At 74.6% G+C, this 53,775-nt stretch carries 56 protein-coding genes and 1 riboswitch (1 of these 57 cut by a window edge); of the genes, 31 read left to right on the forward strand and 25 right to left on the reverse strand.

The window, feature by feature from the left end:
- Window positions 1-49: 49 nt before the first annotated feature.
- Window positions 50-1,126: a thiamine ABC transporter substrate-binding protein gene (locus tag ACN9MS_RS18075; RefSeq protein ID WP_426309776.1), complete on the reverse strand. Its 1,077-nt coding sequence runs from the start codon at window positions 1,124-1,126 to the stop codon at window positions 50-52.
- Window positions 1,127-1,208: 82 nt separating this feature from the next.
- A riboswitch (TPP riboswitch) is annotated at window positions 1,209-1,313 on the reverse strand.
- Between the two features lie 170 nt (window positions 1,314-1,483).
- On the opposite strand from ACN9MS_RS18075, the gene ACN9MS_RS18080 reads away from it, so the two are divergent.
- From ACN9MS_RS18080 to ACN9MS_RS18105, 6 genes are all read left to right on the forward strand, one after another.
- A complete protein-coding gene (locus tag ACN9MS_RS18080) occupies window positions 1,484-2,734 on the forward strand; it encodes an ATP-binding protein (protein ID WP_426309777.1) in 1,251 nt (416 codons plus the stop codon).
- Window positions 2,735-2,959: 225 nt separating this feature from the next.
- Window positions 2,960-3,811: an ABC transporter ATP-binding protein gene (locus tag ACN9MS_RS18085; protein WP_426309778.1), complete on the forward strand. Its 852-nt coding sequence runs from the start codon at window positions 2,960-2,962 to the stop codon at window positions 3,809-3,811.
- Window positions 3,811-6,345, forward strand: a complete 2,535-nt coding sequence (locus tag ACN9MS_RS18090; RefSeq protein ID WP_426309779.1) for an ABC transporter permease — start codon at window positions 3,811-3,813, stop codon at window positions 6,343-6,345. Before ACN9MS_RS18085 ends, ACN9MS_RS18090 begins: the two co-directional genes overlap by 1 nt.
- A 111-nt stretch (window positions 6,346-6,456) precedes the next feature.
- The gene (locus ACN9MS_RS18095) at window positions 6,457-6,735 is read left to right on the forward strand and encodes a DUF4235 domain-containing protein (protein WP_052877701.1); all 279 of its coding nucleotides are present in this window, start codon (window positions 6,457-6,459) and stop codon (window positions 6,733-6,735) included.
- A gap of 174 nt (window positions 6,736-6,909) precedes the next feature.
- Window positions 6,910-7,236 carry a hypothetical protein gene (locus ACN9MS_RS18100; RefSeq protein ID WP_426309780.1) on the forward strand — a complete coding sequence of 109 codons (327 nt, stop codon included), beginning with the start codon at window positions 6,910-6,912 and terminating at the stop codon, window positions 7,234-7,236.
- A 75-nt stretch (window positions 7,237-7,311) separates the two neighbouring features.
- Entirely contained in the window at window positions 7,312-8,682 is a 1,371-nt protein-coding gene (locus ACN9MS_RS18105; RefSeq protein ID WP_426309781.1) for a hypothetical protein, read from the forward strand.
- Here ACN9MS_RS18105 and ACN9MS_RS18110 read toward each other — a convergent pair.
- From ACN9MS_RS18110 to ACN9MS_RS18125, 4 genes are read right to left on the reverse strand one after another with little or no spacing between them, the layout of a single operon-like run.
- Window positions 8,649-9,200, reverse strand: coding sequence for a hypothetical protein (locus ACN9MS_RS18110; RefSeq protein ID WP_426309782.1), 552 nt, complete (start codon window positions 9,198-9,200; stop codon window positions 8,649-8,651). The two genes, ACN9MS_RS18105 and ACN9MS_RS18110, sit on opposite strands and share 34 nt — an antisense overlap.
- A 26-nt stretch (window positions 9,201-9,226) precedes the next feature.
- Complete coding sequence (locus ACN9MS_RS18115) at window positions 9,227-9,901, reverse strand: hypothetical protein (RefSeq protein ID WP_426309783.1); 675 nt, start codon at window positions 9,899-9,901, stop codon at window positions 9,227-9,229.
- Entirely contained in the window at window positions 9,898-10,596 is a 699-nt protein-coding gene (locus ACN9MS_RS18120) for a hypothetical protein (protein ID WP_426309784.1), read from the reverse strand. The genes ACN9MS_RS18115 and ACN9MS_RS18120 overlap by 4 nt, the downstream gene beginning before the upstream one ends.
- Window positions 10,597-10,629: 33 nt before the next feature.
- The gene (locus ACN9MS_RS18125; protein WP_426309785.1) at window positions 10,630-11,334 is read right to left on the reverse strand and encodes a DUF1361 domain-containing protein; all 705 of its coding nucleotides are present in this window, start codon (window positions 11,332-11,334) and stop codon (window positions 10,630-10,632) included.
- Between the two features lie 116 nt (window positions 11,335-11,450).
- On the opposite strand from ACN9MS_RS18125, the gene ACN9MS_RS18130 reads away from it, so the two are divergent.
- The gene (locus ACN9MS_RS18130) at window positions 11,451-12,695 is read left to right on the forward strand and encodes an MFS transporter (protein ID WP_426309786.1); all 1,245 of its coding nucleotides are present in this window, start codon (window positions 11,451-11,453) and stop codon (window positions 12,693-12,695) included.
- A 100-nt stretch (window positions 12,696-12,795) separates the two neighbouring features.
- On the opposite strand, the gene ACN9MS_RS18135 is transcribed toward ACN9MS_RS18130, so the two are convergent.
- Window positions 12,796-13,287 carry a DUF6328 family protein gene (locus tag ACN9MS_RS18135; RefSeq protein WP_426309787.1) on the reverse strand — a complete coding sequence of 164 codons (492 nt, stop codon included), beginning with the start codon at window positions 13,285-13,287 and terminating at the stop codon, window positions 12,796-12,798.
- A gap of 92 nt (window positions 13,288-13,379) precedes the next feature.
- Between ACN9MS_RS18135 and ACN9MS_RS18140 the strand changes: the two genes are divergently transcribed.
- Window positions 13,380-14,126, forward strand: coding sequence for a PAS and ANTAR domain-containing protein (locus tag ACN9MS_RS18140; protein WP_426309788.1), 747 nt, complete (start codon window positions 13,380-13,382; stop codon window positions 14,124-14,126).
- Window positions 14,127-14,176: 50 nt separating this feature from the next.
- Here the strand turns inward: ACN9MS_RS18140 and ACN9MS_RS18145 are convergent, their stop codons facing one another.
- The 3 genes from ACN9MS_RS18145 to ACN9MS_RS18155 all read right to left on the reverse strand — a co-directional run bounded on the left by ACN9MS_RS18145 (window position 14,177) and on the right by ACN9MS_RS18155 (window position 16,967).
- Entirely contained in the window at window positions 14,177-14,992 is an 816-nt protein-coding gene (locus ACN9MS_RS18145) for a GAF and ANTAR domain-containing protein (RefSeq protein WP_426309789.1), read from the reverse strand.
- Between the two features lie 322 nt (window positions 14,993-15,314).
- The gene (locus tag ACN9MS_RS18150; protein ID WP_426309790.1) at window positions 15,315-16,175 is read right to left on the reverse strand and encodes an SDR family oxidoreductase; all 861 of its coding nucleotides are present in this window, start codon (window positions 16,173-16,175) and stop codon (window positions 15,315-15,317) included.
- 39 nt (window positions 16,176-16,214) lie between these two features.
- A complete protein-coding gene (locus ACN9MS_RS18155) occupies window positions 16,215-16,967 on the reverse strand; it encodes a PAS and ANTAR domain-containing protein (protein ID WP_426309791.1) in 753 nt (250 codons plus the stop codon).
- 106 nt (window positions 16,968-17,073) lie between these two features.
- On the opposite strand from ACN9MS_RS18155, the gene glp reads away from it, so the two are divergent.
- Window positions 17,074-18,405, forward strand: coding sequence for a gephyrin-like molybdotransferase Glp (gene glp / locus ACN9MS_RS18160; RefSeq protein ID WP_426309792.1), 1,332 nt, complete (start codon window positions 17,074-17,076; stop codon window positions 18,403-18,405).
- Window positions 18,406-18,414: 9 nt separating this feature from the next.
- Here the strand turns inward: glp and ACN9MS_RS18165 are convergent, their stop codons facing one another.
- Entirely contained in the window at window positions 18,415-19,086 is a 672-nt protein-coding gene (locus ACN9MS_RS18165) for an AIM24 family protein (protein ID WP_047233668.1), read from the reverse strand.
- A gap of 89 nt (window positions 19,087-19,175) precedes the next feature.
- Here ACN9MS_RS18165 and moaC point away from each other — a divergent pair, with 89 nt between their 5' ends.
- The 4 genes from moaC to ACN9MS_RS18185 are packed head-to-tail and all read left to right on the forward strand — an operon-like array spanning window position 19,176 to window position 20,847.
- The gene (gene moaC, locus ACN9MS_RS18170; RefSeq protein WP_426309793.1) at window positions 19,176-19,658 is read left to right on the forward strand and encodes a cyclic pyranopterin monophosphate synthase MoaC; all 483 of its coding nucleotides are present in this window, start codon (window positions 19,176-19,178) and stop codon (window positions 19,656-19,658) included.
- Window positions 19,655-20,317, forward strand: coding sequence for a molybdenum cofactor guanylyltransferase (gene mobA / locus ACN9MS_RS18175; protein WP_426309794.1), 663 nt, complete (start codon window positions 19,655-19,657; stop codon window positions 20,315-20,317). The genes moaC and mobA overlap by 4 nt, the downstream gene beginning before the upstream one ends.
- Window positions 20,314-20,607: a DUF6457 domain-containing protein gene (locus ACN9MS_RS18180; RefSeq protein ID WP_426309795.1), complete on the forward strand. Its 294-nt coding sequence runs from the start codon at window positions 20,314-20,316 to the stop codon at window positions 20,605-20,607. The genes mobA and ACN9MS_RS18180 overlap by 4 nt, the downstream gene beginning before the upstream one ends.
- Window positions 20,608-20,610: 3 nt before the next feature.
- Window positions 20,611-20,847, forward strand: a complete 237-nt coding sequence (locus ACN9MS_RS18185; RefSeq protein ID WP_426309796.1) for a MoaD/ThiS family protein — start codon at window positions 20,611-20,613, stop codon at window positions 20,845-20,847.
- A 10-nt stretch (window positions 20,848-20,857) separates the two neighbouring features.
- Here ACN9MS_RS18185 and ACN9MS_RS18190 read toward each other — a convergent pair whose 3' ends face one another.
- A complete protein-coding gene (locus ACN9MS_RS18190; protein ID WP_426309797.1) occupies window positions 20,858-21,367 on the reverse strand; it encodes a MogA/MoaB family molybdenum cofactor biosynthesis protein in 510 nt (169 codons plus the stop codon).
- 235 nt (window positions 21,368-21,602) lie between these two features.
- Between ACN9MS_RS18190 and ACN9MS_RS18195 the strand changes: the two genes are divergently transcribed.
- The 5 genes from ACN9MS_RS18195 to ACN9MS_RS18215 all read left to right on the forward strand — a co-directional run bounded on the left by ACN9MS_RS18195 (window position 21,603) and on the right by ACN9MS_RS18215 (window position 29,734).
- Complete coding sequence (locus tag ACN9MS_RS18195) at window positions 21,603-25,544, forward strand: nitrate reductase subunit alpha (protein ID WP_426309798.1); 3,942 nt, start codon at window positions 21,603-21,605, stop codon at window positions 25,542-25,544.
- A 76-nt stretch (window positions 25,545-25,620) separates the two neighbouring features.
- Window positions 25,621-27,474 carry a nitrate reductase subunit beta gene (gene narH, locus ACN9MS_RS18200; protein ID WP_426309799.1) on the forward strand — a complete coding sequence of 618 codons (1,854 nt, stop codon included), beginning with the start codon at window positions 25,621-25,623 and terminating at the stop codon, window positions 27,472-27,474.
- The gene (narJ, locus tag ACN9MS_RS18205) at window positions 27,471-28,226 is read left to right on the forward strand and encodes a nitrate reductase molybdenum cofactor assembly chaperone (protein ID WP_426309800.1); all 756 of its coding nucleotides are present in this window, start codon (window positions 27,471-27,473) and stop codon (window positions 28,224-28,226) included. Before narH ends, narJ begins: the two co-directional genes overlap by 4 nt.
- The gene (narI, locus tag ACN9MS_RS18210; RefSeq protein WP_141388954.1) at window positions 28,223-28,981 is read left to right on the forward strand and encodes a respiratory nitrate reductase subunit gamma; all 759 of its coding nucleotides are present in this window, start codon (window positions 28,223-28,225) and stop codon (window positions 28,979-28,981) included. Before narJ ends, narI begins: the two co-directional genes overlap by 4 nt.
- 186 nt (window positions 28,982-29,167) lie before the next feature.
- Entirely contained in the window at window positions 29,168-29,734 is a 567-nt protein-coding gene (locus tag ACN9MS_RS18215) for a DoxX family membrane protein (RefSeq protein WP_426309801.1), read from the forward strand.
- Window positions 29,735-29,852: 118 nt separating this feature from the next.
- Here the strand turns inward: ACN9MS_RS18215 and ACN9MS_RS18220 are convergent, their stop codons facing one another.
- The gene (locus ACN9MS_RS18220; RefSeq protein WP_426309802.1) at window positions 29,853-30,341 is read right to left on the reverse strand and encodes a GNAT family N-acetyltransferase; all 489 of its coding nucleotides are present in this window, start codon (window positions 30,339-30,341) and stop codon (window positions 29,853-29,855) included.
- A 164-nt stretch (window positions 30,342-30,505) separates the two neighbouring features.
- The gene (locus ACN9MS_RS18225) at window positions 30,506-31,480 is read right to left on the reverse strand and encodes an alpha/beta hydrolase family protein (protein ID WP_426309803.1); all 975 of its coding nucleotides are present in this window, start codon (window positions 31,478-31,480) and stop codon (window positions 30,506-30,508) included.
- A gap of 114 nt (window positions 31,481-31,594) precedes the next feature.
- Here ACN9MS_RS18225 and ACN9MS_RS18230 point away from each other — a divergent pair, with 114 nt between their 5' ends.
- The 3 genes from ACN9MS_RS18230 to ACN9MS_RS18240 are packed head-to-tail and all read left to right on the forward strand — an operon-like array spanning window position 31,595 to window position 35,104.
- Window positions 31,595-31,999: a TOBE domain-containing protein gene (locus ACN9MS_RS18230; RefSeq protein WP_426309804.1), complete on the forward strand. Its 405-nt coding sequence runs from the start codon at window positions 31,595-31,597 to the stop codon at window positions 31,997-31,999.
- On the forward strand, window positions 31,996-32,889 hold the full coding sequence (gene modA / locus ACN9MS_RS18235) for a molybdate ABC transporter substrate-binding protein (protein ID WP_426309805.1): 894 nt from the start codon (window positions 31,996-31,998) through the stop codon (window positions 32,887-32,889). Before ACN9MS_RS18230 ends, modA begins: the two co-directional genes overlap by 4 nt.
- 25 nt (window positions 32,890-32,914) lie before the next feature.
- On the forward strand, window positions 32,915-35,104 hold the full coding sequence (locus ACN9MS_RS18240) for an ABC transporter permease (protein WP_426309806.1): 2,190 nt from the start codon (window positions 32,915-32,917) through the stop codon (window positions 35,102-35,104).
- A gap of 73 nt (window positions 35,105-35,177) precedes the next feature.
- Here ACN9MS_RS18240 and ACN9MS_RS18245 read toward each other — a convergent pair whose 3' ends face one another.
- Entirely contained in the window at window positions 35,178-36,452 is a 1,275-nt protein-coding gene (locus ACN9MS_RS18245) for an MFS transporter (RefSeq protein ID WP_426309807.1), read from the reverse strand.
- Window positions 36,453-36,623: 171 nt separating this feature from the next.
- Between ACN9MS_RS18245 and ACN9MS_RS18250 the strand changes: the two genes are divergently transcribed.
- Complete coding sequence (locus ACN9MS_RS18250) at window positions 36,624-37,082, forward strand: MarR family winged helix-turn-helix transcriptional regulator (protein ID WP_426309808.1); 459 nt, start codon at window positions 36,624-36,626, stop codon at window positions 37,080-37,082.
- Between the two features lie 87 nt (window positions 37,083-37,169).
- Here ACN9MS_RS18250 and ACN9MS_RS18255 read toward each other — a convergent pair whose 3' ends face one another.
- A complete protein-coding gene (locus ACN9MS_RS18255) occupies window positions 37,170-37,871 on the reverse strand; it encodes a FadR/GntR family transcriptional regulator (RefSeq protein ID WP_426309809.1) in 702 nt (233 codons plus the stop codon).
- Between the two features lie 164 nt (window positions 37,872-38,035).
- On the opposite strand from ACN9MS_RS18255, the gene ACN9MS_RS18260 reads away from it, so the two are divergent.
- A complete protein-coding gene (locus ACN9MS_RS18260; RefSeq protein ID WP_426309810.1) occupies window positions 38,036-38,638 on the forward strand; it encodes a gluconokinase in 603 nt (200 codons plus the stop codon).
- Complete coding sequence (locus tag ACN9MS_RS18265; RefSeq protein ID WP_426309811.1) at window positions 38,635-40,050, forward strand: gluconate:H+ symporter; 1,416 nt, start codon at window positions 38,635-38,637, stop codon at window positions 40,048-40,050. Before ACN9MS_RS18260 ends, ACN9MS_RS18265 begins: the two co-directional genes overlap by 4 nt.
- Before the next feature lie 141 nt (window positions 40,051-40,191).
- Here the strand turns inward: ACN9MS_RS18265 and ACN9MS_RS18270 are convergent, their stop codons facing one another.
- The 3 genes from ACN9MS_RS18270 to ACN9MS_RS18280 all read right to left on the reverse strand — a co-directional run bounded on the left by ACN9MS_RS18270 (window position 40,192) and on the right by ACN9MS_RS18280 (window position 44,164).
- Window positions 40,192-41,655, reverse strand: a complete 1,464-nt coding sequence (locus ACN9MS_RS18270) for a hypothetical protein (RefSeq protein ID WP_426309812.1) — start codon at window positions 41,653-41,655, stop codon at window positions 40,192-40,194.
- Between the two features lie 84 nt (window positions 41,656-41,739).
- Complete coding sequence (locus ACN9MS_RS18275; RefSeq protein WP_426309813.1) at window positions 41,740-42,894, reverse strand: hypothetical protein; 1,155 nt, start codon at window positions 42,892-42,894, stop codon at window positions 41,740-41,742.
- A 106-nt stretch (window positions 42,895-43,000) separates the two neighbouring features.
- A complete protein-coding gene (locus ACN9MS_RS18280; RefSeq protein WP_426309814.1) occupies window positions 43,001-44,164 on the reverse strand; it encodes a VIT1/CCC1 transporter family protein in 1,164 nt (387 codons plus the stop codon).
- Window positions 44,165-44,300: 136 nt separating this feature from the next.
- On the opposite strand from ACN9MS_RS18280, the gene ACN9MS_RS18285 reads away from it, so the two are divergent.
- Window positions 44,301-44,681, forward strand: coding sequence for an FKBP-type peptidyl-prolyl cis-trans isomerase (locus ACN9MS_RS18285; RefSeq protein ID WP_087470098.1), 381 nt, complete (start codon window positions 44,301-44,303; stop codon window positions 44,679-44,681).
- 84 nt (window positions 44,682-44,765) lie between these two features.
- On the opposite strand, the gene ACN9MS_RS18290 is transcribed toward ACN9MS_RS18285, so the two are convergent.
- Complete coding sequence (locus tag ACN9MS_RS18290; RefSeq protein WP_426309815.1) at window positions 44,766-45,497, reverse strand: DedA family protein; 732 nt, start codon at window positions 45,495-45,497, stop codon at window positions 44,766-44,768.
- 193 nt (window positions 45,498-45,690) lie between these two features.
- Between ACN9MS_RS18290 and ACN9MS_RS18295 the strand changes: the two genes are divergently transcribed.
- Together ACN9MS_RS18295 and ACN9MS_RS18300 are read left to right on the forward strand one after the other, a co-directional pair.
- Window positions 45,691-46,287 carry a ribonuclease H family protein gene (locus ACN9MS_RS18295; protein WP_426309816.1) on the forward strand — a complete coding sequence of 199 codons (597 nt, stop codon included), beginning with the start codon at window positions 45,691-45,693 and terminating at the stop codon, window positions 46,285-46,287.
- Window positions 46,288-46,358: 71 nt separating this feature from the next.
- Window positions 46,359-47,369, forward strand: a complete 1,011-nt coding sequence (locus tag ACN9MS_RS18300; protein WP_426309817.1) for a DNA-3-methyladenine glycosylase family protein — start codon at window positions 46,359-46,361, stop codon at window positions 47,367-47,369.
- Window positions 47,370-47,447: 78 nt separating this feature from the next.
- On the opposite strand, the gene ACN9MS_RS18305 is transcribed toward ACN9MS_RS18300, so the two are convergent.
- The 3 genes from ACN9MS_RS18305 to ACN9MS_RS18315 all read right to left on the reverse strand — a co-directional run bounded on the left by ACN9MS_RS18305 (window position 47,448) and on the right by ACN9MS_RS18315 (window position 49,160).
- Entirely contained in the window at window positions 47,448-47,627 is a 180-nt protein-coding gene (locus ACN9MS_RS18305) for a hypothetical protein (RefSeq protein ID WP_426309818.1), read from the reverse strand.
- Window positions 47,628-47,784: 157 nt separating this feature from the next.
- Entirely contained in the window at window positions 47,785-48,483 is a 699-nt protein-coding gene (locus ACN9MS_RS18310) for a DsbA family oxidoreductase (RefSeq protein ID WP_426309819.1), read from the reverse strand.
- A gap of 50 nt (window positions 48,484-48,533) precedes the next feature.
- A complete protein-coding gene (locus tag ACN9MS_RS18315) occupies window positions 48,534-49,160 on the reverse strand; it encodes a DinB family protein (protein WP_426309820.1) in 627 nt (208 codons plus the stop codon).
- Window positions 49,161-49,473: 313 nt separating this feature from the next.
- Here ACN9MS_RS18315 and ACN9MS_RS18320 point away from each other — a divergent pair, with 313 nt between their 5' ends.
- Complete coding sequence (locus ACN9MS_RS18320; protein WP_426309821.1) at window positions 49,474-50,121, forward strand: histidine phosphatase family protein; 648 nt, start codon at window positions 49,474-49,476, stop codon at window positions 50,119-50,121.
- A 65-nt stretch (window positions 50,122-50,186) separates the two neighbouring features.
- Window positions 50,187-50,744: a PH domain-containing protein gene (locus ACN9MS_RS18325; RefSeq protein WP_426309822.1), complete on the forward strand. Its 558-nt coding sequence runs from the start codon at window positions 50,187-50,189 to the stop codon at window positions 50,742-50,744.
- Between the two features lie 4 nt (window positions 50,745-50,748).
- Here the strand turns inward: ACN9MS_RS18325 and ACN9MS_RS18330 are convergent, their stop codons facing one another.
- Complete coding sequence (locus ACN9MS_RS18330; protein WP_426309823.1) at window positions 50,749-51,513, reverse strand: MOSC domain-containing protein; 765 nt, start codon at window positions 51,511-51,513, stop codon at window positions 50,749-50,751.
- 89 nt (window positions 51,514-51,602) lie between these two features.
- Between ACN9MS_RS18330 and ACN9MS_RS18335 the strand changes: the two genes are divergently transcribed.
- Window positions 51,603-52,223 (forward strand): class I SAM-dependent methyltransferase, encoded by a 621-nt coding sequence (locus ACN9MS_RS18335; protein WP_426309824.1) that lies wholly within the window; start codon window positions 51,603-51,605, stop codon window positions 52,221-52,223.
- 22 nt (window positions 52,224-52,245) lie between these two features.
- Here the strand turns inward: ACN9MS_RS18335 and ACN9MS_RS18340 are convergent, their stop codons facing one another.
- Together ACN9MS_RS18340 and ACN9MS_RS18345 are read right to left on the reverse strand one after the other, a co-directional pair.
- Complete coding sequence (locus tag ACN9MS_RS18340) at window positions 52,246-52,521, reverse strand: hypothetical protein (RefSeq protein ID WP_047231154.1); 276 nt, start codon at window positions 52,519-52,521, stop codon at window positions 52,246-52,248.
- Window positions 52,522-52,524: 3 nt separating this feature from the next.
- Entirely contained in the window at window positions 52,525-53,589 is a 1,065-nt protein-coding gene (locus ACN9MS_RS18345) for a C2 family cysteine protease (protein WP_426309825.1), read from the reverse strand.
- A 161-nt stretch (window positions 53,590-53,750) separates the two neighbouring features.
- Here ACN9MS_RS18345 and ACN9MS_RS18350 point away from each other — a divergent pair, with 161 nt between their 5' ends.
- A protein-coding gene (locus ACN9MS_RS18350; protein ID WP_426309826.1) for a hypothetical protein crosses the window boundary here: on the forward strand, window positions 53,751-53,775 show its start. It continues 521 nt past the right edge of the window; 25 of the gene's 546 nt are visible here — the first part of the coding sequence; the start codon lies at window positions 53,751-53,753; its stop codon lies beyond the right edge, outside the window.

Raw genomic sequence — 53,775 nt, forward strand, 5'->3', positions numbered from 1 at the left:
CACGGCTCTACCTCGCGAGGTCGAGCCGTGGTCGCTCGTGGACCGGGCGTCAGTCGACGACCGTCGCCGTCCATGCCTTGATCCACTCGTCGCGGTGCGCCGAGACGTCGGCGGGCGCGACCTCGAAGGGCTCGTCGGCGAGCGGCGCGAACTCGGCCCAGCCGTCGGGGAGCGCGACGGAGTCGTCGGCGGGGTACATGTACATCTGCCCCGGCACGTCGGCCTGGAACGCCTCGCTCACGAGGAAGTCCACGAGCTGCTGCGCGCCCTCGGGGTTCTTCGCGTTCGCGAGCACGCCCGCGTACTCGACCTGGCGGAAGCACGTGTCGAGCAGGGCCCCGGTCGTGGACGCGGAGCCGTCCTCGGTGAGCGTGAACGCGGGCGACGTCGAGTACGACAGCACGATCGGGCGCGGTCCGGCGCCCTCGGAGCCGGAGAAGTCGACGTAGTACGCGTCCGACCACCCGTCGACGACCTTCACGCCGTTGGCGCGCAGGTCGGCCCAGTAGTCCTCCCAGCCGTCCTCGCCGAACGCGCCGACGGTCGCGAGGAGGAACGCGAGACCGGGCGACGACGTCGCCGGGTTGGTCACGACGAGGAGGTCCTCGTACTCCGGCTTCGCGAGGTCCTCGAGCGAGACGGGCTCGGGGATCCCGGCGTCGGCGAACCACGCGTGGTCGACGTTGATGCAGACGTCGCCGAGGTCGACCGGAGTGAGCTCACCTCCGTCGCCCACCGCGTACCGCGCGGCCGAGTTGGAGAGGCCGTCCGGCGTGTACGGGTCGAGCACGCCCTCGTCGATCGCGCGCGACGCGAACGTGTTGTCGATCCCGAACACGACGTCGCCCAGCGGCGAGTCCTTGGTGAGGATGAGCTGGTTGACGAGCGCGCCGCCGTCGCCGGGCGCGACCTGCTCGACCGTGAGGCCGCTCTCCTCCTCGAACGCGGCGAGCACCTCGTCGCTCACGGCGAAGGAGTCGTGGGTGACCAGGGTGACCGTGCCCCCGGTGCCCGACGACGCGTCGTCGCCGCCGCTGCACGCGGCGAGCGCGAGGAGGGCGAGGGTCGTGCCCGCGCCGGTGACGAGGGACCGGGCCCGGCGGGTGCGGGCGGTCGTGCGCTGCATGTGTCCTCCCAGGACGTTCAGGAGGGGTCCACCGGCCCGCGCGACCCGCGCTGCGGCGAGCGCGGGCGACCGCACGAGCAGGTGATCGAGATTCCCGACTTCCTCCACCGGTGCTAACCGGATCAGGTTCGAGGGTCTGCGGTGGTCCGCACTCTCAGCTCCTCCAGGAGCTCCCCTGTCGTTCTCCTCGAGCCTACACCGGGAGAACGGCCCTGAGAGCAGCTCCGGCGCGGCGTCCGCGACAGCCGTCGCGGTCGTCAGACTCGGTACGACGGTGCCTCCCTCCTCGCGCAGAATGTCGATCAGACGTGGCGCAAAAGGTAGACTTTGAGCAGCGTAAAACATAGATTCTACGCTGTGAACAGGTATCTTGACCGCATCGCCGATCGCGAGCTCCGCGAGCGCATGGCCGCCATCGGCGCCGTCCTCATCGAAGGCCCCAAGGCGTGCGGCAAGACGGCGACCGCGTCGCAGGTCGCGTCCTCGTCGATCCGGCTCGACGAGGACGCGAACGCACGGTCCGCCGTCGAGCTCAACCCCGACGCGCTGTTCAGCGGACCGACGCCCATCCTGTTCGACGAGTGGCAGGTCGCGCCTGAGCTCTGGAACCGGGTACGTCGGCGCGTCGACGATCTCGGCGAGCGAGGGTTGTACGTCCTCACGGGATCGGCAACCCCCCGCGACGACTCGACGCGGCACTCTGGTGCAGGTCGCATCGGGGTGCTGCGCATGCGCCCGATGAGCCTCTTCGAGTCTCGGCACTCTCACGGCGAGGTGTCGTTGCAGGCACTGTTCGACGGCAACTCCCCTGTGTCGAAGGACTCCGGCCTGTCGGTGCCCGATCTCATGGAACGGATCGTCGTCGGGGGCTGGCCGAGCCTCCTGGGGGCGGCGGAAGCCGAGGCCAGGACGTGGCTCGCCGACTACCTGCGCAACGTCGTCGAGGTGGACGTTCCGGCGCTCGGCACACGCCGCAACCCGCGCGGAGTCCGGCGGCTGCTCACCTCGCTCGGTCGATCGGTGGCGCAGTCGCCGAAGCTCACCGCGCTCCGTGAGGACATCGGGGCCGACCGCGGCCCGGTCGCGGCCGAGACGTTGCACGCCTATCTGGACGCGCTCGACCGGCTGATGCTCACGGACGACTCCGCATCCTGGCAGCCGCACATGCGTTCACGCCTCCGCCTCCGGACCGCGCCGGTCCGCTACTTCGTCGACCCGTCGCTGGGCACCGCAGCGCTCGGCGTCGGGACCGCCGACCTGCTCGCAGACCTCAATGCAGCCGGCTACCACTTCGAAGCCATGGTCGTGCGCGACCTGCGCGTCTATGCCCAGGCGCTCGGTGGCGAGATCAGCTCGTGGCGCGACGAGAAGGGGAACGAGGTGGACGCTGTGGTCACCCTTCCCGACGGACGCTGGGGAGCGTTCGAGGTGAAGATGAATCCCGCGGCAGCGGACTCGGCCGCGGCGTCGCTGCTGAGGTTCGCGGCGAGCGTCGACGTGGACAGGCACGGTGAACCCGCGTTCCTCGGTGTGGTCACGAGCACGGGCTATGCAGGCCGACGCGCCGACGGCGTGCACGTTATCCCTGTCACGACGCTGGGGCCGTGACGACCGAGGAACGCTCCGACGAGCCGAAGCCGCACGGCGAACGTGGTCCAGCCGCTCGGCCTGTGCCCTGAGAGAACCCTGAGCCGTCTCCGGGGAAGCCTCGCGCCCCGACCAGGGGTGGCTCAGGGTCGTTCCCCGATGCCCGGCGAGAGTCCCCCGCGGGAGGGTCGGGACGACCGGGCCGGGAGCTCCGGACGGTCCGTCGACGCGGGAGGGGAAGGACCGATGAGCGGCACCGAGACGAGGGGCGCGACGACCACCGCGCCGGACGGGGCCACCGACGAGGCGGCAGGGCGGCCCGTGATCGCGACCGCGCGGGGCCTCCTGAAGACCTACGGGCGCGGCGAGGCGACGGTCCGCGCGCTCGACGGCGTCGACGTGGACCTCGAGCGGGGGCGGCTGACAGCGATCATGGGCCCGTCCGGGTCGGGCAAGTCGACCCTCATGCACTGCCTCGCCGGACTCGACTCCCCCACGGCGGGCACCGTCGTCGTGGACGGCGAGACGGTGTCGGCGATGAGCGAGCGGCGCCTGACGCGGCTCCGACGCACACGCATCGGATTCGTCTTCCAGTCGTTCAACCTCGTCCCGACGCTCACGGCGGAGGAGAACATCGTGCTGCCGCTGGCCATCGCGCGCCGACCGGTGGACCGCGAGTGGTTCGACCGCGTGGTCGACGCCGTCGGGCTGCGCCCGCGGCTCGGGCACCGCCCGGCGGAGCTCTCCGGCGGGCAGCAGCAGCGCGTCGCGTGCGCGCGGGCGCTCGTGTCCCGGCCGGCGGTCGTGTTCGCGGACGAGCCGACGGGCAACCTCGACTCGCACGCCGCGGCCGAGGTGCTCGGCTTCCTGCGCGCCTCGGTGGACGACCTCGGCCAGTCCGTCGCGATGGTCACGCACGACCCCACGGCGGCGTCGTACGCGCACCGTGTCCTGTTCCTCGCGGACGGTCGCCTCGTGACCGAGCTGCGTGACCCGACGCCGCAGGCCGTCCTCGACACGCTCGGCGCCCTCTCTCCGGCGGCGACCGCGGGCGCCCACGCCGCCGACCCGGCGCACGAGCCGGCGGCCGTCCGGTGATGGGCCGGATCGCCCTGCGCGGCGTGCGCGCGCACGGCGCCCAGCTCGTGCTCTCGGTGCTCGCGGTGACGATCGGCGTCGCGTTCGTCACCGGCACGTTCGCGCTGCGCGCGATGCTCGCGTCGACGTTCGACGGCATCGTCGCGTCGTCGATCCAGGCCGACGCGTACGTGCGCGGCGCGACCGCCGCGGGGTCCGCCCTCGAGTCGTCGTCCGCGCAGCTCGGCGGGGCCCGCAGCCTCGTCCCGGCGGACCTGGCCGGGACGCTCGACGCGCGCGACGACGTCGACCTCGCGCTCGCCGAGGTGAGCGGCCCCGCCGTCCTCGTGGGCGCCGACGGCACCGCGGTGCTGAGCACGCAGGCGCCGAGCATGGCGGTCGGCTACGACCCGCGCGACCCCGGGCCGCGCGTGGTCGACGGCCGCGCACCGGAGAGCGCCGCCGAGGTCGCGCTCGAGTCCGCGACGCTCGAGGCGTCGGGCCTCGCGGTGGGCGACACGACCGACGTCGTGCTCGGGGACGAGGTGCGCCCGGTGCGCGTGGTGGGCGAGCTCTCGCTGTCCGCGCCGATGGCGGGCGCGACGATCGTCCTGCTCGACGCGGCGACCGCGGCCGCGACGTACGCGCCGGACGGCATGGTGCCGTCGATCGCCCTGTACGCCGCCGACGGTGTCTCCCCCGACGCGCTGCGCGACGCCGTCGCGACCGCGCTCCCCGGCGACACCGAGGCCGTGACGGGTGCCGACCTGCGCGACGAGACGAGCAGCGCCATCGCCGACCAGCTCGGCTTCGTCTCGACGTTCCTGCTCGTGTTCGCCGCGCTCGCGCTGTTCGTCGGCACGTTCATCATCACCAACACGTTCGCGATGCACGTGCGCCGCCGGACGCGCGAGCTCGCGCTGCTGCGCGCGGTCGGGGCGTCGCCGGCCCAGGTGTTCACGTCGGTGCTGGGACAGGCCGCGGTCGTCGGGGCGGTCGGGGCGGTGCTGGGCGTCGCGGCCGGGTTCGGGCTCGCCGAGCTCGCGCGGGCCGGGCTCGGCGCGGTGGGCATGGAGCTCGCCGGGTCGCTGCCCGTGACGACGGCCGGGATCGTGGTCCCGCTCGTCGTCGGGGTCGTGGTGTCCGTGGTGGCGGCAGCCCTGCCCGCGCGGCACGCGGCGCTCGTCCGGCCCGTCGAGGCCATGCGGGCCGACGTCGTGCGCCCCGCCGGTCCGGGCGTCGCCCGGGTGGTCGCGGGGACGCTGACCCTGCTCGCCGGCACCGGGCTGGTGGTGGGCGCCGCGGCGGTCGGGAGCGGCGGGGCACCGCTCCTCGGCCTCGGCGCGGTCGGGGTGATCGCGGGCGTGCTGCTGCTCTCCCCGCTCGCGGTCGGCCCCGTGCTGGGCGTCCTCGCCGCGCCGTTCGTCGCGCTGGTCCGACCCCTCGGCGGGCTCGCGCGCGGCAACGTCACGCGCCAGCCGCGCCGCACGGCCGCGACCGCCGGGGCGCTCGTCGTCGGCATGGCGCTCGTGTCGACGACGTCGGTCCTCGCGCTCTCGGCACGCGAGTCCGTGACCGGCATCGTCGACGAGGAGACGGCCGCCGACCTCGTCGTCCGGTCCGCGACCCCGTACCTCCCGGAGGGCGTCGCGGCCGACGTCCGCGCCGTGCCCGGCGTCGCGTCCGCCGACCTCACGACGTACGGGCAGGTGGTCGTCGACGACGAGCCGCAGCTCGTGGTCGGGTTCCCCGCCGAGGGCTTCGGGCGCTCGGTCCGCACGACGGCGGTCGAGGGCGACCTCGGCGCGTACGCCCGCGGGGAGGCCGCCGTCATGGAGGACGCGCTCGACGAGCACGGCTGGGCGCTCGGCGACGTCGTGACGATCGCCGACCCCGCCCGGCCCGACCTCCCGGCCCACGACGTCCGCATCGGCGCGGTGATCGCCTCCCACGCGTTCTCCGTCGACATGCTCCTGCCCCCGGACGTCGCCTCCGCGGTGGGCGCGACGACCCCCGAGATGCTGTTCCTCGACGCCGAGCCGGGCGCCGACCTCGCGGCCGTCCGCGACGGGGTGACGGACGCCGTCGCGCCGTACGTCGTGGCGAGCGTGCTCGACGCCGACGAGTTCGCCGGGGAGGTCGCGGCCCAGGTCGAGTCGATCCTCGCGATCGTCTACGCGCTGCTCGGCCTGTCCGTGCTCGTCGCGGTCCTCGGGATCGTCAACACGCTGGCCCTGTCCGTCGTCGAGCGGACGCGCGAGATCGGTCTCCTGCGCGCCGTCGGGCTGGGGCGCGCCCAGCTCGCCACGACGATCGTCATCGAGTCCGTGCTGGTCGCGGTCTTCGGGACGGCCGTCGGGCTGGTCGTGGGGACGGGCCTGGCCGCCGCGCTCCCGTCCGTCCTCGCGGACGAGGGCTTCACGACCCTCGCCGTGCCGTGGGCGCAGCTCGGGGCGATGCTCGCGCTCGCCGCCGTCGTCGGGGTCGTGGCAGCGGTCTGGCCCGCGGTCCGCGCCGCCCGGCTGCCCGTGCTCGACGCGGTGAGCCAGGAGTGACCGGTCCCCTCGCCCGCCCGACGCGCGCCGGGCGGGCGAGGGGTCGACGGTTCGCACTACGGTGGGAGCACGCCCGCGCCGACCGGCGCCCCGACCGACGGAGGACCCCTCGTGGCCGACACGAACGAGACCGAGCAGACCCTGGCCCTGAAGGTCGGGACCGTCGCCCTCACCTTCGCGGCGGGCTGGGCCGCGCAGAAGCTCGTCACGTTCGTCTGGGCGAAGGTCACGGGTCACGACGCCCCGAAGGACCTCGACGACGACGAGGTCGGCATCGTCTCGGCCGTCACGTTCGCCGCCGTCGCCGCCGGCGTCGGCGTCCTCGCGCGCCGGTTCGCCGGCAAGGAGGCCAAGCGGTTCGTCTCCCGCCTCGCGTCGCGCGCGTCCTGACCCCCACGCCCGCCGACGTCCGGACGCGGCTGCCCCCGTCCAGCGGACACGACCGGTCTCGATGCGCAGCGGGCTGAGCGGGTGCCCGGGTGGTCGAACGCACCGTCGGGAATGCCCTAGTGTGTGCGCGCCGCCACACAGCCGTGGCGTGCCTTGCTCACGAAGGACAGGTCCATGGAAGTCAGCGACTCGGTTTTCCTCCTCTACGTCGGCCTGCTGGCGCTCGCCGGCATCATCCAGCTCGTGATCGCCGGCATCGGGTTCGGAGCGTCCAGCACGACTCGCCTCCTCAGCGGCCTCTTCGGCCTCGGCTTCCTCGGGTACGCGATCTACCTCGCGTTCTTCTTCACCGGCGGGACGTTCGCGATGTTCTGGTACGCGTTCATCGCACCCGTCGCGGTGATCGCCCAGGTCGTCAAGAACCGCCGTGAGCGGCCGGCCGCACAGCCCGCCCCGGTCGCGACGCAGCCCCCGGCCCCGCTCGACCAGCCGCGGGTCTGAGACACGGCTCCGCCGGTGGGGGCGCGCACCGACCGGAGCCGCCGAGCCCGGGGTCGCACCGGTACCCTGGCGCGCGTGACGGCCCCACCGGCGAACCCTGCGGTCGCGACGACGGTCCCCTCGGACTCCGTGCTGCGTGCCGGCGTGCGCGTGCTCGCCGACGCGGGCCGCCTGCTCTCCCGGCACTGGCCCGCGCTCGTCGCGGTCGCGCTCCTTGCCGAGGTCGTGCACGAGCTCGCGCTGCGCGCCGCGCTCGCCGTCGCGCCGTCGTCGGGCGTGCTCGGCCTGCTCGTGCTGTGCTTCTCGCCGCTCGCGACGGTCGTCGGGATCGTCGTCATGCTGCACGTCCTGCGCCGCGAGCCGCGGACCGCGCGCGACCGGCTCGAGGTGCGGGCGCTGCTCGGCTCGATCGCATCGGTCCTCGTCCCCTACCTCGTCATCTACGAGTTCTACGGCGGCCTGTCGTCCGACTGGCAGACCTACATCGACTCCGCGGCGCTCGACCACGCGTTCGCGGCCGGGTCCGGGATCGAGACGTCGAGCCCCATCCCCGAGGGGTTCGGGCTCACCGTCGTGCTCGTCGTCGCCGGCGCCCTGCTCGCACGCACGCTGCTCGAGCGCCTCGCCAAGCGCGTCGACCGTGGCGTGTCCGCGGCGGGCGGCGACACGCAGCGCAGCGCGCGCTCCGCCGCCGTCCGCATCGCGGCGGGGTACTGCGAGGTCGTGTGGATCGTCGTCGGTGCGTTCACCGTCACCGCCGTCGTCGGGCGCGTGCGCGAGTGGTGGACGTCGCGCGTGGTCGTCGTCGAGACCACGACCTGGTGGGACGGCGTCGTCGCGCGCGTCGACGTCCTCAAGCCGCTCGTCGACGCCCTGGGCCCGACGACGTCCCTCCTCCTCGCGGGCGTCGTCACCGGACTCGTCGTGCCGCTCGCCTGGCTCACCCTCGGCACGATCGTCTACGGCGTCGAGGCGATCGACGTCGTCGACCCGGCGCACGCGACGCAGGGCGGCGACGAGCCCACGGGTCGCGCGACGCGCGTCGTCGACCGGTTCAACCGGACGCTCGGCGAGAGCGGTGCGCGCAAGGCGTGGGAGCTCATGCTCGACCCCGGCCGACGGTTCGGCGGCCTCGTGGGTGCGCTCGGCATGCTGTGGCGCAGCCGGTGGAGCGCCGTGCTGCTCTTCTGCGTCGCGTTCGCCCTCCTGACGCTCGGCGAGCAGGTCGTCTACACGGCCGCGCAGGCCGTCGTCGGCCAGCCGGGGATCGTCGCCTGGCGCGCGCTCGTCGGCCCGCTCGAGATCGTCGCGACGGTCGTGGTGCAGGTGCTCACGACCGTGCTGCTCGCTGCCGCGGCGGACGCGCTCCTCGCGAGCCTCGGCCTGCCGTCGGCGCTGCGCACGCGTCGTCGTCAGGCCGCGTCGGGGACCGGCAGCGACCAGTAGGCGGGGAGCAGCTCCGGCTCGACGAGACGCACCTCGGCGGGCACGGCGTCGTCGGGCGTGAGGAAGTGCTGCGTGCTGCGGCTCGAGACGGCGCCCGTGCAGACCGGGGCCTCGGGGAACGGCATCCCCGGGAGCGCCGACGCCCCCGCCGTGAACTCGCGCCCGGCCGTGTCGAGCAGCACGACCTCGCACGCCGAGTACGTCTCCTCCTCGCTCGCCGGGGCGGCGGGCGCGTCCGACCGCAGCGACACGTCGGCTGCCCAGAGCGTGTAGCCCTCCGGGGCCTCGAGGCGGTCCCCGTAGCCGTCGTCGAGCCAGTCGACCTCCTCGAGCCCGGCGAGACGCGCCCGGACGTCGCCGACCTGCGCCCAGCCCTCGGCGTCGGCCGCGTGCGCGCGGTGCGGCTCCGACGCCCACCACCCCTGCACCGCGTCCGAACGCCAGGTGAGCGCGCCGAGCGCCGCGAGAGCCACCGCCAGCACCACCAGCCACCAGCGGTTCGCGCGCCACCATCCCACGCTCGATCCTCCGCCCGACATCCCGCTCATCCGCCCCACCCCCCGGGGACGAGCGCGGGCGCCAGCACCTCGACCACCGCGTCCGCCGCGGGCAGCTCGAGACGACCGAGGTCGATCTCGGCGACCGCCTGCGGGCGGTCGATGTCCGCGTCGTCGTGCTCCGTGAGCACCCTCAGCACGACGCCGCCCTCGAGCGCGCGTGCCGGCACCTCGACGACGACCGTCCCGGCCTCGGGGACGTCCGGGTCCACGAACGTGCTCATCATCGAGCTGCTCGCGCGGTGCGTCGCCGCGTGGTCGCGCCCCTCGGCGTCGCGCAGCTCGAGCGCCTCGATGCCGGCCTCGTTCGTCGTGCCGGACACCGCGAGGTCGACGGCGACCCAGACGCCGTCGGTCGTCAGGGTGTCGAACCCGTCCTCGAGCACCGTGCCGGTGCGCACGTCGTCGACGCGCACGCGCAACGGGCCGGCGGTGACGACCTCGCCCACGTCTCCGCGCGTCGTCGTCGCCGTGAGCGTGGGCCACCACGTGTCGACGCGCGCCACGGCGGCCCCGACACCTACGGCGAGCACCAGCAGGACGACGGTCACGACGACGTCGGCACGCCGCGGGCGCGCGGCCGCGACGGGCGCACCGGCCGTCGCGGCAGGCTCGTCGGCGGTCGGCGTGGTGGTCGCCGTCTCCACGGAGGGCTCGGTCACCACGCCTCCTCGTCCTCGGGCGGGTCCACGATCTCCGGCGGGACGTCCCCGGGCGGGACGTCCACGAGCACCACCGTGCCCGTCTCGGCCCACCGGCGGCCCCCGCCGATCGTCATGTCCCGGTAGCGGAACGTCGGGACGGTGACGGGGAGCGGCTCGTCCGGGGCGGCGGAGGTGGCCCCGCCCTCCGGGACCGTCACCGGCCACAGCAGCGCGACGTCCTCCGGCAGACCCGGCTGGAGCACGGGGTAGACCGAGGCGTCGCGCACGAGCAGCGTCGGGTCCGGGCGGTCAGGCTCCGCATCGCCGGCGAGCGCCAGGCCGCCCGGCAGCTCGTCCGGGAGCGTCACGGCGGTGCGGTCCAGACGGCGCGGCTCGCGGTCCGTGTCGAGCGCGCCCACGACCACGACCAGCCACGCGTCGGCGCCGGAGTCCTCGAGCGCGGAGACCTGCACGGTGTCCGTCACGGACCACGACCGCACCGTGAGGTCGAACGGTCCCGTCGGGACCGGCTCCCCCGCGGCGGCGTGGGCGGGCCCCGCCTCGGCGGCCACGTGCTGCGCGAACCCGCCGGCCGCCGCCGTCCCCGCCACGAGGCCGAGCAGGACCGCCAGCGCGATGCGGCGCGGCCACGTCCCGACGACCGCGCGGAGCAGCGGGACGCTGCGGGCGGCCCTCGGCGCGGTCGACGTCACGGCGCGCATCCTACGGGTCGGGCGGGGTCCCCGTCAGGCCCCGCGGACCAGGAGCGTCGTGACGGGGCCCATGACGATCGCGTACATGACCGCGAAGAAGAGCGTGTGCAGGAGCACGAAGAGCAGCGCGTCCAGCACGGCGCCCCGGCCCCGGAAGTGGCGCACGAGCTTGCGCACGAACTGGACCGGGTGGGCGAGGTCCCAGCTGTTGAAGCGCACGTACCGGCCCAGGTAGATGCCCACCGACACCAGGGCCAGCACGACGAGCACCACGACCCACGACACGGGCCGGCGGAACGGGGCGTCGTCGTCCGGGTAGAGCACGATCGCGAGCAGCGCCTGCGCGAGGAACACGTTGACGAGCGTGTTCATCACCCCGGACAGCGCGAGCGTCAGCACGGCCACGATGTCGTACCAGAGCGGGACCTCCTCGCCCTCCTGGCGGTGGCTGTAGTTCAGCTCGGTGACGAGGTAGCCCGCGTTCGGCAGGAGCAGCAGCCAGACGCCGAACCCGAGGACGGCGCACGTCACGACCGCCCAGGACGGGGCACCGCCCGCGATGAGCACCGCGTCGACGAGGACGACGAGGCCCAGCACGATCACCGGCGCGATCGAGAGGCCGATGTTGAGCAGCATCGGCCGGTACAGGGGCGTGCGGTAGAGCGGGGCGCGCAGCACCACGAGGGCGAGCGCGTACACGTTGAGCAGGGCCACGCCCCCGAAGAGCCAGTCGAGCACGCCCCCACGGTACGGGTGGTTCGCCGCGCGCGGCGCGACGAGCGTCGTTAGCGTGGAGTCGCTCGACGCAACGACCTCCCGTGCCCGGCGACGGGCACTTCCTCCCAGGAGTCGCCATGGCGCAGCAGGACGCGAGCGGGACCACCGGTCCCGCCCCGACGACGACGTCCCCGTCCACCTCCCCGACCCTCATGCTCGTCCTCGCGACGATCGGGTTCGCCGTGAACTTCTGGGCGTGGGCGCTCATCAGCCCGCTGGGCGCGGCGTACGGGCAGCTCTACGACCTCACGGACGTGCAGGTGTCCGTCCTCGTCGCCGTGCCGGTCGTCGTCGGGTCCCTCGGGCGCATCCCCGTGGGCGCTCTCACCGACCGGTACGGCGCCCGCATCATGTTCCCCCTGGTCAGCGCGCTGACCATCCTTCCGGTCCTCTTCGTCGGGCTCGTCGCGGACAGCTTCGCCGCGCTGCTCGTCGGCGGGTTCTTCCTCGGGCTGGGCGGCACCGCGTTCGCCGTCGGCGTCCCGTTCGTCAACGCCTGGTACCCGCCCGCCCGCCGCGGCACCGCGATCGGGATCTTCGGCATGGGCATGGGCGGCACGGCGATCTCCGCGTTCACCACCGTGCGCATCCGCGACGCGTGGGGCGACGCCGCGCCGTTCCTCCTCGTCGCCGCCGTCCTCGCCGTGTTCGCCGTCGTGGCGTGGCTCCTGCTGCGCGTCCCGCCCGGCCGCGCGGCCGCCCCCGCCGGCGGCTTCTGGTCCCGCACGTGGGCGACGTTCCGCCTGCCCGCGACCCTCCAGCTCTCGTGGCTCTACGCGGTCGGGTTCGGCGGGTTCGTCGCGTTCTCCGTCTACCTGCCCACGTTCCTCGTCAACGCCTACGACCTCACCGCCTCCGACGCCGCCGCCCGCACCGCCGGGTTCGTCGTGCTCGCCGTCCTCATGCGCCCCGTGGGCGGGGCGCTGTCCGACCGGTTCGGCGGCGTGCCCGTCTCCGTCGTGTGCTTCGCCGTCGTGACGGCGCTCGCCGCGGTCGTCGCGTTCCAGCCCTCGCTCGTCCCGGTGGGGACCGTCGCGTTCCTCGGCCTCGCCGCCGCGCTCGGCGCGTCGTCGGGTGCCACGTTCGCGCTCGTCTCCAAGGTCGCGCCGGTCGAGAAGGTCGGCGCCGTCACCGGCCTCGTCGGCGCGGCCGGCGGCCTCGGCGGGTTCATTCCGCCGCTGCTCATGGGTGCCGTCTACCAGCTCGAGGGCACCTACGGCCTCGGCTTCGCCCTCTTGGCGCTGACCGCCCTGCTCACCCTGCTGTTCACCCTCGGCCCCGTCCGCCGCGGCGTCCAGGCCCGCGCCGCCGCCTCCACCTGAAACCTCCCGAGGAAGCCCCGGGCCGCACGGAGTCCCACCCGGGTCCGCCGAGGCAGGACCACGGTTCTACCTCGCGCGACCACGGTTCTGCCTCGCGAGGTCAGGTAGAGGCAGGAGAGGCCGGGCCGCGGCCGACGACGCGCGGGAGGGCGAACCAGAGGCCGACGAGCAGGACGAGCGCGCAGCCGCTCGACCACAGGGCCGCGGTGCGGTTCACGACGACGTCGACCACGAGCAGGACCGTCCCGGTGACGACGAACGCGAGGACGAGCACGCCGACCCGGGCGATGCGGTCGCTCATCGTGACGAGCGCCGTCTTGCGGTGCTTGCGGAACCACGCGCGGTGCAGGCTCACGGGCGTGACGAACAGCCCGGTGGACAGCACGGCGAGCGCCACGAGGGCGAGGTAGACGCCGGTCTGGAACGTGTCGAGGTCGCCGAAGCGCTGCTGGAACGGCAGCGTGAGCAGGAACCCCGTGAGGATCTGCACGCCCATCTGCATGACGCGCAGCTCCTGGAGCAGCTCGGCCCAGTTGCGGTCCGACCGTTCGTCGGCCGACTCGTCACGTCCGTCGCTGACCTGCGTGGTCATGAGTCCTCCCTCGCGCCGCCCCTGGGATAATCTTCCTTCTGCTGGGGTCAGGAATCGGCTCCGTCCTGATCGATCTCCGGGGACCCCCATCGATGGACGCTGCTCTGCCCTCCGACGCCGCTGAACACGACGACGTCGTCCCGCCGGCTCTCGCCGACCTCCTCGCCGCGCTCGGCCCGGGTGACCCCCAGCCGGTCGGACGGTTCCGCGTCGACGTCGCCACGGACACGTGGTGGTGGTCGGACGAGGTGTACGAGATGCACGGCTTCGCGTCGGGCGAGGTCGTCCCGACGACGGCGCTCGTCCTGTCCCACAAGCACCCCGAGGACCGAGAGCGCGTCGCGAGCGAGCTCGCGCAGGCGGCGCGCACGGGGGAGCCGTTCGGATCCATGCACCGCATCGTGGACGCGACGGGGCGTACTCGCACGCTCGCCGTGGCCGCGCAAGGCCGCCGCCTCGACGGCGGGGCGGCCCCGTGGGCGGCGGTCGTGGGGTACTTCGTGGACCTGACGACCGCGCACGAGGAGGCGGCCCGCCGCGAGGCGACGGCGTCGATCCGCGCGGCCGACGCGTCCCGCTCGGCGATCGAGCAGGCGAAGGGCGTCCTCATGACGGCGTTCGCGATCGGGCCGGACGACGCGTTCGAGCTGCTGCGCCGCCGCTCGAACGACGCGAACGTGCCCGTGCGGGAGCTCGCGCGCCGGCTGGTCGCGGGCGTCGTCGACGGGTCGGTCACAGGCACCGGGGTGGTCGGCGACGCCGCCCGTCGCCGCATCGACCGGCTCCTCGAGGCCGCGGACGGCGAGGGCGACGAGGAGCCGCAGGGCGCGCTGGGCTGACCCGCTCGGCCGTAGGGCGCGGGAGGACGCGCCCGGCGCGACCTCCCGTGTCAGTCCGCCCCGACCCCGGGGATGCGCCGCGTCTCCACGACCTGGCGCGCGATGTCGACGAGCTTGATGTTCGCGTCCTGGGAGACGCGGCTCAGCACCGCGAACGCGCGCCCGGCCGTGAGCGAGTAGCGCTCCATGACGATGCCCTGCGCCTGCCCGATGAGGGTGCGGGTCTGGACCGCGGACTGGAGCTGCTCCTCGGTCCGCGCGGCGGAGATCGCGGCCGCGGCGACGGCCGCGAAGGTGGCCGCGAGGTGATGGGCGTCGGCATCGAACGCGTGAGGAGACGTCGAGTACATGTTGAGCGCGCCGTGCGCGTTCTCCGACGTGTAGAGCTGCACGCAGAGCATCGACCGGACGCCGAGCTCGCGCGCGACGGTGGGCGCCCACAGCGGCCAGCGTGCGTCGGTCTCGATGTCGCCCGACTCGACGAGCGCGTGGTCGTGCACCGCGTCGAGGCACGGCCCCTCCCGCAGCTCGTACTGGAGGGCGTCGCCACGGGCCACGAGGGGGTCCGAGACAGCGGGGCTCTCGATCCGCCCGCGCGTGACGAGCGAGATGCCCGCGGACTCGCACCCGTCCACCATCGACACGGCGAGCTCGACGACGCGGTCGAGGGTCTGCTGGAGGGTCGGTTCGTCGGCGAGTGCCCGGGCGGCGTCCGCGACGAGCACGGCGATGCCCTGCTCCTCGGTGCCGCCCACGACCTCGGGCACCCCGGCGACGATCTCGGCCTGCGGCGTCGGGACGGTGGCGCCCGGCCCTGCCGGCATGCCGACGGTCCCCTGCTCGACGCTCTGCTCGATGCTCGTCATCTCGGCCTCCTCACGGTTTCCCCGGCCCAGCGTAGATCGCTCGCGCGGCGGCCGGTACCCGGCGGGACGGGCGCGCCCTGCGTCGCGGCCCGCCTCGCAGGTCGTGCCGGAGGCCCCGCCCGGGCACGGCGCCCGGGCGGGTCGGGGGCGGTGGCCGTCTCGCCCGCACAGGGCGTGGCGGCTGGTGTCCCACGGGCACCGTCGCTCTCGCGGCGGACCCGCCCCCGGGCGGGCGCGGACGCCCGCCCTCCGACCCTCCCGGGCGGGTCGCGGCCCTCGGCCGATCCGTCCGCGGCCCGCACGGGGAGGTCTCTTCATCGCCCTAGAACACGGGCTTTCCTCCCGTCACCCCGAGGACGGTGCCGGAGACGTAGCTCGCGTCCGTCGGGGAGGCGAGGAAGACGAACGCCGGGGCGACCTCGCCGGGCTGTCCCGCCCGCCCCAGCGGCGTGTCCTGCCCGAACTTCTCGATCTTCTCCTCGGGCTGGGTCGCCGGCTGGAGCGGGGTCCAGATGGGACCCGGCGCGACGGCGTTGACCCGGATGCCCCGCGGACCGAGCTCGGCCGCGAGGTTCACCGTGAGGTTGTTGATCGCGGCCTTGGTCGACGCGTAGTCGAGCAGCGACGTCGACGGCTGGTACGCCTGGATCGACGAGTTGTTGACGATCGCCGCCCCCTCGCCCAGGTGCTCGAGCGCCGACTGCGTGACCCAGAGCAGCGCGTAGAGGTTCGTCTTGAGGACGCGGTCGATCTCGTCCGTCGTGACGTCCTCGATCGACTCGCGCCGCGCCATCTGGAACCCGGCGTTGTTGACGAGCACGTCGAGCCCGCCGAGCTCCGCGGCGGCACGCCCGGGCAGGGCACGCGCCGTCGCCTCGTCGGTCAGGTCGCCGGGCAGGAGGGCGCACGCGCGGCCCGCCTCGCGGACCCAGTGCGCCGTCTCCTCGGCGTCCTCCTGCTCCTCGGGCAGGTAGCCGATCGCGACGTCGGCGCCCTCCCGCGCGAAGGCGATGGCGACGGCGCGCCCGATGCCCGAGTCGCCGCCCGTCACGAGGGCGCGGCGCCCCTCGAGCCGCCCGCTGCCGCGGTACGACTGCTCGCCGTGGTCGGGCGCGGGATCCATGGGCCCGGTCAGGCCGGGCGGCTCCTGCTGCTGGGCCGGGAAGGCCGTCTCGTCCGTCATCTCGTCCCTCCGTCCTGTCGACGTGCGGTCACCGGTGCGTCAGGAGCGCGCCGGCTCGCGTCGGCGCGCGAGCTGGGCGTCGTGCGCACGCGGCCGCGCGACCGGGCGCACGGCGGCGAACGCCCCCGCGAGCGTCGCCTCGGCCGTCGGGCCCACCCCGCCCGCCTTGCTCAGCGCCCGCATGACCTGCGCGGCGGTCTCCTGGACCGGGACGCCGGCCTCGCCGGCGGCCTCGGCGAGGAGCTGGCCCGCCGCGACGTCGTCGACGCCGTGCACGGCCATGAGCACGCCCTTGACCTGCTCGACGGCGGCCTGGCTGACGAACGCACGCGTCACGGCGCGCTGCGACTCACGCTCGAGCGCTTCCTTGTGAGCGGGGCTCACGTCGACGACGTACCCGGCGATCTCGACGACGCGGCCCCGGGCGTCCCGGCGCCCCTGCCCCGTCACGACGACGGACCGGGCCTTGCCGTGCCCGTCGACGATGCGGTGCGCGCAGGAGAACGGCCGGCCGGAGCGGATCGCCTCCGTCGCGGCGCGGACGACGCGGGCGCGGTCGTCGGGGTGCTTGCGCGAGCGCAGGGCGTCCAGGCTCGGGTCGACGTCCCCCGGCGTCCAGCCGTGCATCGTGTACACCTCGTCCGACCACCACCAGGTCCCGGAGCCGAGCTCGACGCGGTACTGCCCCACGAGGAGGTGCGTGCCCACGGCGAGCACCTCGGCGAGGGCTGCGGGCCGCACGGGCGTGGTCTGCTCAGGGCTGTGGCTGGTGGTCACGGAGATCGAGGCCATGGTGTCCTCCCAAAGTTCGGGGGGCGGTGGGCCGCTTCATGACTCCAGTCCCCAACCTAGCCCACCCACCGGCGGACGGCACCCGGGCTCGGCTACGGTGCGGGGCATGACCCGCGAGCCGCGCCGGACGATCGCCCAGCACGCCGACGACGCGCTCGCGCTCGTCCGCCCGACGCCGGCCACGGACCTTCCGCTCGAGGACGCGGTCGGGGCGGTCCTCGCCGCCGACGTCGTCTCGACGCTCGACGCGCCCGCGTTCGACGCGTCCGCGATGGACGGCTACGCGGTGCGGTCGGTCGACGTGGCGGGGGCAGCGACCGGTTCGCCCGTCGCCCTGCGCGTGGTCGGCGACGTCGCGGCGGGGGCGCCAGGGCTCGACGACCCCCTCGGCGCCGGCGAGGCCGTCCGGATCATGACGGGGGCCCCGGTGCCGCGCGGTGCCGACGTCGTGGTCCCGGTCGAGCGCACGTCGACAGGGCGGTTCACCCCGGGCGCGCCGGGGAGCGGCCCGACCACGGTCGAGGTCCACGACGCGTCGCGCAGCAACGTGCGGGCGCAGGGCGAGGACGTGCGCCGCGGTGACGTGGTCGTCGAGGCGGGAGCCGTGCTGACGGCACGGCACGTCTCGGTCGCGGCGTCCGCGGGGCACGCGACCGTGCGGGTGCACCGGGCGCCGCGCGTGGCCGTGCTCTCCACCGGCAGCGAGCTCGTGGCGCCGGGGACCGCTCCGGGTCCGGGCCGGATCCCCGACTCCAACTCCGTGCTGCTCGCCGCGTCGGCCCGCGCGGCGGGAGCGCGCGTGGTGCGGCGGGGCGCGGTCGGCGACACCGCCGCCGCGCTCGTCGCGGCCCTCGACGACCTGCTGGCCGCGTTCGACGGCGCCCCGCCCGACCTGCTCGTCAGCACGGGCGGGGTGAGCGCGGGCGCGTTCGACGTCGTGCGCGAGGTCCTCGACCCCGCGACGCGCGCCGGGACGGCGTGGGAGGGCGCGGTCGACGACGCGCGGCTCGTCGCGGTGGGCATGCAGCCCGGCAAGCCGCAGGGGATCGCGCGGTGGCGCGGTGTCCCCTGGCTCGCGCTGCCCGGCAACCCCGTGAGCGCGTTCGTGTCGTTCGAGCTGTTCGTGCGGCCGGCCCTCGACCGCCTGCGGGGCGTCCCCGGCACGGGCCGCGAGCTCGTGGAGCGCGTCGCCACCGAGGGCTGGTCGTCGCCGTCCGGGCGCGAGCAGCTCGTGCTCGTGCGGCACACCGTGCCCGACGGCAATCAGGTCGTCCCCGCGGGCCGGCACCACGACCGGGGGTCGGACCCCGCGGAGGCGCGGGGCTCCGGCTCGCACCGCGTGAGCGCGCTCGCGCACGCCGACGCGCTCGCCCTCGTCGGCGCCGACGTCACGGCGGTCGTGCCCGGCGACACCGTCCGGGTGCTGCTCCTGGACTGACCGCCGGAGTCACTTCTGCGCGGGCGGCGGGTGGCCCTCCGAGGCCTGCACGACGACGATCCCCTGCCCCGAGAGCGCGAGCTGGTACGCCTCGCCCGACCCGCGCCCGATCGCCGCGGCGAGCTTCGCCGTCTTGCGGATCGAGGACTGCAACGACGTCGACCACAGCACGGCGGCCTGCATGTCGACGTACGTCGGGACGTCGACGTCGAGCACGACGGGGGTGCCGAACGCCGTCACGGCGAGCGCGCCGGTCCCCGTGAAGGTCGTGTTGAACAGCCCGCCGCTGAGCATCGAGGCGCCCTCGACGCGGTTGATGTCCCACGTGAGCGAGCTCTCGAACGCCAGCACGTTCGCGCCGTTGACGGTCACGCCCTCGTCCTCCAGGTGCAGCACGAACACCTGGTCCGCCTCCTGGGCGAGAAAGACGTCGCCGCTCCCGGACACCTTCATGAGGGACATGCCCTCGCCCGTGAACGCCTTCTTGAACATCTTGCCGAGGCCGCCGCTGCCCTCGTACGCGAAGTCGACGTCGCCCTGGTAGGCAACCATCGACCCCTGCTTGGCGAAGAAGAACCCGCCCGTGCCGCGGAGGTCCACCTTGAGCATGCGGTCGTTCTGGAGCTGGAAGGAGCCGGGCTCGACGGAGCGCTCGGCATGGTCGAGGAGTGAGCTGCGCATGGACCGATCCTCGCGGCTCGCGGACGCGGGCGCACGCGCGGGTCCTCCGGCCCGTCCGCGCGGCGGGTCGCGCGTGCGAGAGTGGCGCCATGAGCTTCACGCACGACTTCACGCACCTGGACGAGCGCGGGAACGCGCGCATGGTCGACGTCACCGCCAAGCAGCCCACCGTCCGCTCCGCGACGGCGACCGGGGTCGTGCGGTGCTCCCCGGAGATCGTCGCCGCGCTGCGCGACGGCACCGTCCCCAAGGGCGACGTGCTCGCCGTCGCGCGGATCGCGGGCATCGCGGGCGCCAAGCGCACGGCCGAGCTGCTGCCCCTCGCGCACGTCATCGGGGTGCACGGCGCCGTCGTCGACCTCGTCGTGGACGACCACGGCGTCGACGTCACCGCGACCGTGCGCACCGCCGACCGCACGGGCGTCGAGATGGAGGCGCTCACCGCCGTCGCCGTCGCGGGGCTCGCCGTCGTCGACATGGTCAAGGGGCTCGACAAGTCCGTCGAGCTCACGGACGTCCGCCTCGTCGCCAAGACCGGGGGCAAGTCCGGCGACTGGCACCGCGAGCCGTGACGGTCCCCCACCCCGACCCCTCCCTTCGTTTCGACGCCGTCGTGCTGGCCGGGGGCCGGGCGGAGCGGCTGGGGACGCCCAAGCCGGGAGTCGTCGTCGGGGGTCGGCCGCTGCTGGAGCACGCGCTCGCGGCGACCGCCGGCGCGGGGCGGACCGTCGTCGTCGGGCCGGACGAGCTCGCCGACCCCGCCCGCTACGCCCTGACGCGCGAGGATCCGCCCTTCGGGGGGCCCGTCGCGGGCATCGCGGCCGGGCTCCGCGCGCTCCCCGGGCCCGACGGCGGGGGCGCCCCCTGGGTGCTCGTCCTCGCGTGCGACGTCCCCCGGGCCGCGGAGGCGGTGCCCGCGCTGCTCGCCGCGGCGCGCCACCGGGCGGGCGAGGTGGCGGTGCACGCGGTGCGCGGCGGGCGCGACCAGTGGCTCGTAGGGCTCTACGAGCGGGCGGCGCTCCAGGGCGCGCTCGCCGCCCTGCCCGCGGTGCACGGCGCGTCGGTGCGCCGTCTGCTCGCCGGTCTTCCCGCGCTCGCCGTGCCCGACGACGACGGCGCCACCGACGACGTCGACACGTGGGAGGATGCCCGCGAGCAGGACCGCCGTCTGGGCGCGGGTGCGGTCCCGGCGCCCGACGACACCCCGACGGACCGCAGGAGGCCACGATGACGAACCTGGAACGCTGGGTCGACGCGCTGGCGAGCGACCTCGACCTCGACCCCCAGGTGGTGGACATCGGCGCGATCCTCGACCTCGCGCGCGACGCCGCGCACGGCATCGAGCGTCCCGCCGCACCGCTCACGACGTTCGTCGCGGGCTACGTCGCGGGGCTCGCCGCGCACGACGGCTCCGGCCGCACCGTGCAGGACGTCCTCGACCGCGCCGCCGAGCTCGCGCTCGCGTGGACGCCGGAGCCCGAGCTGCCCGGCACGGCGGCGCCGGCGGGGACGCAGGACTGACCGATGGCGACCGTCCGCTACTTCGCCGGCGCGCGCGACGCCGCCGGCACCGATGTCGAGAGCGTCGACGCGGCGACGGTCGGTGTCCTGCACGCGGCGCTCGTCGCGCGCCACGCGGCGCTCGCGGACGTGCTCCCGCGCTGCTCGCTGCTCGTCGGCGGCGTGCGCGCGTCGAGCGACGACACCCCGGTCGGCCCCGACGAGACGGTCGACGTGCTCCCGCCCTTCGCGGGCGGCTGACCGCCCGGCGTCAGTGGTCGCCGCCGTCGAGCTGGGCGAGCACGTGCGGCAGGAGCGGCTCGAGGACCGCCCAGCCGTCGCGCACACCACCGGTCGAACCGGGCAGGTTCACGACGAGCACCCGGCCCTCCGGGCCTGGCACGAGCCCTGCGAGGCCGCGCGACAGCACGGCCGCCGGGACGTGCTCGGCGCCGCGCCGGCGCAGCTCCTCCGCGATGCCGGGGACCTCCTGCTCCAGGACCTCGCGCGTCCCCTCGGGCGTGAGGTCGCGCGGACCGACACCGGTCCCTCCGGTCGTGAGCACGACGCGCGCTCCCCCGGCCGCGGCCCGGGCGACGGCGTCGCGCACGGAGGCGACGCCGTCGGGCACGAGGTCCGTGACGACGGCCCAGCCCGCGGCCCCGAGGAGGCCCGCGAGCAGCGGCCCCGAGCGGTCCTCCGCCTCGCCGCGCGAGCAGCGGTCGGACACGGTGACGACGGCGACGGTCGCGTCCGCGAGCCGTCCGGTGGGTGCGCTCATGGCGCCACGGTAGCGACCCGCGGGGCCGCGTCCGGGCGGGCGCAGGGCGGGACGCGCTCGGCGCGCGCGATCCGCCCGTTCTGGGCATAGTGGCTGTGGACCGACCCCGCCGTCCCTGCTCGCCCCAGGAGGCTCGTATGTCGTACGTGTCCGTGCCGTCAGCGTCGCCGGTGCGCGTGCCCTCGCGGGCGCGCCTGGCGCGGCCCACCGCGACGGCAGGCGACGGGAGCGCGGCATGACGACGACGTCCGACGGGCCGGTCGAGGACGCGCTGCTGCGGCTGGGGAAGCACCTCAGGCGTGGGCAGGTGTCGGACGACCTGCGGCAGGTGTTCCTGACCGGCGGACGCCAGGGCGACGTGTTCTACCGCGACCGCTGGTCCCACGACAAGGTCGTGCGCTCCACCCACGGCGTGAACTGCACCGGGTCCTGCTCCTGGAAGGTCTACGTCAAGGACGGCATCATCACCTGGGAGACCCAGCAGACCGACTACCCCTCCGTCGGCCCCGACTCCCCCGAGTACGAACCCCGCGGCTGCCCCCGCGGCGCCGCGTTCTCCTGGTACACCTACTCCCCCACCCGCGTGCGCTACCCCTACGTCCGCGGCACCCTGCTCGACCTGTACCGGCGCGCGAAGAGCACGGTCGGAGGCGACCCGGTGCTCGCGTGGGAGATGCTCACCTCCGACCCGGAGTCGGCCCGCGCCTACAAGTCCGCGCGCGGCAAGGGCGGCCTCGTGCGCGCGACCTGGGACGAGGCGGCCGAGATCGTCGCCGCCGCCCACGTGCACACCATCAAGACCTACGGCCCCGACCGCGTCGCCGGCTTCTCCCCCATCCCCGCCATGTCGATGGTCTCCCACGGCGTCGGCGCCCGGTTCGTCCAGATGCTCGGCGGCACGATGCTGTCGTTCTACGACTGGTACGCCGACCTCCCGGTCGCCTCTCCCCAGGTCTTCGGCGACCAGACCGACGTCCCCGAGTCCGCCGACTGGTGGAACTCCACCTACTGCATCATGTGGGGCTCCAACGTCCCGGTCACCCGCACCCCCGACGCCCACTTCATGACCGAGGCCCGCTACCGCGGCCAGAAGGTCGTCGTCGTCTCCCCCGACTACGCCGACAACACCAAGTTCGCCGACGAGTGGCTCGCCCCCCACCCCGGCACCGACGGCGCCCTCGCCCAGGCCATGGGCCACGTCATCCTCACCGAGCACTACGCGCAGCGCCGCACCCCGCAGTTCGCGGAGTACGCGGCGCGCTTCACCGACCTTCCGAACCTCGTTGTCCTCGACGAGCACGGAGACGCGCCGGGGCCCGACGGCGCCGCGTTCGTCCCCGGGAAGTTCCTCACCGCGGCGGACCTGCCCGACGGCGTCGGGCGCCCGGGCGACGACGACGCCTCCTCCTCGAACGCCCGCTTCAAGACGGTCGTGCTCGACGCCGACGGCACGCCACGCGTCCCGAACGGCAGCCTCGGCCACCGCTACGGCGAGGCCGACGCGGGCCGCTGGAACCTCGATCTCGGCGACATCGACCCGCTGCTCTCGGTCGCCGACCCCCACGGCGTCTTCTGGGGCGCCCCGCAGGCCGCCCCCACCCGCGACACCGTGCCCGAGCGGCCGGCGTCGGCCGACCAGAGTCCTCCCCCGGCGGACCAGGGTTCTCCCTCGCGGTTCCAGGGTTCTCCCTCGGCAGATCTCACCTACGAGACCGTCGCCGTCGCGCTGCCGCGGTTCGACCTCGACCCGGCGCCGGGTGACGAGGCGGGCGCGCACCTGGGCGGCGCGGGCGTCGTCGTGCGCGGCGTCCCGGCCCGGCGCGTCGGCGGGCGGCTCGTGACGACGGTGCTGGACCTGCTGCTCGCGCAGTACGGCGTGAACCGCCCGGAGCTGGGCCTGCCCGGCGAGTGGCCCGCAGGCTACGACGACGACGCGTCGCCCGCGACGCCGGCGTGGCAGGAGCGCTTCACCGGGGTGCCCGCCGCGGCGGCGGAGCGCATCGGGCGCGAGTTCGCGCAGAACGCGCTGGACTCGGGCGGCCGGTCGATGATCATCATGGGCGCGGGGACCAACCACTGGTTCCACTCCGACACGATCTACCGCGCGATGCTCGCGCTGACGACGCTCACCGGCTGCCAGGGCGTGAACGGCGGCGGGTGGGCGCACTACGTGGGGCAGGAGAAGTGTCGCCCGGTGACCGGGTGGGCGCAGTACGCGGGTGGCCTGGACTGGTCGCGTCCGCCGCGGCAGATGATCGGCACCGCGTTCTGGTACCTCGCGACGGACCAGTGGCGCTACGACGGCCTGCCCGCGGACGCCCTCGCGTCGCCGCTCGCGCAGGGGCAGTTCTCGGGCCGCACGACGGCGGACACGCTCGTCGAGTCGGCGCAGCGCGGCTGGATGCCGAGCTACCCGACGTTCGACCGCAACCCGCTCGACCTCGTGGACGAGGCGCGCGCGGCGGGCAAGGAGCCGGCGCAGCACGTGGTCGACGAGCTCAAGGCCGGGACCCTGCGGTTCGCGTGCGAGGACCCGGACGACCCGGCGAACTTCCCGCGCGTCGTGACGGTGTGGCGCGCGAACATCCTCGGCTCGTCGGGCAAGGGCAACGAGTACTTCCTCAAGCACCTCCTCGGCACGGACGCCGCGGTCAACGCGGCGGAGTCGGGCCCCGAGCGTCGGCCGCGGTCGATGACGTGGCGGGACGAAGCACCGCAGGGCAAGCTCGACCTGCTCGTCACGCTCGACTTCCGCATGACGTCCACGACGCTGTTCTCCGACGTCGTGCTGCCGGCGGCGACCTGGTACGAGAAGCACGACCTGTCGTCCACGGACATGCACCCGTTCGTGCACTCGTTCAACCCGGCGATCAACCCGCCGTGGCAGACGCGCACGGACTTCGACATCTTCCACACGCTCGCGGGGAAGGTGTCCGAGCTCGCGGTGACGCACCTCGGGGTCCGCGAGGACCTCGTCGCCGCGCCGCTCGCGCACGACACCCCGGACGAGATGGCCGTCCCGCACGGTGCGCTCAGCGACTCGGGCCTGCCCGTGACGGAGCGCGAGCTCGTGCCGGGCGTGACGATGCCGAAGCTCGTGGTCGTCGAGCGCGACTACCCGGCGTTCGCCGCGCGCATGGCCGCGCTCGGTCCGCTCACCGAGAAGGCGGGCATGGTCACCAAGGGCGTGCACTTCTCGCCCGCACCCGAGGTCGCCGACCTCGGACGTCGCAACGGCCTCGTCCAGGACGGTCCGGCTGCGGGACGCCCGCGCCTGGACCGGGACACGCACGCGTGCGAGATGATCCTCGCGCTGTCGGGGACGACGAACGGCCGGCTCGCGGTGCAGGGGTTCGAGCACGTCGAGCAGCGCACGGGCACGCGCCTGGCCGACCTCGCCCTCGACGAGCAGGGCAAGCGCGTGACGTTCCCGGACGTGCAGTCGCGCCCGACGCCGGTCATCACGTCTCCCGAGTGGTCCGGCTCCGAGCACGGGGGCCGCCGGTACTCGGCGTTCGTCGTCAACGTGGAGCGGCTCAAGCCGTGGCACACCCTGACGGGCCGCCAGCACCTCTACCTCGACCACGACTGGATGATCGAGCTCGGCGAGCACATGCCGATCTTCCGACCACCGTTGGACATGCACCGCCTCTTCGGCGACTCGCCCGTGGTGGGCGACACCTCGCCGTCGGGCTATCCCGCGTCGGGCGGTCACACCGAGGTCGCGGTGCGGTACCTGACCCCGCACAACAAGTGGTCGATCCACTCCGAGTACCAGGACAACCTCTTCATGCTGTCCCTCTCGCGCGGCGGTCCGAACGTCTGGATGTCGCCCGCCGACGCCGCCAAGATCGGGGTCGCGGACAACGAGTGGATCGAGGCGTACAACCGCAACGGCGTGGTCGTGGCGAGGGCGGTGGTCAGCCACCGGATGCCCGAGGGCACGGTCTACATGCACCACGCGACCGACCGCACGATCGACGTCCCGCTCGCCGAGACGTCCGGACTGCGCGGCGGCATCCACAACTCGCTCACGCGCATCCTCCTCAAGCCAACGCATCTCGCGGGTGGCTACGCCCAGCTCTCCTACGCGTTCAACTACCTCGGGCCCACGGGGAACCAGCGCGACGAGATGACCGTCATCCGCCGACGCAGCCAGGAGGTGCGGTACTCGTGACACTCGTGACCAGGACCGGAACAGTGCAGGGCCAGGCCGCGGGCAGGGCGTCGTCGGCACGGGAGGGGGTGGCGTCGTGCGGGTGATGGCGCAGATGTCGATGGTGATGAACCTGGACAAGTGCATCGGGTGTCACACGTGCTCGGTCACGTGCAAGCAGGCCTGGACCAACCGCACCGGGGTCGAGTACGTGTGGTTCAACAACGTCGAGACCCGCCCCGGCCTGGGGTACCCCCGCACCTACCAGGACCAAGACCGCTGGCAGGGCGGGTGGGTGCGCACCAAGAAGGGCAAGCTCAAGCTCCGCGCCGGGGGGCGGCTCAAGAAGCTCGCCACGATCTTCTCCAACCCCGTGCTGCCCTCCATCCACGACTACTACGAACCGTGGACGTACGAGTACGACATGCTCCTGTCGGCCCCCCAAGGAGCGCACACCCCAGTCGCGCGCCCCAAGTCGCTGCTCACGGGCAAGGACATCAACATCTCCTGGTCGGCGAACTGGGACGACGACCTCGCCGGGTCCACCGCCACCATGGACCAGGACCCGATCCTGCAACACATGTCCGAGCACGTCGCGACCGAGCTCGACAAGACCTTCATGTTCTACCTGCCCCGCATCTGCGAGCACTGCCTCAACCCCGCCTGCGTCGCGTCCTGCCCCTCGGGGGCCATGTACAAGCGGGCCGAGGACGGCATCGTCCTGGTGGACCAGGACCAGTGCAGGGGGTGGCGCATGTGCGTCACCGGCTGCCCCTACAAGAAGGTCTACTTCAACCACAAGACCGGCAAGGCCGAGAAGTGCACCCTGTGCTACCCCCGCATCGAGGTCGGCCTACCCACCGTGTGCTCCGAGACCTGCGTCGGACGCCTGCGCTACCTCGGCCTCGTCCTGTACGACGCGGACAAGGTCACCCAAGCCGCCGCCGTCCAGGACGAGCACGACCTCCTGGCCTCCCAACGCGCCGTCTTCCTCGACCCCCACGACCCCCAGGTCATCGCCGCCGCCCGCGCCGAGGGCATCCCCGAGGACTGGATCACCGCCGCCCAACGCTCCCCCATCTGGGACCTCATCACCCGCTACGAGGTCGCCCTCCCGCTGCACCCGGAGTACCGCACCCTGCCCATGGTCTGGTACATCCCACCCCTGTCCCCCGTCGTCGACGTCGTGGCCGCCTCCGGCAACGACGGCGAGGACGGACGCACCCTGTTCGCCGCCATCTCCCAGCTGCGCATCCCGCTCGAGTACCTCGCCGGACTGTTCACCGCCGGGGACACCGCACCCGTCGAGAAGGTCCTGCGCCGCCTGGCCGCCATGCGCTCCTACATGCGCGACCTCAACCTCGACCAGCCCGCAAACGAACAGACCGCGGCCGCCGTCGGCATGACCGGGCAACAGATCCAGGACATGTACCGCCTGCTCGCCATCGCCAAGTACGAAGACCGCTACGTCATCCCCACCGCCCACACCGAGATCGCCCGCGAGCTCGACGAGCTCTCCTGCTCCCTCGACTACGACGGCGGCCCCGGCATGGGCGGCATGGGGCTCACCGGCGGCGGGCCGTTCGGCGAGACGTCGGGGAGCCCGGTGCCCGTCGCGGTCGAGAACTTCCACGTGCTCCAGTCCCGGCAGACGGCGGACTCTCCGTACGGGCCCTCGACACCGGGCCGCGTGAACCTCCTCAACTGGGACGGCAACGGCCGCCCGCCCGGGCTCTTCCCGCCGGGCGAGGACGGGCCGTCCGAGGGCCCGTCCGGAGCACCGGGCGGCGTCACGCCCGGGGGCCCCGGCTCGCTGCCCGGCGGCAGGCAGGACGCGCGCCACGACACGATCCCCGGCCCGTCGGCGCCCGGTGGGTCGGCCGGCGGACCGACGGCCGGACCGGCGCCCGGGAACGGACCCGGCGTCGAGCCCGACGGGGGCACCCGATGAGGACGCGCTCGCTGCTCCCGACCCCCGCGCTGCGGCCCGGGGCGCGACCTCGCGGGCCGCAGCCCGACCATCTGGCACCCGTCGCGGCGTCGGGGACCCAGCGCCGCACGACCCACATAGCGGCGTCCGTGCTGCTCGCCTACCCCGACGCGGACGTGCTCGACGCGGTCGCCGCTGTCCGGGCGTCGACGCCGGGGCTGCCGGCGCCCGTCCGCGAGCGCCTCGACGCGTTCTGCGACGTGCTGTCGGCGTCCGCGGACGCGACGGGCCTGCGCGAGCTCCAGGCCCGCTACGTCGCGACGTTCGACCTCAAGCGCAAGTGCTCGATGTACCTGTCGTACTACGCCGCGGGCGACACCCGGCGGCGCGGGACGGCGCTCGTCGCGTTCGTCGAGGCGTACCGGGCCGCGGGCTGGGAGGTCACGGGCTCGGAGCTGCCGGACTACCTGCCGACCGTGCTCGAGTTCTCGGCCCGCACCGAGGGCGACGACGCGACGATCGCGGCGGGGCTGCTCGCGTCGCACCGCGACGGGATCGAGGTGCTGCGGACCGCGCTCGAGAGCATGGCGAGCCCCTGGACCGGGCTGGTCGAGGCGGTGTGCCTCACGCTGCCGCCGCTCGACGAGCGGACGCAGCAGCGGTACGTCGAGCTCGTGACGGCGGGACCGCCCGCCGAGCTCGTGGGGATGGAGCCGTTCGCGCTGGAGCCGTACGGTGCCGGGGCCGACCGAACCGGAGGTGCGGTGCGATGAGCGGGGTGAGCACGGGCGAGATCCTGCTGTGGGTCGTGTTCCCGTACGTGACGTTCGCGGTGTTCGTCGTGGGGTCGATCTGGCGGTACCGGTACGACAAGTTCGGCTGGACCACGCGGTCGAGCGAGCTCTACGAGAAGCGGCTGCTGCGGCTCGGGTCGCCGCTGTTCCACTTCGGGCTGCTGTTCGTGATCCTCGGGCACCTCATGGGGCTGGTCATCCCCAAGTCGTGGACGGAGGCGGTGGGCATCAAGGAGGTCGCCTACCACTTCGTCGCCACGTACATGGGGTCGATCGCGGCGGTCGCGCTCGTCGCCGGGCTGCTCATCCTCATCTACCGACGCCGCACCACGGGACCCGTCTTCCGCGCGACGACGCGCATGGACAAGACCATGTACGTGTTCCTCGCGGCGTCGATCCTGCTCGGGTCGTGGGCGACCGTGCAGACGCAGCTCCTCGCCGGCGGCCACGGGTACGACTACCGGGAGACGATCTCCCCCTGGTTCCGCTCGCTCTGGTACCTCCAGCCGCAGCCCGCGCTCATGGAGGGCGTGCCCGCGGCGTTCCAGCTCCACATCGTCGCCGCCAACCTGCTGTTCATCCTGTGGCCGTTCACGCGGCTCGTGCACGCGTTCTCCGCGCCCGCGCCGTACCTGTTCCGCCCGTACGTCGTGTACCGGTCGCGCGAGGCCTCGGTCGCCGCGCGCGCCCCGCGGCCCGGCTGGGACCCCTCGGAGCGCCCGCGCGGGCGATGATCCCGGGCAACCCCGCCGCGCCCGCGGAGTACCAGGTCAGCGCCCAGAAATCACCCCGGCGCCCCGAGCACCCACCGGGCACCACCGGGTGAAAAGGGCGCCGCGGCGACCACGGAACGCCCCGACGCCCCCTCCTTCCAGGGGCGGTCACCCCGACCGTGACCGTCACCCGGAAGAGGTTCGAGCATGTCCACCACCGCCCCGACGACCGCCGGCCGTCCCCGCGCCGTCCGCCCGTCCGCGTCGTCGACCACGCCCCCTGCCCCGCGCCGCGTCGCCGTCCTGACCGAGCGTCTGACCGGTCACGTCGACACGGCCGTCGCCGCGACCGCGCGGTTCCTCACCCGCTGGTCCGTCCCCGCGCTGCGCGTCGCCCTCGGCCTCGTGTTCCTCGGGTTCGGCGTCCTGAAGTTCTTCCCCGGCGCGAGCCCGGCTGAGTCGATCGCGGCACGGACCGTCGAGACGCTCACGTTCGGCCTCGTCGGCGGGACCGCGGCCGTGATCTTCACCGCCGTCCTGGAGACGTTCATCGGGCTGACCCTCCTCACCGGCCGCCTCCTGCGGGCCGGGCTGATCGCCCTCGCCGTCGCGATGGCCGGCATCCTGTCGCCGATCGTGCTGTTCGCCGACGAGCTCTTCGGCCACGGCATGACCCTCCTGGGTCAGTACGTGCTCAAGGACGTCGTCCTCGTCGCCGGAGCAGCCGTCGTCGCCGCCGTCGCCCTCGGGGCTCGCCTGAAGCTCGACGCATGACACCTCGGCGCTCCCACGCCTTCCCTGACCCGACGCACAGGACCCCGTGACCGGTACCGGTCACGGGGTCCTGTCTGTCGGGGTGCCGACCTCGCCGTCGCGAGGTAGAGCGGCCCGGTCAGGCGAGCGCGATCGTCAGGTACGCGCTGTTCGGGTCGTCCGTGTACTCGGCGAACGGCGCGCACGGCTCGAAGCCGTGGCGGACGTAGAGCCTTCGGGCGGGCGCGAAGTAGTCCTCCGTACCCGTCTCGAGGCTCACGCGGTCGAGGCCGCGGTCGCGCGCGACGTCGAGCAGGTGCGCGAGGACCGTGGCGGCGACGCCCCGGCCCCGCGCGGCCGCCGTCGTGCGCATGGACTTGAGCTCGCCCAGCGTCGCGTCGTGCTGCTTGAGCGCGCCGCACCCCAGGAGGCCGCCGTCCGTGGCGCGCGCGGTGACGAACGTGATGTCCGACGCGCGCAGCCGCTCCACGTCCAGCGCGTGGACGCTCTCCGGCGGCGACGTCGCGTGCATGTCGTCCAGGTGCTCCTGCAGCAGCGCCAGCACGTCCTCGGCCGTCGGGTCCTCGACGGCGACGCGCACGTCCGCCCGGGTCGTCGTCTCGCTCACGGCCCGAGCGTGCCACACGGCCCCGGACGCCCGTCGTCGCGTCCGGAGGCGAGCGCTGCGCCGACATCGAGCGCCGCGTCCGTGGACGAGCGATGCGTCCGTGGACGCCTCGCTCGCACCGTGGCGCAGCAGTCGTCCTGGCCGGTCGGCCGTCGCGCGCGAGGTCAGGAGTCGAGCGACGCGAGCGCCTCGTCGACGGCCGTCCAGAGCTGGCGGCGGACGCCGAGGTCCTCCGTCTCCGTGTCGGGGTCGCCCCAGGGCTGGTCCAGCCAGGGCGGCGTCGCGACGAAGTGGCTCGCGCCGTCGCCGTGGATCGCGACGGTCGTCCCCGCTCCCCGGTCGGCGAGGCTGCCCTCCGCGCGCCGCAGGAACGCGCACGAGTCCCACAGCTCGTCCTCGGTGCCGCACGCGAGCACGACGGGACCGTCGATCTGTTCGACGGGGATCCGGGCCTCGGGGCTCGCCGCGGTCTGCGCGTGCACGTCCGACGAGCACGGGAGGGGCTCGTCGCCCAGCTTCCAGGCAGAGCGCGTGTAGTCCGGGTACCCGCACATCACGGCATCGGCGCCGACGGGGGCGATCGCACCGTGCACGAGCTCCGGCCGGTTCGCCGCGAGCCACAGCGCCATCTCTCCTCCGCGCGAGACACCGAACGCGAGGACGGCGTCGTCGTCCACGCCCGGCTGCTCCCGGAGCCACGTGAGGGCGTCGAGGAAGGTCTCGGCCGGCACCTCCTCGAGCGACGACGGCTGGTCGACACCCTTGAAGTAGCCGATGCCGAGCGCGGGGTACCCGAGGCCGGCGACGGCCTCGGCGACCATCCGCCCGGTCTCCGACCCACCCTCCGACCCGCCGAACGCGAGGACGGCGGGCCGTGGGTCGTCGGCGGAGAGCCCGTCCGGGACCGCGTAGACCCCGGGGAACCCCTCCGACGCGGTCTCCCGGGTCGTGACCTCGGACGTCGGTGTCGGCCCGTCGGTGGGCGTGCCCGACGTCGGGGCCGTGGTCGGGTCGTCGGGCGCCGCGCCCGCGGTGCACGCGGCGAGCGTGAGGGCGACGACGGCGGCCGCGAGGACGGCGAGCGCCCCCCGTCGATCCGTGGGGACGGCGGCGGGACGGGCGCGTCGTCGCAGGGCCATGCGCCACCCTAGCGAGCGCTGTGGCAGACATGTCGAGCGCCCGCTCGCCGCCTGCGTCGTTTGTCACGGCCCGACCGCGTGACACTCCGCAGGTGCGGGTCTATCGTCGCCTTCATGCCGCACTTTCGGATTCGCGAGGCCGCAGGCCTGCTCGGGGTGAGTGACGACACCGTCCGACGCTGGGTCGATGCCGGGGACCTCGCCGCGAGCGCCGACGACGCCGGGCGCAAGGTCGTCGACGGCGCGGAGCTCGCGCGCTTCGCCGTCGCCCAGTCGCACCCGACGCCCGACCCGTCCGGCGTGGCGCGCTCGGCGCGCAACCGCTTCGTCGGGATCGTCACGGACGTCGTGAGCGACACCGTCATGTCCCAGGTCGAGATGCTCTGCGGGGGTCAGCGCGTGGTCTCCCTCATGAGCACCGAGGCCGTGCGCGAGCTGCGCCTCGAGCCCGGAAGCCTGGCCGTCGCGGTCGTCAAGGCGACGACCGTCATCGTCGAGACCCCTGGAGGAACCGCGTGAGCGCGTCCGCACGCCCCCGCACGACCACCCGCACGACCTCCTCCCGCCGCCGCGCCCGAGGAGCCCTCGCCGGGCTCGGGACGGCGGTCCTCGTCGCCGCGCTCGCCGCGTGCGGCACGGGCGGGGGCACCGGGGAGGACGCCGCGTCGTCGGACGGCGCCACGGACCCCGCGAGCACTCCGGCCGAGGAGCGCACGCTCACGGTCCTCGCCGCGGCGTCGCTCCGCGACGTGTTCACGGACCTCGCGGGCGACTTCGAGGCCGAGCACGAGGGCGTGACCGTGGCGCTGTCGTTCGCCGGGTCGTCCGACCTGGGCGACCAGATCCTCGCCGGTGCGCCGGCCGACGTCTTCGCGTCCGCGGACGAGCGCAACATGACCCGGGTCGTCGACGCGGGCGACGCGTCCGACCCCGTCGCGTTCGCGACGAACACGCTGACGGTCGTCACCCCGCCCGGCAACCCCGCGGGCGTCGAGACGTTCGCCGACCTCGCGCGCGACGACGTCAAGGTCGTCGTGTGCGCGCCGGAGGTCCCGTGCGGCGGCGCGACCGACACGGTCGCCGAGGCGGCGGGCGTCACGATCCACCGCGTGAGCGAGGAGGCCAACGTCACCGACGTGCTCGCCAAGGTGACGTCGGGCGAGGCCGACGCCGGACTCGTGTACGTCACGGACGCGACGCTCGCGGGCGACGCCGTCGACGTGGTCGACGTGCCCGAGACCGACGCCGCGCTCAACGTCTACCCGATCGCGCTCGTCGCGGCGGCCGAGGAGGCCGGCCCGGAGCAGGCCGCGCTCGCGCGGGCGTGGGTCGACCTCGTGACCGGCGACGCCGGGCAGGCCGCGCTCGCCGCCGCGGGCTTCGGCGCCCCCGACGCGGCGACGCCGTGACGTCCGCACCACCCCGCAGGTCCTGATGCGCGGGCTCCCCCGCTGGGTCCTCGTCCCGGCGCTGCTCGGCGCGCTGTTCGTCGTCGTCCCCGTGGTGGCGATGGTCGCGCGCGTCGAGCTGGCGCCGGGGCCGGACGGGACCGGCGGCTTCTGGGCCCTCGTGACGTCCCCGGCCGCGCTCGACGCGCTCGGCCTGTCCCTGCGCACCGCGCTCGTCGCGACGCTGTGCTGCGTGCTGCTCGGCACGCCCATGGCGCTCGTCCTCGCGCGCACGACGTTCCCCGGGCAGCGCGTCGCGCGCGCCCTCGTGCTGCTGCCGCTCGTCCTGCCGCCCGTGGTCGGCGGCATCGCGCTGCTCCACACGTTCGGGCGCCGCGGGCTGATCGGCCAGCACCTCGAGGTGCTGGGGATCGAGATCGCGTTCACCACGACGGCCGTGGTCCTGGCCCAGACGTTCGTGGCGCTGCCGTTCCTCGTGCTGAGCCTCGAGGGCGCGCTGCGCACGCAGGACACGCGCCTCGAGGACGTCGCCGCGACGCTCGGCGCCGGGCCGACGACGGTGCTGCGCCGCGTGACCCTCCCGCGCGTCCTGCCGGGGCTGCTGTCGGGCGCGGTGCTCGCGTTCGCGCGGGCGCTCGGCGAGTTCGGCGCGACCATCACCTTCGCGGGCGCGCTCCAGGGCGTCACGCAGACCCTGCCGCTCGAGATCTACCTCCAGCGCAGCGCCGACCCGGACGCCGCCGTCGCGCTGTCGTTCGTGCTCGTCGTCGTCGCGGTGCTCATCACGGCGGCCGTCCACGGTCCGCGCGTGCTCGGCGGCCCGGACGCCCGGACGGCCCGCCCGCGGCGAGGTGCCCGCGGGGCCCGCGCGGCGGGCACCCTGCCCGACGGCGGCCCGGTCGTCCGGGAGGACGTCTCGCCCGCGAGCGCTCCGGCACCCGCCGCGGCGCCGGCGCCGCGCGACGATGCGGCCCCCGCCGCACTCGCTGTGCGTGCCCTCCTGCCGGAGCGCGGGCTGGACGTCGACCTCACCCTCGCGCCGGGCGAGGTCGTCGCGGTGCTCGGTGCGAACGGCGCGGGCAAGTCGACGCTCGTGCAGGTCGTCGCAGGCCTCCTCCCGCCCGGCGACGCGCACGACGCCCGGGTCGCCGTCGGCGACGACGACGTCACGCGGGTCGCGCCGCGCCGTCGCCGGCTCGCGTGGCTGAGCCAGCGGCCGCTGCTGTTCGAGAACCTGTCGGTCGAGGACAACGTCGCGTTCGGCCCCCGGGCACGGGGCGTGCCGCGCGCCCGCGCCCGGCGCGAGGCCCGGGCCGCGCTGGGGCACGTCGGCGCCGCCGACCTCGCGACCCGGCGCTCGACCGACCTCTCCGGCGGGCAGGCGCAGCGCGTCGCGATCGCCCGGGCGCTCGTCACCGACCCGCGCGTGCTCCTGCTCGACGAGCCGCTCGCCTCGCTCGACGTCAGCGTCGCGCAGCACGTGCGGTCGGTGCTGCACCACGCGCAGCGCGACCGACCCCGCACCACGCTCCTGGTGACCCACGACCTGCTCGACGTGCTGCTGCTGGCGGACCGCGTCGTCGTGCTGGAGGACGGCCGCGTCGTCGAGGACGGTCCGGTGGACCGGGTCCTCACGCGGCCACGGTCCCGGTTCGCGGCCCGCCTCGCGGGCGTCAACCTGCTCGTGGGGAGAGTCGCGCACGTCGCCGTGCCGGAGCCCGTCACGGTGGGGAGCCTCGGGACGGGGCCGGGGCGGCCGGGCTCCGGCGGGGCGGACGCGGCTCTGGTCCCGACCGAGGCGGGGCCGGAGGAGGAGGCCGCCGCACGCGAGGCGACCCTCGCCGTCGACGGCACGCAGGTCCGTGTGCGCGGGACGGCGGACGAGCCGCTCGCCGCCGGGGACGGGGCCGTCGCGGTGTTCGAGCCGCGCACGGTCGCCGTCCACCGGGCGACGCCCGAGGGCAGTCCCCGCAACGCGTACCGGGTGGTCGTCACGAGCGTGGAGCCGCACGGTCCGCTGCTGCGCGTCTGGGGTCGCGTGACCGGCGAGGGCCCGGGCGACCCGGCCGCGGGGGCGACGACCGTCGTCGGGCACGACGCCCCGCACCTGGCTGCGGACCTCACGCCGCGAGCCGTCGCCGAGCTGCGCCTGGTCCCGGGCGAGCGCGTCTGGTTCGTCGTCAAGGCGGCCGAGGTCCGCGTCCACCCCCGCTGACACGCCGAACCCGGGGTCGTTCCCCACGACGCGCCGGTCGTGAGGAACGACCCCGGGTTCGGCACCGCGGGTGTCAGACGGCGGCCGGTGCCTCCGGAGCGGGGGCGACGACCGCGTCCTCCGGGGTGGGCCGCGCGCCGCGGGACCACTCGCCGCCGCGCGCCGTGACCGCGACGAGCAGGACGACGAGCCCGACGGCCGTCATCGCCGCACCCGCCCACAGGGGCGACGTGAAGCCGAGCCCGGCGGCGATGGTCAGGCCGCCGATCCAGGCGCCGAGCGCGTTGCCGACGTTGAAGGCGGCGATGTTCGCGCCCGACGCGAGCGTAGGCGCAGCCTGCGCGTAGGACATGACGCGCATCTGGAGCCCGGGGACGGTCGCGAACCCGAAGGCGCCCATGAGGACGAGGCTCACGACGGTCATCACCTGGCTCGTCGCGGTGAGCGCGAAGACGCCCAGCACCACGGTGAGCGCCGCGAACAGCACCACGAGCGTCGTGCCGAGGCGGCGGTCGGCCGCGCGCCCACCGACGAGGTTGCCGACGAACAGCCCGCCGCCGAACAGCACGAGCAGCCACGGGACCGACGCCGACGTGAACCCGCCCACCTCGGTGAGCGTGAACGCGATGTACGTGAACGCGCCGAACATCCCGCCGAACCCGAGCACGGTGATGGCGATCGAGAACCACACCTGCGTGCTGCGGAACGCTGCGAGCTCGCCGCGCAGGCCCATGCGGCCCGGCGCGCGGTCAGCCCCGGGCGCCGGGCTCTCGCCAGGCGCGGGGGCGCCGTCAGGCGACCCGACCCGCGACGGGACCAACACCGCGATCCCGGCGAGCGCGACGACGCCGATGGCGGTGATGGCCCAGAACGTCGCGCGCCACCCGGCGGCCTGGCCGAGGAACGTGCCGAACGGGACGCCGAGCACGTTCGCGATGGTCAGCCCGGCGAACATGATCGAGATGGCCCCGGCGCGCTTCTCGGGCGCGACGAGGTCCGCCGCCACGACGGCGCCGATCCCGAAGAACGCGCCGTGGCACAGCGCCGCGACGACGCGCCCGAGGAGCATGACCTCGTACGTCGGCGCGACGGCGGACAGCAGGTTGCCCGCGATGAACAGGACCATGAGGCCGAGCAGGGCCTTCTTGCGGTCGACGCGCGTGAGGGCGGCGGTGAGGCCGATCGCGCCGACGGCGACGGACAGCGCGTAGCCCGAGATGAGGTAGCCGGCGACGGACTCGGTGACCCCGAAGTCGGCGGCCACCTCGGGGAGCAGCCCCATGATGACGAACTCGGTGAGCCCGATGCCGAAGCCCCCGATGGCGAGGGCCCAGAGGGCGACTGGCATGACGATCTCCTGGTGCGGGACGTGGGCGGGGTCAGGTGGTCAGAAGCGTTGCGCACGCGTTCACCTGGCGCCTGCACTAGTTGCAGACGCTTGTTATCGATAGTTGCACACGCCGATTAGTTGCACAAGCGCTATAGTTGGGGGGTCACGCCCGCACCCGAGGAGGACGCCATGGGCATCGCCGACGACGCCGTCGAGGTCCGCGCACAGGGCTGGCGCACGCTCGCCGCGCTGCACGGGCTCATCGACGCCGCGCTCGAGCGCGCCCTGCAGTCGGAGCACGACCTCTCTGTCGTCGAGTACACCGTCCTCGACGCGCTCTCCCGGCAGGACGGCTGGCACATGCGCATGCAGCAGCTCGCGCGCGCCGCCGCCCTCTCCCCCAGCGCGACCACCCGGCTGGTCAACCGGCTCGAGGACCGCGGGCTCCTCACGCGCATCCTGTGCCAGGACGACCGCCGGGGGATCTACACCGAGCTCACGCCCGCGGGCGAGGCCCTGCTGCTCGCCGCGCGGCCCACCCACGACGCGACTCTCGAGTCCGCCCTGCACGACGCGACCCAGGCTCCCGAGCTCGCGTCGCTCGTCGACGCGCTGCACGCCCTCCCGGCCTCCGCCGGCGCGGCGTAGCGCGCGGGGGGCAGTTCGCGCGGCGCACTCCGCGCGGCGTCGCCCGGCGCGCGGCAGACCCGGGCAGGCGCGCGAGCGACCGTCGGGTCACGCCTCGCGGTCGACCCCGCCGAGCGCGGCGCGGACCTCGCCGACGATCGCCGCCATCGCCGCCTCGGCGGCGCGCGCGTCGCTGTCCGCGACGGCGCGCGCGACGGCCTCGTGCTGGTCCAGCGCCTCGGGGACCGGGGACGCGGGCATGAGGCCGAGGTGCGTACGCCCGCTGAGCACCGCGGCGACGACACCGGCGAGCGCACCGAACATCTCGTTGCCGCTCGCGCGGAGCAGGAGCTCGTGGAAGCGGACGTCGAGCGCGAGGAACTCCTCGAGGTCGCCCGCCTCGCCGAGCATCCGCATGCGCGTCGCCGCGGCCACGAGCTCGGCGCGCTCGTCGTCCGTCGCGTGGACCGCTGCCCCCGCGGCCGCGAGCGGCTCGACGGCGTGCCGCAGCTCGGTGAGCGTGCGGAGCTGGGGGTCGCGGCCCGGCCCTTCGAGGCGCCAGCGGATGACGCGCGGGTCGAGCACGTTCCACTCCTCGATGCCGAGGACCACGAGCCCGACGCGCCGCTTGGACCGCACGAGGCCGAGCCCTTCGAGCAGCCGCATGACCTCGCGCGCGACGGTGCGGGAGACGCCGAACTCCGTCCCGATCGACTCGAGCGTGAGCGGCGTGCCGACCGGGACGTCGCCGCTGGTGATGCGACGACCCAGGGCGTCGAGCACGGTGGTGTGCAGGACCGTCGTCGCCATGCCTCGCAGCCTAGTGGCGGCGAATGGTGATATCAATCACTTGCCAAAGGTGCTACCAATAGCCCACAGTGGAGGCCAGCGACGACCACGACGGTCGCCGCCCGGGAGCGGCCGGCACGGCGCCGACCCGCCCCGGACGCCCCGCCCGACACGGAAGTCGACACATGGACACGGACGTCAGCACCACCGACCGGCCCGACGACGCCGGACACCACCCCCTGCCCCAGCACCTCGTCGTGATGGGCGTCGCCGGCTCGGGCAAGACCACCGTCGCGACGCTGCTCGCCCGGCACCTCGGCACCGAGTACGCCGAGGCCGACCAGTTCCACCCCGAGGCCAACATCGCCAAGATGAGCGCCGGGACGCCGCTCACCGACGAGGACCGCTGGCCGTGGCTCGAGGCGATCCGCGACTGGCTGAGCGCCGAGGCGGACGCCGGACGCTCCGGCGTCGTGACCTGCTCCGCGCTCAAGCGCTCCTACCGCGACCTGCTGCGCACCGCGCGCGGCTCGGTCTGCTTCGTCCACCTCGACGGCAGCCCCGACCTCCTCGCGGAGCGCATGGCGCACCGCAGCGGCCACTTCATGCCCACGTCACTCCTGCCCTCGCAGCTCGCGACGCTCGAGCCGCTGTCCGACGACGAGCCCGGCTTCACCGTCGAGGTCACCTCCACGCCCGAGGAGATCGTCGACCTCGTGCTCCGCCGACGAGCCGACTGCGCCGGGCGCGACGCCGCCACGACGACCGGGGCGGAGACACGCGGATGATCGCCACGCTCGCCCAGCACGCTCCGGCCCTCGCGACCGTCGCGCGCGCCACGGAGGACGCACCCGTGACCGATGCCGGGACGGCCCAGCTCGTCCTCGCCGCCGTCGTCGGCATCGCGACGATCGTCGTGCTCATCGTGTGGCTGAAGCTGCACCCGTTCCTCGCGCTCATGATCGGCTCGGCCGTGCTCGCGGTCGTCGCCGGCATCGACTTCGTCGACGCGTTCACGAGCTTCTCCGCGGGGCTCGGCTCGACGGTCGCCGGCGTCGGCGTGCTCATCGCCCTCGGCGCGATCATCGGCAAGATGCTCATCGACTCCGGGGGCGCCGACCAGATCGTCGACACGATCCTCGGCAAGACCTCGACCCAGCGCCTCCCCTGGGCCATGGCGCTCATCGCCTTCGTCATCGGGATCCCGCTGTTCTTCGAGGTCGGCGTGGTCCTCCTCGTGCCGGTGGTCATGCTCGTGGCCAAGCGCGTCCGCACCAACCCGATCCTCGTCGGCATCCCCGCTCTCGCCGGCCTGTCGGCGCTGCACGGCCTCGTCCCCCCGCACCCCGGGCCGCTCCTCGCGATCGACGCGCTCGGAGCGGACCTCGGTCTGACGCTCGGCCTGGGCCTGCTCGTCGCGGTCCCGACCGTCATCGTGTCCGGCCCCCTGCTCGCCAAGCCCCTCGCGCGCTGGGTGCCGCTCCCGCCGCCGACGTCCGTGCTCGGCGTGTCCGAGCGCGACGAGGACGCGCCGCGCCCGAGCTTCGCCGTCTCCGTGGGCGTCGTCCTGCTGCCCGTGATCCTCATGCTCGCCCGCACCCTCGTCGAGGTCAGCGGGTCCATCGACACCGGCTGGGGCCGCGTCTTCGAGTTCATCGGGACACCGCTCGTCGCGCTCCTCATCACCGCGCTCGTCTCGCTCGTCGTGCTCGGCTCCGCGCTCGGCCGCACGCGCGACCAGGTGAGCAAGCTCGTCGACTCGTCGTTCGCGCCGATCGCCGGCATCCTTCTCATCGTCGGGGCCGGCGGTGGCTTCAAGCAGACGCTCGTCGACTCGGGCGTGGGTGACGTCGTCGCGAAGGGCATCTCGGACGCGAACGTCACGCCGCTGCTCGCGGGCTGGCTCGTCGCCGTCCTCATCCGCGTTGCCACCGGGTCCGCGACCGTCGCGACCATCACCGCCGCGGGCATCATGGCGCCGATCGCCGCGACCCTCCCGCCCACGCACGCAGCGCTGCTCGTGCTCTCGATCGGCGCCGGGTCGGTGTTCCTCTCCCACGTCAACGACGCAGGCTTCTGGCTGGTCAAGGAGTACTTCGGCATGACGGTCGGGCAGACGTTCAAGACGTGGTCGCTCATGGAGTGCGTCCTGTCGGTCGTCGCGCTCGTCGTGATCCTCCTGCTGGGCCTCGTGGTCTAGCGCCCCGGGGCGAGTGCTCCTCGGCGTCGAGGACGCCACCGCGGCGCGGTCGCTCCGGGTGCTCCCTGGCCAGGACCGTCTCGACCGCGTCGCGAGGACCGCCCGGGCGCGAGGCCCGGGCGGCCCCTGTCATGGTGAGCGTCAGCTCCGGTCGGTGAAGACCGGGGTGTAGGCGGCCGGGTCCGCGACCCAGGACTTCCGGCGGAAGCGCTGGAGCGACAGGCCGAGGAGCGTGAGCAGCCCGGCCATCACGAGCAGCCCCAGGTCACCGCCCGCACCGGTGGTGGCGAGGGCCGTCGGGGCCGACGCGATGACGGTCGAACCGCCGGTCGCGGCCATCGCGCCGTTCCCGGTCACCGGGTTCAGCACGCGGGTCACGGTGCCGTCCGTGCCGTCCGAGGTCCCCGGGTCAGCGGGGTCGGTCGGATCGGACGGGTCCGTCGGGTCCGTCGGGTCCGTCGGGTCCGTCGGGTCGGTCGGGTCCGTCGGGTCGGTCGGGTCCGTGGGGACCGCCGCCGTCGGGCACGCGGCAGAGGCGTCGCCCAGCAGGCCCACGCCCACGCCGCAGACCGTGACGGGGACCGTCACCGGCAGGTCGACGTCGAGGTCGGGCAGCGCGCCGAGCACGCCGTCGTCCCCGAGAACCCCGTCGAGCAGGCCGTCGTCGCCGAGCACGCCGTCCAGCAGACCGTCGCCCGACGAACCGCCACCGAGCAGGTCGTCCACGAGACCGTCCTCGCCCAGGACCCCGTCCAGGAGGCCGTCACCCCCGCCGAGCACGCCGTCGCCCAGGAGACCGTCGCCGAGCAGGTCGTCGACGAGGCCGCCGTCGCCCAGGACGCCGTCGAGCAGGCCCGAGCCGTCTGACGCCTCGCCGGAGCCGGCCCCGTCGCCGGAGCCCTCACCGGCGCCACCGCCGACAGCCGCGTCGCCGCCGACGCCGACCGCGACGCCCGAGACGTCCACGGGGATGGTGACCGGCACGTCGACGTCCACGTCCGAGCCGGACCCGGCCGCGCCGTCGTCGGTGCCGTCGGCCGGGGCAGCCGGAGCCGGAGTGACCGCCGCGTCGCCCAGGACGCCCACCGCGACGCCCGAGACGTCCACGGGGATCGTCACCGGCACGTCGACGTCCACGTCCGCCGCGCCCGCCGGGGCGGGCGCGGGGGCGGGGGCTGGTGCTGGCGTGGGCGCCGGGTCCGCGGCCGGCGCCACCGCGGCGTCGCCCAGGACGCCGACGGCGACACCCGACACGTCGACGGGGACCGTCACCGGGATGTCCACGTCGATGTCCGCCGGACCCGCCGGGGCGGGCTCCGGCGCGGGCGCGGGCGCCGGCTCGGCGGACGGCTCAGAGGTCACGGTCGCGTCGCCGAGGGCGCCCACCGCGACGTCGGACACGGTCACGGGGACGTGCACGGGCACGTCGACCGAGACGTCGGGCAGAGCCTCGGTCACCTGGCTCAGCGGAGCCTCGACCGAGACGTCCAGCCCGAGGTCGCCGAGGAGGTCGCCCTCGGCTGCGTGGGCCGCTCCGGCCCCGACGACCACGAGGCCGCCTGTGACGAGCGCTGTGCGCAGCGCGCGCCGAACGAAGGTGTGCATGATCGTTCTCTTTCCTGCTCAAAGGTGGTGGCGCACGACGGCGCCGGGTCGCGTCTGCCGCGCGACGCGCGGCGGCGGACCACCTCAGGCAGGAGAGACCGGGACCTCGAAGAACGTCGAGGGGTGCTTCGACCGCGCGTCGTCGACGACGGCGGTCCAGGACGAGAGGGCGGGGGCGTCGGCGCCGTGGCCGACCGCCGCGAGGTCGCCACCTGACCCGGCGCGCTGGGCGCTGCCGGAGGGCGCCGGCGTGGTGCCGAGGCCACCGTCGGCGGGGATGCCGCCGGGTGACGCGGGACCGCCCGCGGGCGCGACCGTGACCGGCGGAGCATCGACCGCGGCGAGGAGGACCCCACCGTCGACCCCCGGATGCCGCGCGCCGGACCGCGCGCCGGTCGACGGCGTCAGGCCCGCGCGGTCCGCTCCGGTCGCCGGAGCGGGCGGTGGCACGCCGTCCGACGCCGACGGAGCTGCCGGGCCGGGGTCAGGAGTGTTCGGCGCGGAGCTTCCTGGCTCCGCCGGACCGGACGGGCCCGGAGCCTCAGAGCCCGTCCCGGGCGCCTCGGGGAGCACGGGCGCGAGCGGGTCCAGCGGCGTGAGCGGCCCCGTGACGGGACCGAGCACCGGGTCGGTGACCGGCGCCAGCACGTCGAGGACCGGGGTCAGCGCCTCCAGGACCGGCGCGACCGGGTCGAGCGCCGGCGCCACGGTCTCGAGGACCGGGTTCACCACCGGTGCGACCGCCTCGACGACCGGCGTCGCGGCCGGCACGACCGCGTCGAGGACCGGCGTGGTCACCGGCGCGACGGCGTCGGTCACGGGCTGCACGACCGGCGCCACGGGTGCGACGACCTGCTCGACCACGGGAGCGACCGGCTCGACCACCTGCTCCACCACCGGGGCGACGGGTCGCACGACCTCCTCGACCACGGGGGCGGCCGGGGTCACGACCTTCTCGACGACCGGGGCGACCGGCTGGACGACCGGGGCGACGACGTCGCGCACGACCGGCTTCACGACGTCCCGGACCACCGGGTCGACGACGGTCTGGACCGTCGAGGTCACGGGTGACAGGGCCTTTCCGAGACCGAGCGGGTCGTCCGCGGCGGACGCGCCGCCCGCGGTCGCGACGGCGAACGCGAGGCCCGCACCGAGGCCGCCACCGGCCACGAGAGCGCGCACGAGCCAGCGACGGGCGGCTGGTGCGCGCCTGCCCTGCGCGTCGTGCGTCGCGTCCATCGTGTGCCCCGTGGGTCGTCGGTGCAGCGAAGGGTCGGGCCGACAGGCCCGTCCGGGGTCACGGTAGGCATGCCCGTGTGACGCTCACCACCGGGAGCGCCCGATTTCACCCGACGGTTGCCCCGAACACCAGGCCGAGCAGGTAGGTCGCCGCGGCGGCGCCGAACCCGATGGCGATCTGCCGCAGGGCTCGCGTGAGCGGCGAGGTCCCCGAGAGCAGACCGACCGTGGCGCCGGTCGCGAGGAGCGCGATCCCCACCAGGAGGGCCGCCACGCCCACGGCCACGAGGCCCGTGAGGCCGAAGAGATAGGGCAGCACCGGGATGAGCGCGCCCGACGCGAAGAAGAGGAACGACGACACCGCCGCCCCCATCGCCGTCCCGTGCGTCTCGTGCTCGTCCGTGCTGGGCGGCGGGGCGATAACGGTCTGCTGCGTGTACGTCGCGAGGACGTCGGCGGCGTGCGCCTCGGCCTCGACCGGTGCCATGCCGCGTGCGCGGTAGACGAGCGCCAGCTCGTTCGCGTCGACGTCGAGGTCGGGCAGCGCGGCGGACGCCTGCGGGCTGGGCGTCGAGGCGTCGAGCAGCTCGCGCTGCGACCGCACCGACACGTACTCCCCCGCGCCCATGGACAGCGCTCCCGCGAGCAGTCCCGCGAGCCCCGAGAGGAGGACGGTGCTGTTCGACGCCCCGGACGCCCCGATACCGAGGATCAGCGCGAGGTTGGACACGAGCCCGTCGTTCGCACCGAAGACCGCCGCGCGGAACGTCCCCGACATGCGGTTGCGCCCGCGCGTCGCGAGCCCGCGCACGACCTCCTCGTGGATCCGCTCGTCCGCGGCCATCGTCGGCGTCGCGTCGGCGTCGGTCTCGTACGTCGAGCGCGCCTCGGCGCGCTGGGCGAGCGCGAGCACGAACACGCCGCCGAAGCGGCGCGCGAGCCAGCCGAGCGTCCGGGTGCGCCAGTCGCCGCGCAGGGGCTTGCCGACGTCGTCGCCGAGCAGGTCGAGCCAGTGCCGCTCGTGCCGCTTCTCCGCGTCCGCGAGCGCCAGGAGGATGTCGCGCTCCTCCCCGCTGCGACGGCTCGCGAGGTCGCGGTAGACGGCGGCCTCCGCGCGCTCGTCGGCGAGGAACCGGCGCCACCGCCGCACCTCGTGCGGCGTCGGTCGGGCCCCGCGGTCGGGCGACGAACCGGGGAGCGCCGCCCCGGTCGCGGCCCGTGCCGGGGGTTCGGGAGGCGTGCCGGACGGCTGCGCGGGTGTCGTGGGCATGCCTCCATGATGGCGATCTCCGGCCTCGCCGTGTTGCGCGCGGCCGAACGAGGCCCCGGGGGTCCCCCCGACCCGCGTTCCGGGCGTCCCCAACCTCGGGCCAGCCCGCCGTCCGCCGTCGTGGTTGGATCGGAGCATGACCACTGGAGAGAACGAGCTGTCCCGCCCCGAGGTCGACGCGCCGGAGGGCCCCGCGCCCACGGAGCTCGTCGTCGAGGACATCACCGTCGGTGACGGCCCGGAGGCCACGCCGGGCGCGACCGTGAACGTGCACTACCTCGGCGTCGAGTACGAGACGGGCGAGGAGTTCGACGCCTCGTGGAACCGTGGGCAGTCGATCAACTTCCCGCTGCGCAGCCTCATCGCGGGCTGGCAGCAGGGGATCCCCGGCATGAAGGTGGGCGGGCGGCGCAAGCTCGTCGTGCCGCCGGAGCTCGCCTACGGCCCCGCGGGCGGCGGCCACCGCCTGTCCGGCAAGACGCTGATCTTCGTCATCGACCTGCTCGGCGTCTCCTGACCGACGCTCACCGCGGAGGGCCCTGGTCGTCGACCGGGGCCCTCCGTCGTCGTGCGGGCACCCACGGGTCCCGCGGGCGCGGCGTCAGCTCGCGGGTCCCGGGCACGGGACCAGGTCGGCGTCCGGCGCGGGGGCGGCGGCCTCGTGGACGAGCGACGTGATCGCGGCAGACCCCGGCACCAGGAGGGCGTCCCGCTCCCGCCGGGCCGCGCGGAACCGGACCGCGGTGTCGACGAGGACGCCGAGAAGGATCCCGCCGACGACCCCGACCACGACGGCGAGGAGCGGGCTGTCGCCCACCCAGGCGGCGGCGAGCGTGCCGATGAGGACCGAGTACGTGGCCCAGGCGACCGAGGCGACGGCGGAGAGCGCCATGAAGCGGCGGCGCGAGAAGCCCACGGCCCCCGCGGTCACGTTGACCGCCGTCCGCCCGATCGGCACGAACCGCGCACCCAGCACGACGGACGCGCCGCGTCGGTCGAGCGACCGCGTCGCCCACGTGACGGCGCGCTGGCCGCGCGGGCCGCGCAGCGCCGGCAGCGCTCGCGTGCCCAGCGCCCGCCCGAGCGCGTAGGCGAGCTGGTCGCCGCACCACGCGCCGAGGGCGGCGACCAGCAGCACGAGCCCCCAGGCCACGCCCCCGCCGGACTGCGCCCCCACCGCGAGCATCACGATCACGGTCTCGCCGGGGATCGGCGGGAAGAACCCGTCGCCCGCGGTCGTCGCGAAGAGCGTCGGCAGCGCCCACACGGAGTCGACGAGCGCGAGCAACCACGCCTCGACCTGTCCCCACAGCTCCACGACCCACGCGACCATGCGTCCCAGCCTCGACCGCGCGGCCGTCCGGCACCATGGGGTATCCCCCCGGTTCTCCCCTGAGGCGACCCCGACCGGGCGCCTACGGACACGTGGTCCCTCGACCCTCCGGTCCGGGGGACAATGTGGCTCGACGCATTCGCCTCCCCGCGCCGCAGCCGGCGGGCGGGGACGTCCGTGATCGAGGAGCGCTGTGATCACTGTCAGCACCGACGGCTCGTGCCTGAGCAACCCGGGCGGCGCCATCGGGTGGGCGTGGATCAACCACGACGGCACGTTCGACTCCGGCGGCGCCGTGAGCGGGACCAACCAGGTCGCCGAGCTGACCGCGCTGCTCCAGGCGGTCCGCGCGCACCCGGGCGCGGAGCCGCTGCTCATCGAGTCCGACTCGCAGTACGCCATCAAGTGCGCGTCTGAGTGGGTCGTCGCCTGGAAGCGCAAGGGGTGGCGCACCGCGGGCGGGCAGCCCGTGAAGAACCTCGAGCTCGTGCAGGCGATCGACCGGGTCATCACCGAGCGCGCAGGGCCCGTCCGGTTCCGCTGGGTGCGCGGCCACGTCGGCGACCCGTTCAACGAGCGCGCCGACCAGCTCGCGGGCCTCGCCGCCCAGGACTGGGCTGCCGGTCGCGGCGACCTCGACGGCACGCTCGTCCCCGAGCTCGGCGACCCCACGCGACCGGCCGGCCGCGCGTCCGGAGCGGCGCACGCCACGGCCGCTGCCGCGCACGCGCCGACGCCCAAGCAGCCGGCGCCGGAGCCCGCGTGGGACATGGACACCCTGTTCGACTGACGCACCACCGCCGAGCACGACGCCAGGCCACATCGCGCTCGACCGTCGGCGGCGGGTGCGACGATGGGGCGGTGACCGTCCTGCCGAGCACGGGCCCCGAGCCCGCCGAGCACGCGGTCGGCGACCGTCCACGCGTGGTCGCGCACGCCGAGGTCGGCGAGCCGCTCGTCCGACGCGTCCGGTCGGACCGGCCCCTGGACCTGCACCTCACGCTCGGCCGGCTGCCCCGCGGACCGTACGACCCGACGTTCCGCCGCACGCCGTCCGGGGACGTCTGGCGCACGACGCGGATGCCCTCCGGCCCCGCGACCTGCCGCCTCGCGCAGACCGGGCCGCGCGACGTCGTCGGGCACGCCTGGGGACCGGGTGCCCAAGAGGTGCTCGACGCCCTCCCCCACCTGCTGGGCGAGCACGACGACGACACCGGCTTCACCCCGCCCGCGCCCCTGCGCGACGCGCACCGGCGCAGCACCGGCCTGCGCATCCCCCGCACCGGTCGCGTGCTGGAGGCGCTCGTCCCCGCGATCCTCGAGCAGCGCGTCCAGACGGTCGCCGCGTGGCGGTCGTGGGGCTGGCTCCTGCGCCGGTACGGCGAGCGCGCGCCGGGTCCCGCGGGCGACGCCGGGATGCTCGTCGTGCCCGACGCCGCCACCTGGGCGCGCGTGCCGTCCTGGGACTGGCACCGCGCGAACGTCGACCCGGGCCGTGCGCGGACCGTCGTCGCGGCCGCTCGCGTCGCCCGCCGCCTCGAGGAGTGCGGCGCGCTGCTCGACGCGCGGGGAGCCGCCGCCGCCCACGCCCGGCTCCAGGCGGTCCCGGGCGTGGGCGTGTGGACCGCGGCCGAGGTCGCGCAGCGCGCTCTCGGCGACGCCGACGCCGTGTCGGTGGGCGACTACCACCTCGCCAAGGCGGTCGGCTGGGCGCTCGTCGGCGAGCGAGTCGACGACGAGCGCATGCTCGAGCTCCTCGCGCCGTACTCGCCGCACCGCTACCGCGTCGTCCGGCTCCTGGAGCTCTCCGGCAGGGCGCACGCCCCACGGCGCGGCCCACGCCTCTCGATCCAGGACCACCGCCCCAACTGACGGCCACGCACCTCGCTGAGTGCATGAAATAGTCGCCGGAACCTGCCGTTCCGGCGACTATTCCATGCACTCACGGTGTTACTCGGGGAGCGCGCACACCCCGTCGACGCAGACCGCGGCGTCGTCCGCGCCGACGAGCGTGAGCCCGGGGGCGCTCTCGCGGTGCGGGGCTGCGGCGTCGGCGGCGCTCACGTTCATGAGCGTGGTGCGACGCGGGTTCGCGATGGAGTGGTAGAGGTTCGTCGTGGTGTCGGTCATCTGAGGCCTCCTCGTGGGAATCACGGGCGCCGGTGCACGTGTGGAGCCGGCGTCGGTGCGGGCTGCGTCCCAGTCTCCGTGATACCGAGTCGCAGGTCCACCGCACCGGGGTGTGAGATACGTCGCTCTCCGAACCTGGTCTCGCAGAGCGGACAGGTCAGGCGGCGTCGCGCTCCGCGACCGCCTGCTGCAGCACCTGGACGAAGACCGCCGGGTCCTGGGCGCCCGAGACGCCGTACCGGCCGTCGACGACGAAGAACGGCACTCCGTTGATCCCGTAGGCGCGCGCCTGGTCGATGTCCGCCTGGACGTCCGCGGCGTAGCGGCCGTCCTCGAGGGCGGCGACGGCCTCGGCGCGGTCGAGCCCCACCTCGGCCGCGAGGTCCGCGAGCTCCTGGACGCGACCCACGTGCCGGCCCTCCTCGAAGTACGCCTTGAGGAGGCGTTCCTTCATCTCGACCTGCTTGCCGTGCGCCTTCGCGTGGTGCAGCAGCTCGTGGGCGGTGAGGGTCTTGGTGTGCTGCAGCGCGTCGAAGTCGTAGGAGAGGCCCTCGGCGGCGGCGAGCTGGGTCATCTGCCCGAGCATCTGCTCGACCTGCGCACGCGGCATGCCCTTGTGCCCCGCGAGGAAGTCCACCTCGGTGCCGTCGAAGTCGACCGGGGTGTCCGGCGCGAGCTCGAACGAGTGGTACTCGATCTCGACCTGCGGGCCGTCGCCGGCCTCGGCGAGCCGGCCGAGCGCCGTCTCGAGACGTCGCTTGCCGACGTAGCACCAGGGGCACGCGACGTCGGACCAGATGTCGATCTTCACCGTGGGGGCCGTCGCGTCCGTCGCGGCGGGGCTGTTCGTGGTCATGTGACCGTTCAACCATCTGGACGACCGCACGATTCCCTCGTGGCCGACCGTCAGGGCGTGACGTTCGCCGCACGGTGGAGGTCCTGCAGCACCATGATCTCAGCGCCGTGGTGGATCAGCTCGCGGTTCATGTGCGCGACGAGGTGGACGAAAGGCGCCTGGGCGTCGATCTCCGTCGCCTGGCTGAGCCCGACGGTGAACGCCCCTTCGTCCGGCAGCGCGTCGACCCCCGCCCGCCACCGGTCCACCTCGTGCCGCAGGCCCGCGACCGCGGGCCCGACCTCGCCCGAGAACGCCACCGCGTCCCGGCGACGCTCGTGCGGCCCGAACGTCCACTCCCACCGCTCGAAGAAGGCCTCGGTGAGGTGCGCGACCAGCCACCCGATCGTCCTCGGCTGCGACGAGTCCGGACCCTCCGGCCACTCCATCACCCAGTCGCCGACGCCGAGCGTGCGCGGCGTGCGCTCGGTGCCGCGACGCACGACGCGCAACGAGTCCGGGCCGGGCTCCCACTCGAGCTCCGCCTGGGTGAGCGTCGCGAGCCGCTCCGCGACCTCGAGCCACGAGAACCCGAGCTGGCCGCGCACGACGGCGAGCGACGTCGGGACCGTGAGGATCGACCAGTCGAACTCGGGGCTCCCGTACGCGATCTCCCCGTCCGCCGCCTCGTGCACCATCCCGTTCCCCCTTCCGGCGGCGCCGTCGCCGCCCGTCGTCTCGGTACCGACGCTAACGGGGACCACCGACGCGGGCGCGCGAGAATGGTCTCGACCTCTCCGTCTCCCGCCTCGTCCACCGGAGTCCTCGTGCGCGTCCGCCCCCGTACCGTCCTGCTCGTCGCGACCGGGATCGCCGTCGTCCTGCTCGGCGCCCTCGTCGTCTTCCTCGCGATCAACGGCGTCGACCGCATCCCCGGCTGACACCCCCGACGCGCGCCCCGGGCGTCCCCGGGTGATCCTGCTGGAGGACCCCACGCAGGAAGGCCGACCCGTGACCGCCACCGACACCGCCCCCGACCCGCAGCTCGTCCTCGTGCGCCACGGCGAGACCGAGTGGAGCGCGAGCGGCCGCCACACCGGGCGCTCGGACATCCCGCTCACGGTCGCGGGCGAGCAGCAGGCCGTCGCGGCGGGCGTGTGGCTGCAGCGGTGGGCCGACCGCCGGGGGCGACGTCCCGCCGTCGTGCTCTCGAGCCCGCGCCAGCGCGCGCGACGCACCGCCGACCTCGCCGGGTTCCCGGACGCGGAGACCGACGACGACCTCGCCGAGTGGGACTACGGCCCCGTCGACGGACGGACCGCGGTCGACGTCGGCGAGCAGCTGGGCCACGAGTGGCTGATCTTCCGCGACGGCGTGAACGTGCTCGCGGCGGCGAACGGGCATCGCGGCGAGGAGCTCACCGAGGTGGCCGCCCGGGCCGGGCGCGTGCTCCAGCGCGTCGAGCCGACGCTGCAGGGCGGCGACGACGTCGTCCTGTTCGCGCACGGGCACCTGCTGCGCGTCCTCGCGACCGTGTGGCTCGGCGTCGACCCCGGCCTGGGTGCGCGGCTCGAGCTCGGCACGGCCGCGATCTGCCTGCTGGGCTACGGGCACGGGCTGCGCACGGTCGAGGGCTGGAACCTCTCGGCACAAGCCTGACCCCGGGCGGACGACCGGCGGGACGGCTCTCCCACCGCGGTCCGCGAGGTGGCACGATGCTGCCCATGGGTCTGAGCGAGAAGCACCTCACCGAGGGCGAGCACGTCGTCATGGAGCTCAAGGAGCACGCGAAGGCGCTGTTCTGGCCGTTCGTGCTGCTGGTCGCCCTCGTCGCGGCCGTCGTCGTGACGGTCGTGCTCGTCCCGAACGACGTCGTCCGCTGGGTCGTCGCGGGCCTCGCCCTCGTCGCGGCGATCGTCTGGGTGCTCGTGCCGTGGCTGCGCTGGCGGACCACGGAGTACACCGTGACCACCAAGCGCATCGCGATGCGCTCGGGCATCATCACGCGCACCGGACGCGACATCCCGCTCTACCGCATCAACGACGTGAACTACGAGAAGGGCCCGATCGACCGGATCTTCGGGTGCGGGACGCTCGTCATCTCCGACGCGACCGACAAGCCGGGCCTGAACCTGCACGACGTCCCCGACGTCGAGAACGTGCAGGTCCGCCTGCACGACCTCCTCTTCACGGCCGACGACGGCTCGGACGACGGCGAGTGGCCGCCGAACGAGCCGCCCCGCGGTCCGCGCGCCCCCCGCATCCCGCGCGCGGAGCGCTGACGCGTCAGTCCTCGATGCCTCGCCCGACCGCGATCTCGGCGCGGGCCAGCATCTCGTCGGTCAGCGCGACGTCGCCCTCGAGGTGCGCGACGATGAGGCGGCGCGCGACGTCCACCGCGCGCTCGGGGTCGGCGCCGCGCGCGTTCCACGCCCCGAACCAGTCGGCGAGGGTCACGCCGTGCTCGGGCCGGTAGCACACCGTCACCGCGTCCCCCGCGCGCAGCTCGCCGTTGCGCACGACCCGCAGGTACGCTCCCGTCCGGTTCGCGGCGGTGAAGCGCTTGACCCACTTGTCCTCGCCGAGCCGGCGCGCGAACGTCGAGCACGGCGTACGGGGCTGGGTGACCTCGAGCAGCGCGGTACCGACGGACCAGCGCTCCCCCACGACGGCCTCGCTCACGGGGATGCCCCGCACGCGCAGGTTCTCGCCGAACAGGCCGGGCGGGACCTCGCGCTCGAGCTGCCCGACCCACCAGTCGGCGTCGTCCTGCCCGTACGCGTACACGGCCTGCTCCTCGCCGCCGTGGTTCGCCCGGTCGGCCTGGAGGTCCGCGTAGAGGCCGAGCCGGCGCACCTTCACGGGCCCGTCGACGGGCCGCTTGTCGATCGCCGTGACGCCGACGGGTCCCGCGTCGGGCAGGAGGGCGTGGACGCGGCAGACCGCGAGGACCTCGCCCGTCGGGGCGCTGGAGGCGAGGTCGGTCACGGGCGCGGTCGCGGGGGACGCGGAGAGGTCGGTCGACGAGAGGGGCGGCGCGGCGGGAGACATCCCTCGATTCTCGCAGTGCGCGGTGCCTGAGGACACCGGGGACCAAGGTCACGGGACCGGTCTCACCCCGCGCGGGTAGCGTCGTCGGCATGAGCGCCACCCGTCCCTCGCGCTGGGAGCAGAAGACCGCCGCCGACCCGTCGCACTCCACCTGGTACGTCGAACGGTTCCGGGCGATGGCGGCCCGCGGCGCCGACCTCGCGGGCGAGGCGCGACTGGTCGACGCCATGCTGCCCCGCGGTTCGCGGGTGCTCGACGCCGGGTGCGGGCCGGGACGCGTCGGCGCGGAGCTGTTCGCGCGCGGCCACGCGGTCGTCGGGGTCGACGTCGACCCGGTCCTCGTCGCGGCGGCGCGCGCCGACCACCCGGGGCCCGACTGGCGCGTGGGCGATCTCGCCGAGCTCGACCTGCCGGCCGAGGGCGTCACCGAGCCGTTCGACGCGATCGTGTGCGCGGGCAACGTCGTGACGTTCCTCGCCCCCGGGACCGAGGTCGAGGTCCTGCGCCGCTTCCGCGTGCACCTCGCGCCGGGCGGGCGGGCCGTCGTCGGCTTCGGGACCCGGCGCGGCTACGCGCCCGAGCGGTTCCTCGCCGACGCCGAGGAGGCGGGGCTGCACCTCGACCTCGCCCTCGCGACGTGGGACCTGCGCCCGTGGTCTCCGGACGCCGACTTCCTCGTCGCCGTGCTCGCAGCCGACGCGGCGCCCTGAGCGCCGGCGCCGACCGCGCGGCTCAGGCGGGCGTGAACGTGAACGTGACCGCCCCGCTCGACGTCCCCGGCTCCCCCTCCACGTCGTCGACGTGGAGCATGCCCGCGCCGTGCAGGTCGATCGTGTCCCCGAGGTCCGCCCGCAGGACGTCCTCGCCGCGCGGCGAGCGGACCGCGAGCTGCGCGAGCGCGCGCCCGGCCCCGACGCCGACGCGCATCACCCCGACCCGGACGTCGGCGAACTCCGCCTGCGCCCCCTGCGGGACCCGCGCCCGGCGCACCTCGTCGTTGCCTGCCATGCGTCAGCCTCCCGTGTAGACCGAGTCGAAGTTCTCCTTGTACTCCTGCTCGGTGAGCCAGAGGTCGCCGACCTTCTGCTCGCCGTCCAGCATGCCGCCGCCGGGTCCCCACGGGTTGACGACGTGGATCTTCAGCTCGCCGTCGACCTCCTTGACCTCGGTGACGACGTACGCGTGGTTGGGGACGATGCGGCTGTCGTCGACCTCGTCCTCCCAGAACCAGAACGCGTCGTCGTCCTCCGTGCCCACCGCGACCGGCCCGTCCTGCAGCCGGTCCTGGATGTCGGAGAGGCTGAGCTCGCCCGACCGCTCGGCCGGGCGACCCGTGATGGCCTCGAACGCGTCGTCGGAGTGCCCGCCGTCGATGTCCTGGTAGTCGCCGCCGAAGTACTCGGCCGCCGCCTTCTCGTAGATCGAGACCCAGTTCGGCTCGCCGTTCTGGCCCCCGACGCCGTTCTCCGGCACGGTCGGCTCCACGACGATCTCGACCGGCTCCCCGTTCTTGTACATCGTCACGGTGTACGTGCCGTCGTCGTTGAGCCGGATGTGCTCGCGCAGGAACTCCGGGTCGGTCGTCGTGACCGCGCCGAGGCCGGCGAGGAACCAGCAGTCCCCGACCTGGCCCTGGTTGATGTCGTCGATCGAGAAGTCCTCGTTCTCGAGGTCGATCGGCGGGACGTCCTCGTAGTCGCCGAGGTCGTCGGTGAGGCCCGGGTCACCGGGCCGGTCGCCGTCCTCGCCCGGCGTGCTGCGGTCGCCGCCGCCTCCGCCCGACCCGCCCCCGCCAGGACCGACGACTCCGTCGGTGCTCGCGCTCTCCTGCTGGTCCGCCTGGCGCACGACGGCGGTCGCCGCGTCGCCGAGGACGGCCCCGACCGCCGCGACGGCCGGGCCGTGCGACGTCGACCACTCCCCGCGCAGCGCGTCGCCGTCCGGCCCCTCCCAGGGGCTCGACGTCACCAGCGCGTCGAGCTCGCCGCGCAGCGACGTCAGCCTGTCGGCGGCCTCGGACAACCGCTGTCCGAGCTGTCGCAGCTGTGCGACGTCCGCCCCGTACATCCCGCTCATGTCTCCCCCTCGCCCGCAGGTCGCCGAGACGGTACCGCCGCGCGCCCACGCCGGTCCATGGGTCGTGCTCCCCATCCACGGGTCGCCGCGCATCTGACCACGCGTCCGACCGCGCTGGTAGCGTCCCCCGCGGACTCGCACGCGACGACCGAGGGGGACCCATGCCGGAGCAGGCCACGACACGGC

The organism is Cellulosimicrobium sp. E-16 (genome assembly GCF_049913115.1).
Taxonomy (GTDB): Bacteria; Actinomycetota; Actinomycetes; order Actinomycetales; family Cellulomonadaceae; genus Cellulosimicrobium.

What these genes read in the sequence shown, in the direction of transcription:
- ACN9MS_RS18075 (WP_426309776.1), bottom strand. Translation starts at nt 1,126, where the DNA reads ATGCAGCGCACGACCGCCCGCACCCGCCGGGCCCGGTCCCTCGTCACC.
- ACN9MS_RS18085 (WP_426309778.1), top strand. Translation starts at nt 2,960, where the DNA reads ATGAGCGGCACCGAGACGAGGGGCGCGACGACCACCGCGCCGGACGGG.
- ACN9MS_RS18090 (WP_426309779.1), top strand. Translation starts at nt 3,811, where the DNA reads ATGGGCCGGATCGCCCTGCGCGGCGTGCGCGCGCACGGCGCCCAGCTC.
- ACN9MS_RS18100 (WP_426309780.1), top strand. Translation starts at nt 6,910, where the DNA reads ATGGAAGTCAGCGACTCGGTTTTCCTCCTCTACGTCGGCCTGCTGGCG.
- ACN9MS_RS18130 (WP_426309786.1), top strand. Translation starts at nt 11,451, where the DNA reads ATGGCGCAGCAGGACGCGAGCGGGACCACCGGTCCCGCCCCGACGACG.
- ACN9MS_RS18135 (WP_426309787.1), bottom strand. Translation starts at nt 13,287, where the DNA reads ATGACCACGCAGGTCAGCGACGGACGTGACGAGTCGGCCGACGAACGG.
- ACN9MS_RS18140 (WP_426309788.1), top strand. Translation starts at nt 13,380, where the DNA reads ATGGACGCTGCTCTGCCCTCCGACGCCGCTGAACACGACGACGTCGTC.
- ACN9MS_RS18145 (WP_426309789.1), bottom strand. Translation starts at nt 14,992, where the DNA reads ATGACGAGCATCGAGCAGAGCGTCGAGCAGGGGACCGTCGGCATGCCG.
- ACN9MS_RS18150 (WP_426309790.1), bottom strand. Translation starts at nt 16,175, where the DNA reads ATGACGGACGAGACGGCCTTCCCGGCCCAGCAGCAGGAGCCGCCCGGC.
- ACN9MS_RS18155 (WP_426309791.1), bottom strand. Translation starts at nt 16,967, where the DNA reads ATGGCCTCGATCTCCGTGACCACCAGCCACAGCCCTGAGCAGACCACG.
- glp (WP_426309792.1), top strand. Translation starts at nt 17,074, where the DNA reads ATGACCCGCGAGCCGCGCCGGACGATCGCCCAGCACGCCGACGACGCG.
- ACN9MS_RS18165 (WP_047233668.1), bottom strand. Translation starts at nt 19,086, where the DNA reads ATGCGCAGCTCACTCCTCGACCATGCCGAGCGCTCCGTCGAGCCCGGC.
- moaC (WP_426309793.1), top strand. Translation starts at nt 19,176, where the DNA reads ATGAGCTTCACGCACGACTTCACGCACCTGGACGAGCGCGGGAACGCG.
- ACN9MS_RS18180 (WP_426309795.1), top strand. Translation starts at nt 20,314, where the DNA reads ATGACGAACCTGGAACGCTGGGTCGACGCGCTGGCGAGCGACCTCGAC.
- ACN9MS_RS18185 (WP_426309796.1), top strand. Translation starts at nt 20,611, where the DNA reads ATGGCGACCGTCCGCTACTTCGCCGGCGCGCGCGACGCCGCCGGCACC.
- ACN9MS_RS18190 (WP_426309797.1), bottom strand. Translation starts at nt 21,367, where the DNA reads ATGAGCGCACCCACCGGACGGCTCGCGGACGCGACCGTCGCCGTCGTC.
- ACN9MS_RS18195 (WP_426309798.1), top strand. Translation starts at nt 21,603, where the DNA reads ATGACGACGACGTCCGACGGGCCGGTCGAGGACGCGCTGCTGCGGCTG.
- narJ (WP_426309800.1), top strand. Translation starts at nt 27,471, where the DNA reads ATGAGGACGCGCTCGCTGCTCCCGACCCCCGCGCTGCGGCCCGGGGCG.
- narI (WP_141388954.1), top strand. Translation starts at nt 28,223, where the DNA reads ATGAGCGGGGTGAGCACGGGCGAGATCCTGCTGTGGGTCGTGTTCCCG.
- ACN9MS_RS18215 (WP_426309801.1), top strand. Translation starts at nt 29,168, where the DNA reads ATGTCCACCACCGCCCCGACGACCGCCGGCCGTCCCCGCGCCGTCCGC.
- ACN9MS_RS18225 (WP_426309803.1), bottom strand. Translation starts at nt 31,480, where the DNA reads ATGGCCCTGCGACGACGCGCCCGTCCCGCCGCCGTCCCCACGGATCGA.
- ACN9MS_RS18230 (WP_426309804.1), top strand. Translation starts at nt 31,595, where the DNA reads ATGCCGCACTTTCGGATTCGCGAGGCCGCAGGCCTGCTCGGGGTGAGT.
- ACN9MS_RS18240 (WP_426309806.1), top strand. Translation starts at nt 32,915, where the DNA reads ATGCGCGGGCTCCCCCGCTGGGTCCTCGTCCCGGCGCTGCTCGGCGCG.
- ACN9MS_RS18245 (WP_426309807.1), bottom strand. Translation starts at nt 36,452, where the DNA reads ATGCCAGTCGCCCTCTGGGCCCTCGCCATCGGGGGCTTCGGCATCGGG.
- ACN9MS_RS18250 (WP_426309808.1), top strand. Translation starts at nt 36,624, where the DNA reads ATGGGCATCGCCGACGACGCCGTCGAGGTCCGCGCACAGGGCTGGCGC.
- ACN9MS_RS18255 (WP_426309809.1), bottom strand. Translation starts at nt 37,871, where the DNA reads ATGGCGACGACGGTCCTGCACACCACCGTGCTCGACGCCCTGGGTCGT.
- ACN9MS_RS18260 (WP_426309810.1), top strand. Translation starts at nt 38,036, where the DNA reads ATGGACACGGACGTCAGCACCACCGACCGGCCCGACGACGCCGGACAC.
- ACN9MS_RS18265 (WP_426309811.1), top strand. Translation starts at nt 38,635, where the DNA reads ATGATCGCCACGCTCGCCCAGCACGCTCCGGCCCTCGCGACCGTCGCG.
- ACN9MS_RS18270 (WP_426309812.1), bottom strand. Translation starts at nt 41,655, where the DNA reads ATGCACACCTTCGTTCGGCGCGCGCTGCGCACAGCGCTCGTCACAGGC.
- ACN9MS_RS18275 (WP_426309813.1), bottom strand. Translation starts at nt 42,894, where the DNA reads ATGGACGCGACGCACGACGCGCAGGGCAGGCGCGCACCAGCCGCCCGT.
- ACN9MS_RS18280 (WP_426309814.1), bottom strand. Translation starts at nt 44,164, where the DNA reads ATGCCCACGACACCCGCGCAGCCGTCCGGCACGCCTCCCGAACCCCCG.
- ACN9MS_RS18285 (WP_087470098.1), top strand. Translation starts at nt 44,301, where the DNA reads ATGACCACTGGAGAGAACGAGCTGTCCCGCCCCGAGGTCGACGCGCCG.
- ACN9MS_RS18290 (WP_426309815.1), bottom strand. Translation starts at nt 45,497, where the DNA reads ATGGTCGCGTGGGTCGTGGAGCTGTGGGGACAGGTCGAGGCGTGGTTG.
- ACN9MS_RS18305 (WP_426309818.1), bottom strand. Translation starts at nt 47,627, where the DNA reads ATGACCGACACCACGACGAACCTCTACCACTCCATCGCGAACCCGCGT.
- ACN9MS_RS18310 (WP_426309819.1), bottom strand. Translation starts at nt 48,483, where the DNA reads ATGACCACGAACAGCCCCGCCGCGACGGACGCGACGGCCCCCACGGTG.
- ACN9MS_RS18315 (WP_426309820.1), bottom strand. Translation starts at nt 49,160, where the DNA reads ATGGTGCACGAGGCGGCGGACGGGGAGATCGCGTACGGGAGCCCCGAG.
- ACN9MS_RS18325 (WP_426309822.1), top strand. Translation starts at nt 50,187, where the DNA reads ATGGGTCTGAGCGAGAAGCACCTCACCGAGGGCGAGCACGTCGTCATG.
- ACN9MS_RS18330 (WP_426309823.1), bottom strand. Translation starts at nt 51,513, where the DNA reads ATGTCTCCCGCCGCGCCGCCCCTCTCGTCGACCGACCTCTCCGCGTCC.
- ACN9MS_RS18335 (WP_426309824.1), top strand. Translation starts at nt 51,603, where the DNA reads ATGAGCGCCACCCGTCCCTCGCGCTGGGAGCAGAAGACCGCCGCCGAC.
- ACN9MS_RS18340 (WP_047231154.1), bottom strand. Translation starts at nt 52,521, where the DNA reads ATGGCAGGCAACGACGAGGTGCGCCGGGCGCGGGTCCCGCAGGGGGCG.
- ACN9MS_RS18345 (WP_426309825.1), bottom strand. Translation starts at nt 53,589, where the DNA reads ATGAGCGGGATGTACGGGGCGGACGTCGCACAGCTGCGACAGCTCGGA.